Genomic DNA, 56,196 nt, shown 5'->3' on the forward strand with positions numbered 1-56,196 from the left:
CCGCCGCTCACCGGCGGCGTGATGGATGTGCTCGGCGCGGGTGGCCTGCCGGTCACGCTTGGTGCGATCTGCGCCATGCTCGCAGGCGCCACCGTCGTTCGAAGACGAGTTGTTTAGCCCTTGCCTGAACTATCGGGATGCTCCCGAGCTGCTCCGCCGCCTGAAAATAGCCCAAAGGTCACAATCGGCATGATGCTCTTCGGGGTACATCTCATGTAGCAAATTCCGAATGTTCACGGCTCGATCGAAGTCATCAATCAGTCCGACGCTGGATAGCTCTGCGTTTGCAAATACGTCGGCGAATCCGCCGCAATTGCTCAATGCGCTGGTGCCGACATCCTTGTCCAGCAAGTCATAGCCCATGAAGGCGAACTCATCCCAACCGAGTGAGCGCACGTCCACCGTGGGTCCGCGGATAACCCCAAGGATATTGAGGTTGCCGGTATCGGGCAGTTCCGAGAGGAGGAAATCCAGGTCGACGAAGAAATTGAGCATGTTGTCTTCGCAGACGATGTGAGCCCAGTGGTGATCCTTGATTTGTGGGAGTGCAAACGGGCAAAGTATCCCGTCGAGTGTGACCACCTCGGTTAACTGAGTGAGGCCCGACCACTCGATATACTCATTCCATCCGCTCCCGGATGGGCCAAACTTTTCCATCGCAATGTAAAGTTGTTGCATGGGTGTCCTCGCGGGCTGCGCGGCCGATCTATCGCGTCTACTAAGTCTGCTGGTTTTACGTGTTCCTGTTGAATGTCGGTAGCGTCGTGCCGATGTTTGTGGCACCGAGCTTGACGAATTTTTCGGAGACCACATGACCAATTCGATCGCACAAACGCAGCTACATTCAGTTGGCGAGATGCAGGACCCCTTCCTCTGGCTGGAGGACAGGACAAGCAAGGAATCGCTCGACTGGGTGCATCGCCAGAACGAGGTCACTGTGGCGGAATTGCAGGGCGATCCATCCTATGAGGCGTCATTCCAGACGGCTCTCGACCTGATGACGGCCGAGGACAATATCGCGGTTGGCGCGGCGATCGCCGGTCATGTCTACAATTTCTGGCAGGACAAGACCAATGCGCTCGGCCTGTGGCGCCGCACGACGGTCACCTCCTACAAGACCGACAAGCCCGACTGGGAGACAATCATCGACTTCGACCAGCTGGCTGCGAAGGAGGGGATAAAATGGGTGTTCGGCGGCGCCGTCAGGCTCTATCCCGATTTCAACCGCTGCCTGGTCTCGATGTCGCCCGATGGCGGTGATGCCAGCGCGATGCGCGAGTTCGACATCGCTGCCAAGTCCTTCGTGAAAGGCGGTTTTCAGGCGCCGGCCTCGAAATCGGGCTTCGGCTGGCTGGACGAGGATACGATCATCGTCTCGGCCGCTTTCGAAGAGGCCGACAAGACAGAGTCCGGATATGCGCGCGTGGTCAAGCTCTGGAAGCGCGGCACAAGGCTGGAAGAGGCGACCCCGATCTTCGAGGGAAAGACCGAGGATCTTGCAGTAGGCGCCGGTGTCGAGTTCGACGGCGAGAAGCGTCACCTGTTTCTGGCGCGGACACTCAACTTCTTCGCATCGCACAGTTTCCTGCGCCTGCCTTCGGGCGAGAACCGTCGCATCCCGCTGCCCGACGACGTCACCGACACCTCGCTCTTTCGGGATCAACTGGTGTTCGGGGTGCGCACGCCATGGACGGCGCCGGACGGCACCGCATGCCAGCCGGACGGGCTTTACTCCTTCGACTTCGCGCATTGGATCGAAACCGGCGGTTTTGGCGCCATCGAAACCTTGTTGGCGCCGGCGCATCGGGTTTCCATTGCCGGGCTGGCTAGAACACAGGACCGCCTGTTCATCAGCTTGATGGACAATGTGCGCGGCAAGGTTCTCGTCTGCGAGCGCGAGCGCGGCGCCTGGTCGCTGAAGTCAGTCGTGCTGCCTGAAAACGGCACTGTCGGCATCAGCCATGCCGAGCATTTCGGTTCCACCGTCTCCTTTTCCTTCACCGATTTCCTGACGCCAAGCTCGATCATCTGGTCCGATGACAATGGCGAGACGCTGGCGACCGTGAAATCGCAACCGGCCCGCTTCGATGCCTCGCCGCTGATCTCGGAGCAGTTCGAGGCGCGCTCGAAGGACGGCACGATGATCCCTTATTTCGTCGTCCGGCGGCGCGACCAGAACGGTCCGGTGCCGACGCTACTCTACGGCTATGGCGGTTTCGAGGTGCCGCTGTTGCCCGGCTATGCCGGCGTGCGCGGCAGGCTGTGGCTGGAGAAAGGCAATGCCTATGTGCAGGCCTGCATTCGCGGCGGCGGCGAGTTCGGACCGGCCTGGCACCAGGCGGCGCTGAAAGGCAAGCGCCAGAACGGCTTCGACGACTTTTCGGCGGTGGCCGAAGATGTCGTCAGGCGCGGTATCGCCACGGCTCAATCGCTCGGCATCCAGGGCGGCTCCAATGGCGGCCTGCTGACCGGCGCTTCGCTGACGCAGCATCCCGAGCTTTTCGGTGCCGTCATCATCGAGGTGCCGCTGCTCGACATGCTGCGCTACACCGAATTGCCGCCGGGCGCTTCGTGGATGGCCGAATATGGCGATCCGTCAAAGCCGGAAGACGCCAAGTGGCTTTCCGCCTATTCGCCCTATCAACATGTCAAGGCCGACGCCGCCTATCCGCCGGTGCTCTTGACAACCTCGACCGCCGATGACCGGGTCCACCCCGGCCATGCGCGCAAGATGGCGGCCCGCCTGCAGCAGGCAGGACACGGCAAGACGCTGTTCTTCGAGGAGACCGAAGGCGGACATGGCGGGCGCGGCGACCGCCGGCCGCAGGCGGCGCAGACGGCGATGAAATATGTCTTCCTGCAGCGGGCACTGAGCGGAAAAGCCTGACCTCATCCCCATGGCACCCCTGAGCAAAGGGTGGTTCACCTCGACCGGCCTTTGCTCTAAGGTACCTTCATGGTTCTCGCTAGACTATCAGCTCGCGCATTCCGGGTCGCGGTGACACCGTCGTCACGCACGCTGCGCGCCGAGCTTTTGCGGCTGTGTGCCCGCATCGGCTATTCGCCGCCTGCCGTCCTCTGAAGAATTCGCCCCGGCACCGCCGGAATGATTTCAGAGGAAAGACCAAATCAATGACTTACCAGAACTATTCGCTGAAGCAGCTTCAGCAGATCGACGCCGCGCATCACCTGCATCCCTTCACCGACCATAAGGAGCTGCGTGAGGCAGGCGCGCGCGTCATCACCCGCGCCAATGGCCCGTTCATCTACGATTCCGAAGGGACGGAACTGTTGGACGGCATGGCCGGCCTGTGGTGCGTCAATATCGGCTACGGCCGCGACGAGCTGGCCGAGGCCGCCTATGCACAGATGAAGGAACTGCCTTACTACAATTCCTTCTTCAAATGCTCGACGCCGACGCCGGTGCTGTTGTCGAAGAAGCTGGCCGAGATCGCACCACGCAACGTGAACCAGGTGTTTTATGGCTCCTCCGGTTCGGAGGCCAACGACACCGCCTTGCGCCTTGTGCGCCATTACTGGGTGCTTGAGGGCAAGCCGGAGAAGAACCGCGTCATCTCGCGCAAGATGGCCTATCACGGCTCGACCATTGCCGGCACTTCGCTCGGCGGCATGGATGCCATGCACAAGCAGCTCAACGGTGCGGTGCCCAACATCGTCCATGTGATGATGCCCTATGCCTATGAGCTGGCTCTGCCGGGCGAAAGCGACCACGATTTCGGCCTGCGCGCGGCAAAGTCCGTCGAGGATGCCATCCTCGAGGCCGGCGTCGACAAGGTCGCGGCCTTCATCGGCGAGCCGGTGATGGGCGCGGGCGGCGTCAAGATACCGCCGGCGAGCTACTGGCTCGAAGTGCAGCGCATCTGCCGCAAATACGATGTGCTTTTGATGCTGGACGAGGTCATCACCGGCTATGGCCGCACCGGTGAGTGGTTCGCGGCGCAGACCTTCGGCATCGAAGCGGACACCATCACCACGGCCAAGGCGCTGACCTCGGGCTATCAGCCTCTTTCGGCGCTGCTGGTTGGCGACCGCATTGCCTCGACGCTGGTGGAGAAGGGCGGCGAATTCAACCATGGCTACACCTATTCAGGGCACCCAGTGGCTTGCGCCGTGGCCTTGAAGAACCTGGAGATCATCGAGAGGGAAGGGCTGGTCGACCGTGTCAGGAACGACACCGGACCTTATTTCGCTAGCGCATTGCAGGAGCGTATAGCCGGGCATGATCTGGTGGGCGAGGTGCGCTCGATCGGCCTGATGGGCGCGATCGAGATCGTCAAGGACAAGACGACGAAGGAGCGCTTCCTGCCGTCGGGAAGTGCCGCGGTGACGGTGCGCGACCACGCGATCGCCAACGGCATGATGCTGCGCGCCACCGGCGATACGATGATCCTGTCGCCGCCGCTGATCTGGACCCGCGATACGATCGACATGGCTTGCGAGCGCATCGGCAAGGCGCTCGACCTGGCTCAGGCGGACCTGCGCAAGCGATAGGAGCAACCCTCGGTTGGGCGTTTCTGCGAAGAAACGCCCAATCCCCGGAAATAATGCTCTTTGAGCGGGAACGAATTTCGCCTTCGGCGCGTAGTGTAAGAGGCGGCCGATCCGGCCGCGACAGGGGATTGCCCACATGAGAAAGACCGGCAAAAGCCGACGCGTGCAAGAGGCGGCCAGCCTTGGCGCGGACCTGATGCTGGCGCCGCTGGTGGTGATGATGCGGCTGCCACTGATGGCCGTGGAGGCGCGAAGCGGCGAGCCCTGGAGCGCGGAGACGGCAATGGCGGTCAGCGAGAAGACCGTCGCCATGGCCGAGGGCGCGCTTGCGGCGCAAATGTCTTTCCTGCAATCGGCGTCACGTTTCTGGCCGGAGGTTCTCTCGGGTCGAACGCCGTCGCTCTTCAACGGCGTCGCGGCCGAACGGTCGATCAGCGCAGCGCTGAAGCCGGCCGGCCGCGCGGTGAGGGCAAATTTTCGCCGACTTTCCACAAAGGGTTGAAGCGGAAGCCCCGGAACTTTTTTGCGCATCGTCGAAGTCTTGCGCTAGAACCAATCGGCATACACGCCGATGGGGAACAACATGGCCGGACAACCGCTCAACCAACCGGCTGAAATTCCAGCCGAACTCGATCGCTGGAACTGGGGCGCCTTCTTCCTCAACTGGATTTGGGGTATCGGCAACAGCACCTTCATCGCGCTGCTGGCGCTGATCCCGGTCGTCAACTTCATCATGATCTTCGTGCTCGGCGCGCGCGGCAGCCGCTGGGCCTGGCAGAACCGGGCCTGGCGCGACGCCGAGCAGTTCCGCAAGACGCAGCGCAATTGGGCGATTGCCGGCCTTGCCGTATGGGTGGTCAGTATCGGCGGTTGTGCGACGATGGTCGGCAGCATCCCTTTCGTGCTCAAAGGCAGCGACGCCTACCGCATGACCATGGACGTCGTCCGCGCCGATGTTCGGGTCAAGGCCGCCATCGGCGACGATTTGGCCGACAATTTCTGGGTCGGCGGTCATCTCAACGTCAATGCGAATGGCGCGGGCGACGCCCAGTTCAGCATTCCCGTCCACGGCGCCAAGGGTAAGGGCACCGTTTATTCCCACCTGGTTCGCAATGCCGGCACATGGAGCACGCGCCTGCTCGTCGTCCGCGTGGACGGCGTCGATGCACCGATGGTGCTGACCAATGAAGACCATGTGCCGATCCCGGGTGCGGCGATCGGAATATAGACGGATCGTCGGTAATAAAGGGCTGGAAATGCAAAAACCGCGCCCCATCGGGAACGCGGCTTTGCCAGATACGCATGGCGTTTCGCTACCAAGACACTTGCGAAACTTACGGGCTCCGGTACGCGAGACCTGATCCGGAGCGCCGGGCGGATGCGATATGTCCGCCTCGCAATCCGTTTTATAGGAACATCGTTACCGCCGAGTTATCGAGAGCTTAAGCAAATCTAAATTTGCGGTCCTTAGTCCGGAAGAGCCTGAAAAAACTAACTGCTTACGCCGAGTTGCCGCGCAGAAAATTAATTATGCCGGAGAAATCGGCGCCGCCATGGCCCTGGGCGTTGAACAGGGTATAGAGCTGCGCCGCTTCGGCGCCAAGCGGCGTCACCGCGCCCGCGCCAAGCGCTGCTTCCTGGGACAATTTGAGGTCTTTCAGCATAAGAGCCGCCGCAAATCCCGGCTTGTAATCCCTGTTGGCGGGCGAAGTGGGAACCGGGCCCGGCACCGGGCAATAGGTGGTCAGCGACCAGCACTGGCCCGACGAGGTCGAGGCGACGTCGAACAGCGCCTGATGCGACAGGCCGAGTTTTTCCGCCAGCACGAACGCCTCGGCGACGCCGATCATCGAAATGCCGAGGATCATGTTGTTGCATATCTTCGCCGCCTGTCCGGCGCCGTCACCGCCGCAATGGACGATGCGACCGGCCATCGGCTTCAGGATCGGCTCGGCGGCCGAGAAGGCATCGTCGGCTCCCCCGGCCATGAAGGTCAATGTGCCAGCCGTGGCGCCGCCGGTGCCGCCCGAAACCGGCGCGTCGATCGACAGCAGGCCGTGCTTTGCCGCGATCGTATGCGCCTTGCGCGCCGATTCGACGTCGATCGTCGAGGAATCGATGAACAGCGCGCCGTTCCTGGCCTTGGGAGCGATGTCCCCATAGACCGACAAAACATGCTTGCCGGCTGGCAGCATGGTGATGACCACATCGGCGTCCTTCACGGCGGCGACGGCATTGGCCATGACGACGACGCCATGTTCGCGCGCGACCGCGAGGTTTTCCGGCATCAGGTCGAAACCGTGCACGGCATGCCCAGCCTTGACCAGGTTTGCGGCCATCGGATTGCCCATATTGCCGAGGCCGATAAAGGCGATCGTCGTCATAGTCTCTCTCCCGGAGTTGGTGGCGTCAGCGGCCGATCAGGGCGCGCGCGATGATGACGCGCATGATTTCGTTGGTGCCTTCGAGGATCTGGTGCACCCTGAGATCGCGCACCAGCTTCTCGATGCCGTAATCATGCAAATAGCCGTAGCCGCCGAGCAGTTGCAGCGCATCGTTGGCGACGTCGAAGCCGGTGTCGGTGACGAAGCGCTTGGCCATTGCCGACCATTTGCCGGCGTCCGGCGCCTTGCGGTCGAGCTTGGAGGCCGCCGCATAGAGGAAGATGCGCGCTGCTTGTAACTCCGTCTCCATGTCGGCCAGCCTGAACTGCAGCGCCTGGAACTGGTTGATCTTCGAGCCAAAGGCTTTGCGCTCTGCGGTATAAGAGAGCGCCTTGTCGAGCGCCGACTGGGCGCCGCCCAGCGAACAGGCGGCGATGTTCAGGCGGCCGCCGTCGAGCCCAGCCATGGCGATGCCGAAGCCGGCGCCTTCGCCCGACAAGAGGTTCTCCGCCGGCACCTTGCAATCCTCGAAGATGACCTGGCGGGTCGATTGCATGTGCCAGCCCATCTTGTGCTCATTGGCGCCGAAGGAGAGGCCGGGCGCATCCCTGGGCACGATAATGGTGGAGATGCCTTTCGGGCCGTCGGCGCCGGTGCGCACCATGACGGCGTAGACATCGCTGTCGCCGGCGCCGGAGATGAACTGCTTGGCGCCGTTGAGGATGTAATCGCCGCCGCTTTTCACCGCGCGCGTCTTCAGCGCCGCCGCATCCGAACCCGAGCCAGGCTCGGTCAGGCAATAGCTCGCCAGCCATTCCATGGAGGTGAGCTTCGGCAGGAAGCGCTGGCGCTGCTCATCATTGCCGAAGCGGTCGATCATCGAGGCCACCATATTGTGGATCGAGATGAAGGAGGAAAAGGCCGGGTCGGCGTGCGACAGCGCCTCGAAGATCAGTACGGCGTCGAGCCGGCCGAGCGCGGAACCGCCGACATCGTCCCTGACATAGATGCCGCCGAGGCCGAGCGGCCCGGTTTCACGGATCACATCGGCGGGGAAATGTCGCCTTCGGTCCCAGTCGAGCGCATTGGGCGCCACGCGATCGGCGGCGAAGGCCTGGGCCATCTCCTGGATGGCACGCTGTTCCTCGTTGAGTTCGAACTGGTTGGTGCTCGCATCGACCGCGGCGTCCATGGCGTGCTCCCTACAGGCTGGCCAGCTAGCCCGCTGGCCTGTCGTTTTTGGCTTTGCGCGCGCATCAATCTAGACCAATGATGCCGCCGCGCAACCCGACCTATCGCGGAGCGGCTGTGCATCGATGCATGCCCGGAGCAAGATGTGACGACCAAATTGGACGAACTGCTGGAAAAGTTCCACGCCTGTCTCGCTTCCGTCGATGACGTTCCGGTGCGCGAGGCGGTGGCGCGTATCGGCTGGGTTATGCCAGCCCGAAATTTGGAGCCGCACCGGCTTGGTTGCCTGCGCCATCTCGATCGCGCGGCCGAACTGGCGCCGCTGGATGCGAGGCCGCTGGTGCGATTGCTGGCCGAGCAGCGCAACGAACTGCATTGGGGGCAGACCTACACCGAGGCCGATTTTGGCAGGGCCTTCATCGACAATTACGGCTGGCTGGAAATGTTTGGCACGCGTGGGCACTTCGTCAACGAAGAGGTTGCCGCCGGGCTGCTGATTCTCGGACCCGGGATCGTCTACCCCGACCATCATCATGTCGCCGAGGAAATCTATATTCCGCTGACCGGCGGCACGGAGTGGCGCATGGGCGAGGGCGGTTTTCGCAGGCGGGAGGCCGGCGAGGTCGTCCACCATGCCTCCACCGTCAACCACGCCATGCGTACGGATAATGAGCCGCTGCTGGCGCTCTACATCTGGCGCGGCGGGCCGTTGGCGCAAAAATCCACGATCACCGGCACGGCGACGCAGGGCAGAGGCTGATGGCCAGGGCAATCATGCTGCAAGGCACAGGGTCGGACGTCGGCAAGACGGTGCTGGTCGCGGGCCTTTGTCGCGTCGCGAAAAAGCGCGGTCTGAAGGTGCGGCCGTTCAAGCCGCAGAACATGTCGAACAATGCCGCCGTCGCCGAAATTCCCGGCGACAACAACCATGGCGGCGGCGAGATCGGCCGCGCGCAATGGCTGCAGGCGATCGCCTGCGGCGTGCCGCCATCGGTGCATATGAACCCGGTGCTGCTCAAACCGCAGACAGATGTCGGCGCGCAGGTCATCGTCCAGGGCAAGGTGTTCGGCGAAGCACGGGCGCGCGACTACCAGGCGCTGAAGGGCCGGCTGATGGATGCGGTGCTGGAGTCCTGGGGCAAGGTCGGCGAGGGTGCCGATCTCGTCATCGTCGAGGGCGCCGGCTCGCCGGCCGAAATCAACCTTAGAAGCCGCGACATCGCCAATATGGGCTTTGCCACGCGCGCCGATGTGCCGGTGGTGCTGGTCGGCGACATCGATCGCGGCGGCGTCATCGCCTCGCTCGCCGGCACGCATCTGATCCTGCCGGAAGAAGACCGGCGCATGATCGTCGGCTATCTCATCAACAAGTTCCGGGGAGACGTCTCCCTGTTCGATGATGGCCTGAGGGCGATCGAGAAATTCACCGGATGGCGCTGTTTCGGCGTCGTGCCGTGGCTGAGGGCCGCGGCACGGCTGCCGTCGGAGGATTCCGTGGTGCTGGAGCGGCTGGCATCCGGCGAGGCGCGCGCGCTCAAAGTGGCGGTGCCGATGCTCGGCCGCATCGCGAATTTCGACGATCTCGACCCGCTCAAGGCCGAACCGCAGGTCGAGGTGGTGTTCGTGCCGCCGGGAAAGAAGCTGCCGGCCGATGCTGGGCTGGTGGTCATTCCCGGCTCCAAGTCGACAATCGGCGATCTCCTGAAGTTTCGCGAGAATGGCTGGGATCGGGATCTTGCGGCGCATCGCAAGCGCGGTGGCCATGTCGTCGGCATTTGCGGCGGGTTCCAGATGCTCGGCCGCATGGTGCGCGATCCCGACGGCATCGAAGGCTCCGTCATAGAAGCCGAGGGGCTCGGCCTGCTCGATGTCGAGACGGTGATGGAGCCGGAAAAGACGGTGCGAAATGTCAGCGCCCGGTCAGTGCCGTTCGGCCTGCCGCTCGAAGGCTACGAGATCCACCTCGGCCGCACGACGGGCCCCGACACCAGGCGCCCGTCGGCGATCATCAACGGCGCCGAGGATGGCGCGATCTCCGCCGACGGCAAGGTGATCGGCACCTACATGCACGGCCTGTTCGGCGCCGACGGCTTTCGCGGAAAATTCCTCGAAAGCCTCGGCATCAAGGGCGGTGGCCTCGACTATCGTTCCGAAGTCGAGCGGGCGCTGGACGAAGTCGCGGCCGAGCTGGAGACCCATCTCGACTGCGACGCGATTTTTTCGCTGGCGCGTTGAAGGTCAGACCTTCTCACTGGCCTTCGGCCAGTAGGTGCCGAACGACCAGACATTGCCTTCCGGGTCACGGCAGACGAACTCACGGCTGCCGTAGTCGCGGTCGGTCAATTCCTGGATGATGACGGCGCCGGCCTTCCTGGCTCTCTTATACGCGGCATCGGCATCGTCGACGGCGACATAGATCGACTTGCCGCCGCCTGAACCGGGTTCGCCTACCATCTTGCCGTAATCGTCGTCGCGGACCGAGCCCAGCATGATCATCGAAGAGCCGACGACCAGTTCGGCATGGTGCACGACATCGCCTTCGCCGTAGCGGGCGCGGACGCTGAAGCCGAAGGCTTCGCCCAGCCAGTCGATCATCTTCGCCGCGTTTCTGTAGCGCAGGGCAGGGTAGAGCCGTGGTGCTTCATTGGTTGTGGGCATGGCTGCCTCCTTCATCCGGATTGGTCGATAACCCACTCTGTTCGAAGGCCGTTCCGGCGTCTTGAAGAAATGTTACCTGCCGGCCAGTGCGCCGCGGCTTGTTCGGAACTACACCCCCAACGACAGTGTCGTCGGCGTTTCGCCGGCCAGGTCGCGGAACTCGCGGGCCAGATGCGCCTGGTCAGCATAGCCGCAATCGGCGGCGATGTCGGCCCACCCGCTCGCCTGTTGCCTGGACAGGCCGAGGGCTCGGTTGAAGCGCACGATGCGCGACAGGGTTTTCGGACCGATGCCGGTGGCGTCGGTGAATCTCTCGGCAAGATGCTTGCGGCTCCAGCCCAGCTTTTCCGCAAGAGAGGCGATGCGCGTGCGGCCGCCCGAAAAGATGATCCTGTCATAAGCCCAGGCGATCTCGGCCCGGGTCTCGTGGGCAGCGGCCAGCCGGCCGGCGACGAACATTTCCGCCAAGTCGAAACGCATGTTCCAATCCGGCGCGTTGCCAAGTTTTTCGCGCAGGGCGATGCCTTCGAGACCGAGCACGTCGTCGAGGGCTACCATGCGATCGGCCAGTTCACTCATCGGCCGGCCGAAAAACCGGCGTGCGCCCAGCGGGGTGAAGTTGACCTGGACGCAGCAGGCGCCACCGAAAGACTGGATCATCACCGGTCCGGCATAAAGGCCGGCGGCGAAGCTGGCGAAACGGTCGTTATCGCCGGGGGTTCGGCCAAGCCCGATAGCGAATGGTTCGGCAAAGCTGATCACCAGCGGCACGGTCAGCGAGGCATATTCGATGTTATGGAAATAGCCGGGCGCGGTTTCGCGATAACCGCAGATATCGGTGACAACGCCGTCAAGCGCGGCATTGGGAAGCCGTCGACGCATTTCGAAAAGCCCCGATATGGAGCGATCCTGTTCTTTGCGGCGCTGCATCTCGATTGGCATTGGCCGTCCTTCCGCCAAGCGAATCTAGCAGAGCCCGCATCATAATCAAAAACGCCCGGCTTTGGCCGGGCGCTCTCGGTCCCCGCTTGTCGACGGAAACTTGTCAGGCGCCGCGCATCAGGCAGCCGGCGGCGAGCACGATATAGGCGATAAGCACGATCCACACCGATGCGATCGGAATGAACGCAAGGACGCCAAGCGCGGCAAGAATGCCGATGATGGCGATGACAACGGAGATGATGAAAACAATCTGGGTAGGCGCGCTGAGATTCATGTCTGGCTCCTCCAACATGATTCGAACAGCGGCATTGTAACAGGCGCGTGATTACACACCAATCATGACGCGCAACGGGTTGGCCGGATCGGCCAGCAGCTTCACCGCCAGAGCCACGCAGACGATGACCAGCAGCGGCTTGATCAGCTTGGCGCCGATGCGCATGGCCAAGCTCGCGCCGACGCGGGCACCGAGGAACTGGGCGACGCCCATCACCAGGCCAATCTTCCACGAGATGACGCCGACGGCGGCGAAGATGATGAAGCCGCCGATGTTGGAGGCGAAATTGAGCAGTTTGGTGTGCGCCGTTGCCTTGAGCACGCCGTAGCCGGCGAGCGTCACGAAGGCCAGCATGTAGAAGGAACCGGCGCCCGGCCCGAATACGCCGTCATAGAAGCCGATAGCCGGCACCAGGGTCACGCCGAACAGGAAGGGCGACAGGCGCTCGGCCCGGTCGACATCGTTCATGTTGGGCTTGAGCGCGAAGTAGAGCGCAATGGCAATCAGTACCAGCGGCAGGGCCGCTCGCAACAGGTCGCCGGGCACGATCGTGGCCAGCAATGCGCCGATGGCGCCGCCGGCGAGGGCAAGCAGCGCCGATGGCAGCTGCCGGCGCAGGTCGACATGGCCTTTCGAGGCATAGTGGATCGTCGCCGACCCGGAGCCGAACATGCCTTGCAGCTTGTTGGTTCCAAGCGCCTCGACCGGCGAAAAACCGGCGAGCAGCAGCGCCGGAATGGTGATCAGCCCGCCGCCGCCGGCAATCGAATCGACAAACCCCCCGGCAAAGGCGGCGAAAGCGAGCATGGCGATTGTCTGGGCGGTGAGGTCGATCATCTGATATGTCAAGATGTCCGTCGGCTGTAGCGCGCGTTCGACCACGCCGACCCGGTTTGCGCAAGGCCGATTCCGCGCTAATTCTGTTGAAGAAGAATCGGAAAGGGCCCGTTCATGGCATTCGCATTGCTTGACCAGATACGCTCGATCTTCGACGGCGACCCGGGCGTGCGCAAGGTCGCGGACGATCCCGTCCTGTCGGCGGAACTGCTGATGCTGTTCCGGATGATCTTGGCCGATGGCACGGTGAGCGAGAGCGAGATGGTTGCCTTCCGGCGCATCTGCAAGGATGCTTTCGGCATTCCGGAGGCCAGCATCGACGCGGTTGTCGAATATCTCAACGAATACGGCTATGAGACCAACGGCTCGCAGGCGATCGCGCTGTTTCGTGACCTCGACGTCGGGCGGCGCAAGCAATTGGCGCAGCACATGGCGGAAATCGCCAAGGCGGATTCGCAACTGGCCGAGACCGAGGTGCGTCTGTTGCGCCGCACGCTCGATTTGCTCGACATCAGCCCGGTCGATGTGGTAAAGCCGGAAGAGTAGCGGGCGGATCGGCAGCTTACCCTTGTTCCTGCATCCGTTTCGCGATCGCCCGGCGAAGATCCGGCGCTGCGGCGACCAGCGCTTGCGCCGCCTCTGATTGCGGATGGTCGAGCACTTCGCTCGTCCTGCCGCGCTCGACGATCTTGCCGTCATGCATGACCAGCACGTCGTCGGTGATGGCGCGGGCGACGGTCAGGTCGTGGGTGATGAAGAGATAAGCGATGCCGAGTTTCTGGTTCAATCCGGCGAACAGGTCCAGGATCTGTGCACGGATCGAGACATCGAGTGCCGAGACTGGCTCGTCGGCGACGACAAGCTTGGGGCGCGTGATGATGGCGCGGGCGATCGACAGGCGTTGGCGCTGGCCGCCGGAAAATTCGTGCGGGTATTTGTCCATGTCGCGTTGGTCGAGGCCGACCTCGTGGAGCGCATGCGCCACCATCTCGCGGCGCTCGGCGCGCGTCGGTTTTTTCTCCAGGACATGCAGGGGTTCGGCGACCAGTTTTTCGACCTTCTGGCGCGGATCGAAGGAGCCGTAGGGATCCTGAAAGACAACCTGCATATCGCGTCTGGCCGGCTTCAGCTCGGCCTCGCTCCTGCCGGTGATGGGTTCGCCGCCAAACCGGATCGTTCCCGAACTCGGCCGGTCCAACGCCAGGATCATGCGGGCAAGGGTCGACTTGCCGCAGCCGGAGCGGCCGACCAGCGCCACCGACTGCCCCGGCGCCATCGACAGGGAGACATCGTCGACCGCACGTATGTCTGGCGCGCGCCGGAACAGCGAGATGCGGCGTCCGGGGTAGTCGCGGCTGACGCCCTCAACCTGCAGCAAGGGTTGGTCCATCCCGACATGATGAGGTTTGGAGCGCGCCGGAACATGCATCGAGGCCTGCGCCAACTGGCGCGTATAGGGATGGAACTGTTCGGAGAGCGTGCGCGCCGTGTCGCCGGCGTCCATCACTTCGCCATGGCGCAGGATGGTGATGCGGTCGGCCATCTCTGTCACGACAGCGAGATCATGCGAGATCAGCAGCAGGCCCATGCGGTTCTCCGCCACGAGATCGCGCAGGAGGTCGAGGATCTGTGCCTGCAGCACCACGTCGAGCGCCGTCGTCGGCTCGTCGGCGATCAGCAGCTTCGGCTTCAGCGCGCAGGCGATGGCGATGACGACGCGTTGGCGCTGGCCGCCCGACAATTCGTGCGGATAGCGCGACAGCGGGAATTTTGCTTCGGGCAGGCCGACGCGGTCGAGCATTTTTCGCGCCCGCTCCTCGGCGTCGGCACGGCTCGCCCCGGTGTGCCAGCGTATGCCTTCGGCGACTTGTTCGCCGATTGTCTTGACCGGGTTGAGCGCCGTCATCGGCTCCTGGAACACCATACCGATGTCGTCGCCGCGCAAGGCACACATCTGGTCCTCGGTCGCTCCCAGAATATCGATGCCGTCGAATGTGATGCGCCCGGTGGCGCGTGCGGCATGGGGCAGGAGCCGCATCACCGTCAGCGCGGTCATCGATTTGCCGGAGCCTGATTCGCCGACCAGCCCCATCACTTCGCCGGGCGCGACGGAGAGCTCCATATTTTTCAGGATCTGTGTGTCGCCGATGACCAGCGACAGATTATCGATTTCGAGCAGGCTCATCGCCGCCGCCGCGATTTCGGGTCGAGAATGTCGGCGATGCCGTCGCCCAGAAGATTCAGGCCGAGCACGGTGACGACGATCGCCATGCCGGGGAAGATCGCCATCCACGGCGCCACCACCATGCGCGTCTGGGCGTCGAACAGCATGCGGCCCCAACTCGGCATTGGCGGCTGAGCGCCGAGGCCGAGATAGGAAAGCCCGGCTTCGGCCAGGATGCCCAGCGCGAATTGGATTGTGCCCTGCACCATCAGCAGCGTGGCGATGTTGGGCAGCACGTGTTCGATCGATATCTGCGTGCTGCTCTTGCCGGCGGCGCGCGCTGCAAGGATGAATTCACGCGGCCAGATGGCCAGCGCGCCGGCGCGGGTGACGCGGGCGAACACCGGAATGTTGAAGATACCGATGGCGATGATCGCATTGACGGCGCCCGGCCCGAAAATGGCTGTTATCATGATGGCCGACAGCAGTGCGGGGAAGGCGAAGACGAGGTCGTTGATGCGCATCAACGCCTCGTCGACGAGGCCGCCGCGCGCGGCGGCGAAGGCGCCAAGCGGCACGCCGACACCCATGCCGATCCCGACGGCGACCAGCGCCACGGCGATCGAGTTGCGGGCGCCAACCATGATCATCGACAGGATATCGCGGCCGAAATGGTCGGTGCCGAACCAGTGCGCTAGCGAGGGACCTTGCGTCTTGTCCGCTATAACGAGCCTCGTTACATCAAAGGGCGTCCAGACATAGGACACGACGGCCATCGCCAGGATCAGCACGGTGATGACGAAACCGGTAACGAAAGCGGTATTCCCAAACGCCTTGGCCAGGATGCTGCGGAACGTCTCGTCGGGGATGTCGATGCGCAGCGTCATTGCCGGGTCCTCAGGCGGGGATCGACCACCGCATAGGAAAGGTCGACGACGAGGTTGACGGCGATGACGGCGGCGACCAGCAGCATGATGACGCTCTCGACGACGATCAGGTCGCGCTGGGTGATCGCCTGGAACACCAGCCGGCCGAGCCCGGGCAAATAGAAGACATTTTCGATGATGATGGTGCCGGCGAGCAGGAAGGCGAACTGCAGGCCAAGGATTGTCAGCACCGGGATCATGGCGTTGCGTAGCGCGTGCCGCCACAGCACGGCCCGATAGGGCAGGCCCTTGGCGCGGGCGGTGCGGATGTAATCCTCGTCGAGCACCTCGATCAGCGCCGAGCGGGTGACGCGTGCCAGGATTGCCGCTTGCGGCAAGGCAAGCGCCACCGCCGGCAACAGCAGCGATTTCAGTGCCGGCCAGGCGCCGGCGCCCCAACCGGGAAAACCACCGGCCGGGACCAGACGCAGCCAGACCGCGAAGATATAGATCAGCATCAGCGCGAACCAGAAATTGGGCACGGCAACGCCAAGCTGCGCGATGCCCATTGAAATCGTATCGCCGGCCCGTCCGCGCCGGCTGGCGGAAAACAGGCCGACCGGAATGGCGATCAAGGTGGAGAGCGCGAGCGCGATCAGCGCCAGCGGCAGCGAGACGGCCAGCCGTTCGCGCACGAGATCGATGACCGGGACCGAGTAGGTATAGGAGCGGCCGAAATCGAGGGTGAGCAAGCCCCCGGCCCAGTGCAGATAGCGCAGGACGATCGGCGCGTTGAGGCCCATCTGGTTGCGCAAGAGTTCCACTTGGTCGGCACTGGCGTTCATGCCCAGCATCAGCCGCGCCGGATCGCCGGGGAGGATCTCCAGCACGGCGAACACCACCATTGAGGCAAGTACCAGCGTTGCTAAAGCGACGGCGAGACGCTTGAGGAGGTAGGCGCTCATGGAAGGCAAGGGAGTGCCGCGCGCACCAAGAACCTCACTCGCTCCACTTCACCTTGGTCAGGTCGTTGGCCTGGATCGGCGCATTTTCCCACAGGCCCTGCAGCTTGGCGTCCCAGACACCGACCTTGGGCAATTCGTAGAGGAAGCCGACCACGGCGTCGTCGGCCAGGATCTTCTGCGCCTCGCCAAGCAGTTCCTTGCGCTTGGTCTCGTCGGAGGTGAGGTTGAGGTCGGCGATCACTTTGTCGAAGGTCGGATTGTCGTAGTTGAAGTAGTAGTCCCTGCGCGCATAGATATCGATGTCGTTGGGCTCGGTATGGGAGACGATGGTCAGGTCGTAATCCTTCTTGGTGAACACCTGGTCCAGCCACTGCGCCCATTCGACCGGGACGATCTCCAGGTTGATGCCGACATCGCGAAGTTGGGAGGCGATGATCTCGCCACCGAGCCGTGCATAGCTGGGCGGCGGCAGTTTCAGCGTTGCCTTGAAGCCGTTCTCCAGCCCGGCCTCCTTCAGCAGTTCCTTGGCCTTGTCGACATTGTGCGGATAGAGGCCGGTGAGGTCGACATAGTCCTTGTTCGCCGGCGACATATGCGAGCCGATCGGCAGGCCAAGGCCGGCCGAGGCGCCGTCGATGATCGCCTTGCGGTCGAGCGCATAGGAGATCGCCTGCCTGACCTGCAGCTTGTCGAAAGGTGGCTTCTTGTTGTTGATCGAGAGGATGGTTTCGCCTTCGGTCGAACCGATCACCACCTTGAAACGCGGATCGTCCTTGATCTGTGCGAGGCTGTCGGGATCGAAGAAGGGAAAGGCTTGGATGTCGCCGGACAAAAGGGCAGGCACATAGGCTGCGGCATCCGGCACGATGCGGAACTCGACCTTGTCGAGGAACACCGGAGAGCCCCAGTAATGGTCAGATTTGACCAGCGTGATCGATGATCCCTTGGCCCAGTTCTGGAACTTGAACGGGCCGGTGCCAACCGGGTTTTCCTTGTTGGTGTCGGCGGATTTCGGCGACACCATCACCGCGTCGCCCCAGCCCAAATTGTAAAGGAAGGATCCTTGCGGGTTTTTCAGCGTGATTTTCACCGTCGCCGGATCGATGACGTCGACCTTGTCGATGGCCGCGAACAGGCCCTTCTGCGCGTTGACCGAATTGTCGGCGCGGGCACGGTCGAGCGAGAATTTCACGTCATCGGCGCTGAAATCGGCGCCGTCGTGGAATTTGACGCCGGCGTGCAGCTTGAAGGTGTAGACCTTGCCGTCATCGGAAATGGTCCAGCTTTCCGCCAGATCCGGCAGCACCTCGCCATTGGGTCCGATCCGGGTCAGCCCCTCGAAGACATTGGCGTAGAGCACTTCCTTGATCGCCGCAGCGGCACCAGCGGTTGGGTCGAGGTGCGGCGGTTCGAGCGGAATGCCGATGACCAGGTCGGTTCGGGCCGCAAAGGCGGAGGTTCCAGCGGCCAATGCGAGAACCGCGGCGGCCAGAATGGTTTTCCACAATCTCATCGTGCAACTCCCCATGCGTTCAGGATACGTGCTCAAGCCGGGCGATAGAAGCGTGATTTCGCGTGGGAGTAAATTGCGTTTCGTGCTGCCAGGCAGGGTGGCCGGGAATGTTTTTTGCCGTGCCAGCCCTGTCGGCGGGCCGAAGCTTATCGCGATGCAGGATCATCCCGTGGCCGTGCCGCGCAGCAGCACGTTGAGCCCGATCGCCATCACCTTGGCCGATTCCACCATGTCCGATATGCCAACCCACTCGTCCGGCCGATGGGCGAGGTCGAGAATGCCCGGGCCATAGGCGATGCAGTCGTAGATATGCCCGATGCGGGCGATGTGCTTCTGGTCGTAGGTGCCGGGCGAAATGACGTAGTCGGGCTCGCGGTCGAAGATCGCATGAATGCCTTGCGCCACCGCCTTGACGACGGGGGCGTCGCGCTCGGTCATCAGGGGCAGTACTTCCATCAGATCGCGGATCTCGTAGTCGAATTTTTTGCGCTCGCGTTTCAGCCGGTCGAGAACGCCGGTCACTTCGGCTTTGACCGTGGCCAGATCCTCCTCGAGGAGGAAACGGCGGTCGATGGTCAGACGGCAGGAATCGGGCACGTTGGGCGAGGGCAGACCGGGGCGGAAATCCTCGGTCTGGCCGCCATGAATGGAATTGATGTTCATGGTCGAGCGCCTGGCGCCTTCCGGCACCACCGGCATGCGGGTGATCTTTCGGTCGAGTGCCGGGAACAGTTCGTCCTCGAATGCCTGCAGCACCGCGCCCATATGGCGCACCGCATTCTCGCCGAGAAACGGCATCGAGCCGTGCGCGATCTCACCCTTGGTCTCGATCTCCGCCCACCAGACACCGCGATGGCCGAGGCAGATGCGGTCCTTGTTGAGAGGCTCGGGAATGATGACGTGATCGACCCTGGGTTTCGAGAAATAGCCGAGGCCGGCCAGATGGGCGACGCCGCCGAAGCCGCCGGATTCCTCATCGACCGTTCCCGAGATCTCGATGGCGCCGGGAAAGTCGGGAAAGACTTCCACAAAGGCTTCGACAGCGATGATGGAGGCAGCGAGGCCGCCCTTCATGTCGCAGGCGCCGCGTCCATAGACCTTGCCGTCCCTGACGGTGCCAGCGAAGGGATCGACGGTCCAGCCGTCGCCGGCTTCGACAACGTCGATATGCGAATTGAAATGGACGCAGGCACCAGGTGACCGTCCATCAAGCCGCGCAACGACATTGATGCGCGGATAGCGATCGGTGTCGCCGGGCGTGCCTTCGGCGCGGATGAACTCGGTCTCGAAGCCGCTCTTCCTTAGCCGCTCACCGATATAGTCGGCGCATGGCCCGTAGGCTTCGCCGGGTGGATTTATGGTCGGAAAGCGGATCAGGTCGGCGGTCAGCGCCACCAATTCGTCGCGCCTGATGTCGATTGCCTTGAGGAGTCGCCCGTTCATGCCGCGAGTTGAGCAGCGATCGCAGTGGTTTTGCAAGCCCGTCGATCAAACCGTGCAACGTGTCGTTGTGGCAACTATCGCGGGAAATCGTTCAAATTCACTGCTTCGGATTGGCGAATTGGTCAAAGACTGTGTGCTATCTGTTCACTGCCATTAAAGAGGTGAAAAACAACGTGATGGCGAGCAGGCATGGGCAATCAGAGGGGTTTGATCGCATGAATACGTCATTTCTCAAGGCAGCAGTATTGGTCGTTGCGCTGTTGGGCGCATCGGCAGCAAGTCAGGCGGCCACATTGGTGGCGAACATCGACGTGTCGTCGCAGACGATGACCGTTCGTTATGGCGATTCTGTCTATCGGTGGGCCGTCTCCACCGCCCGTCCGGGCTATTTCACGCCGCGCGGGACCTACCGGCCGCAGCGCACGGCGCGGATGTGGTATTCGCGCAAGTACGAGATGTCGCCGATGCCGTACTCGGTGTTCTTCCGTGGCGGCTATGCCATCCATGGAACGGGCGCCGTCAGGCAACTCGGCCGTCCGGCCTCGCATGGCTGCGTAAGGCTGCACACCGCCAATGCCGCGGCCTTCTATTCGATGGTCCGCGAAGTGGGCTTCGGCAATACGCGCATTGTCGTCACCAATTAGGCAATTGGCGGTTTGTTGATATGGCTTTGTTTGCTGGCGGAGGAACGCACGTTCCCGCCAGCGGCTTGCTCAGCTGTTTGAGGCGGGAGCCGGCTTGGTGCGGTTTTTTCGCCGCCAGTTGCTGATCTCCCACCTTTTGTGGAACCACATCCATTGGCCTGGATCCTCTCGGACCCAGCGCTCGACAACGTCGTTCAGCATCTGGGTGGTGGCGTGGACATCGACGCTGCCGTCGGCGGTGCGCGGCAGGACCAACTTGTCCTCGATCTCGAGCCGGAAGCGGTTGCCCGGCAACCTGATACAACGCGCCGGATAGACGTCGCAGTCATAGTGGCGGGCAAGGGTGCCGAGCACGCGGTTGCTCTGGCAGGGGCGGCCGAAGAAGGTCGTGTCCAGGCCGTTGGAGAACTTCTGGTCGACGAGAACGCCGATATTGCCGCCATTGTCCAACACTCCCGCCAGCGCGAACGAGGCGCCGGCCATCGAAGGCAGCAAGCCTCCCATGGTCGATCGCCTTGTCGAAAGGATATAGTCGGCGAGGTAAGGGTTGTTGGGCGGCCGAAACAGCGCCGTGATGTTCATGCCGAAGGTCGCGGCCGCCACCGGCAGCAGCTCGAAATTGCCGAGATGGCCGGTGAAGACGATGTGCGGCTGCTTCTCGGCCGCGATCTCAACGAAATGCTCTGTTCCCTTGACCTCGATACGGCCGGGCTTGCCGGCGGCTGGGTCATAGTCGAAGAGGGCGTCGAGGAAGATGTATTCGGCGGCAAGGCGGGCCATGTTGCCCCACATGTCGGACGCGATGGATCGGATTTCGTCCTCGCTCTTTTCCGGATACGCCTTGCGCAAATTGTCGAGGGCGACCTGGTGGCGCCCGACCCTTGGACCGATGAGGCGTGCGGTGCGGTCGGCAAAATTCAGCGCGCTGTCGACCGGCAGCAGGCGCAGCAGCGACATGATGACCATCGCGAGACGCGCAACAAACCAGTAATTCACCTGGCGCAATTGTCTGCCATGGCGAAATTTCAGATCGCGGCGAAGCTTCTTGAGCACGGACATCGAGGCCCTAGAGCATGATGCCGAAAAGTGTGAAGCGGTTTTCGGATGACATCATGCTCTATTCCTTGATTTAGAGGCGGATTCAGATTTCAGGTCGATTCGACCTGAAATCATCCGACTCTAGGCGACGCGCAGGATGATCTTGCCGAAAACGTCGCGGCCTTCCATGCGCTTCAGCGCGGCATCGATATCGTCGAAGCCGACCTCGGTGTCGATTACCGGGGCGACCTGTCCCGCGGCCATCTTTTGCATGGCGTTGGCCATGTTCTCCATGCGGCAACCGAAGGATCCGAGCAGTTTCAACTGCTGCTGGAAGAGCTGCATCAGGTTGATCTGCGCCGACACGCCGGAGGTCGAACCACAGGTCACCAGGCGACCGCCGCGCTTCAGGCACAGCATCGAGCCGGCAAAGGTGTCGGTGCCGACATGCTCGAACACCACGTCGACGCCCTTCTTCTTCGTCAGCTTGCGCACGACGCCCTCGAAGCGATCGTCGCGGTAGTTGATAACATGGTCGGCGCCGAGAGCCTGGGCCTTGTCGATCTTGTCGTTCGAGCCGACCGTTGTGATGATCGTGCAGCCCATCCGCTTGGCCAACTGGATGGCCGCCGAGCCGATGCCGGACCCGCCGGCATGAACGAGGATCGTCTCACCGGGCTGCAGCCTGGCATTGTCGAACAGCATGTGCTCGACGGTGCCGAAGGTAACGGGCGCGACCGCGGCCCCGATATCGGTCACACCGGGCGGGGCGGGGACCAGCAGGCGCGCCGGCAGGTTGATCTTCTCCTGCGCGAAACCGTCGAGATGGAAGCCGTGAACGCCCGAAACATGCTCGCACAGGTTGTCGCGACCTTCGCGGCAGGCACGACAGAGGCCGCAGGTGCGCGCGCCGTAGATCGATACCAATTGTCCGGGCAGCAGGCTGGAAACGCCGGGACCGACCGCCTCTACCTCGCCGGAGGCCTCGGCGCCGACGACCAGCGGCAGCTTGCGCTTGGCGAAGGCCATGCCACGCCAGCCCCAGACGTCGATATGGTTCAGCGCCACCGCCTTGATGCGCAGCGTCACTTCGCCAAGCGCGGGAGGCGGCGGGGGTGGCAGGTCCACCGTTTCAAGGCGGCGGTCCTCGATAAGTTGCAGTGCGCGCATGGAGCCTGTCGGTTCTGTTAAGCGGAAAGGGCTCGCTTAGACCGGTTCCCGCGCCATGACAAGGCAAGTGTTCTGGCCGCCAAAGCCGAAGGAGTTCGACAGAACGGAGCGAACCTGCGCATCGCGCTTCTTGTTCGGCACGACGTCGAGCACGATCGCCGGGTCAGGATTGTCATAATTGATGGTCGGAGGAATGACGCTTTCGCGCATCGTCATCAGCGAAAACGCCGCTTCGACAGCGCCCGCCGCCGACAGCGTGTGGCCGATCATCGACTTGTTGGACGAGATCGGCATCGAGCCGATGCGCTCGCCAAATACCGTCGACAGCGACAGGTGTTCCATCTTGTCGTTTTCCGGCGTCGAGGTGCCGTGTGCGTTGACATAGTCGATCTCGTCTTCGCCGAGACCCGCATCGGCAAGTGCGGCCCGGACGGCGGCGATCGCCGGCGATCCATCCGGCTTGGAGCGCGTGCGATGGAAATCGTCGGCCTTTTCGCCACAGCCGCTGAGGATGCCGAGAACGGCGGCCCCACGGGCAAGCGCCGCCTCCAGCGATTCCAGCACCAGCGCGCCAGATCCCTCGGCCAACACGAAGCCGTCACGGTCCTTGGAAAACGGCTTGGAAGCCTTTTCCGGATTGTCGTTGTGGGTGGAGAGCGCCGACAGCAGCGAGAAGCGGATCAGCGCCTCGGCGGTCGCCGAGCCGTCGGCGCCGATCGACAGCGCCCGATCGCATTCGCCACGGCGGATCGCCTCGACGCCGAGCTGGATGGCGGTGGCGCCGGAGGCGCAAGCCGTCGAAAGCGTGATCGGCAGGCCACGTGTGCCGAACCGGTCGGCGAGCCGGTCGGCGATCGAGCCGAACTGGGTGGTTTCGAAGAGATCGAGTTCCTTCAGGCCGCGCGCCACGCGCAGCAACCTTTCGGCGCCGGAATCGTGCTTGTCTGAATTGTAGAGCGAAAAGCGGTCGTGCCAGTCGAGCTCGACCGGCGGCGAGGCGAGGAAGAGAGGGCCGCCGAAATCGCCGGAAGTCAGGCCGGCTTCGCCAACAGCCTCCTGCGCCGCGGTTTCCGCCAGTTCATAGGTGAGGAGGCTTGCTCCCTTTGAGCTCGACGGCAGGAAATCGACCATGCCGGAGATCCGTGTGTTGAGGTGATCGACCGGAAAGCGAGTGATCGGGTGGATGCCCGACTTGCCCGAGGTCAGGGCGGCCCAGTTGTCTGATTTGCCGACGCCGAGCGAGGTCACCACCCCGATACCGGTGACGGCAACCACGGGCCTGCCCATGTGATCTCTGAAATTGGCCATCCGGGAGCCCTCTTATCTCTGCAGTGCGTTCGCCAAACGCCGCCTCAAGCGGCGTTGACCAGCGCCATGCCCTCGAATTGGTGATAGCCGATCGCCGTTGCAAGGACGCTCACGGGAATGCCTTCAAATGGCTTTTCGGCCGTGGCGTCAAAGACAGGGTAGGCGGCCTTGCGGTCGACCGCGAGTGCCGCCAGCGCCACGGCGAAGGGAAACTGCGCTTCCTTCATGTGCCCGGTCAACGTTGCAAAACCGCGCGCCGATATCGCCGGATTGGCGTCGAGCGCCGCCTTTTCGGCCGATGTTGCCGCATGCGCGCCTGATGCTCCCGACATGGCGAGCATTTTGCCGTTCGGCAGCAGCGCCTGTTTGAGGAGGAGAGCGATCTCGGTGTCGAGTTCTCCGCGCGCGCGCCTGGCGCGGCCGGAGACGACGGGGCCGAGTTCAGCATAGATCTTGCGTCCGCGGCTTGCCGCGTGTTCGCGCTGCTCAAGCACCAGGAAGGCTCCGCCGGAACCAGAGACCACGCCGCCGCCCTCGGCGCCCTGCCTTTGCCAGACAGGCTTCCACGGGCCGCGATGCAGATAACCGGCCAGCTCGTAGCCGAGCAGCATGTCGGAATGTTCCGTCTGGAAGGCGCCGCCGACCAGGATGTGCGTCGACTGGCCGGAGCGGATGCGCGCGGCGGCCGTCTCGACGGCGGCGACGCCAGCGCCTTCCTCACCCATGAAGGTCCTGGACGAGCCGGTCACCTTGTGGACGATGGAGATGTTGCCGGCGAGCAGATTGGAAAGCTGCGCCAGGAAAAGCGTCGGCCGCAATTCGGTGGTCAGCTTCTCGTTGAGCAGCACGTCGCGGTCGTTGCGGTTTTCCGAAGCGGCTAGAATGTCGGCGTCGACCGCTTCGTCGCGCTCGCCGCCGCCAGCCGCCACAACCATGTCCATTGTGGTGCAGAGTTCGTCATTGCCCTTGATGCCGGCGTCGTCGAGCGCGAGGCCCGCCGCATAGGTGCCGAGCCTCTGCCATGTCTCCATCTGCCGCTGATCGCCGCGCTTGGCGATCTGCAGGTTCCAGTCGATCTCGGGCAGTGGATGAACCGTGTAGGGCGCGAAGCGCGCGGGCTCGAGCACCGGCTCCGGGCCGGGTTGCGCCAGCTTCTGCCAATGGGCTTCAGGACCTTCTCCCAGCGAGGAAACTAGGCCGATCCCTGTGATGACGACGTCGTGGGGGCTGCTCATGAGCGGCTTTGTGGGTCAGGTGACGGAGCGCGTCAAGTCACGCGCCCTGATGACCTCAGACGGTCTTGGCGGCAACCAGCGCGTCGATCTTGGCGCACAGGTTCTTCATGACGAAGTAATCATCGGTCGAAGCCTTGCCGTCATTGACTTCCTGGGTCCACTTTTCCAGCGGCACCTTGATGCCGAATTCCTTGTCGATGGCGAACACGATGTCCAGGAAGTCAAGGCTGTCGATACCGAGATCGTCAATGGTGTGGCTCTCGGGCGTGATGGTGTCGATATCGATCTCGCTGGTGTCGGCAATGATCTTGGCGACTTTGTCGAACGTGGTGGAGTTCGTGGTGGACAAGGGGCTTTTCCTTCTTTGCGGGCGGAATCTGTCCGCATTCGTTTGGGCGCTGTCTAATCGGTTTTTCCCGGCAGGAAAAGGCCTGTTAAGCCGGGGCAGATGGGTGGGATGCCCAGGAAACACAAGAAGGGCCGCCGGTCGACCTGGCGGCCCTTCCGTTGACGCAACGTAAGCTCAACCGTCGCGGAGCTTGACCAGGTCGTTCAGCAGCCCGCCCGTTCCGTTGTGGACGGTCAGCCGCTCGACCTTGCCGGCGATGGTTTCCAGAGCCTCGAGCTCCTTCAGCCGNCCCTTCCGTTGACGCAACGTAAGCTCAACCGTCGCGGAGCTTGACCAGGTCGTTCAGCAGCCCGCCCGTCCCGTTGTGGACGGTCAGCCGCTCGACCTTGCCGGCGATGGTTTCCAGAGCCTCGAGCTCCTTCAGCCGCAGCATCACCGGGTTCTCCGCCATCACCTTGGCCGTGTTGAGCAGGGAACGCGTGGCGTTCGTCTCTTCGCGGCGGCGGATGACGTTGGCCTCGGCCTGCTTTTCGGCCGAAACCACCTGGTTGAGGATCTCGCGCATCTCACCCGGCAGGATGACATCCTTGAGCGCGATGTCGCTGACCTCGACCCCGATCTCGGCCATGTCGGCACGGACCTTGGCCGCCGCTTCCTCGTCGACCGTCACCTTCTTTTCGAGGATCTGGTCGAGGGTGAGCGCGCCCAGCGTCTTGCGGAACGCGTACTGCAGGGCGCGGTAGAGGGCCTCGGAGAAGTCCTTCACCGCGCTCACCGCCTTGACCGGATCGACGACCCGGTATTCGGCCGCGATGTTGACGCGGATCGTGACGCGATCCCTGGTCAGCACTTCCTGCCCGGCGACATCGAGCGACTGACGCTTGAGGTCGACGACCTTGATCTGCACCATCCGTCCGACGTTCCAGAAGCCGTGCACGCCAGCGGCAAGCGTCCGCACAAGGACACCGTCGATGAACAGCAGCCCGGCTTGGCCGTCGACAACCGGGTGAACGGACATCAATTCCGTCTTCCGAGCCTGGCCGAGCCGGCGCATGACCGCTGGATCGATGGCAAGATCGGCCGAGGTGTCGACCACCGTCACCTTCCACGGTCCGGCGTCCGTCCACAGCACCAGCTTACGGTCGGCGGCCTGCACGGAATGCAGGTTGCCATCACGCTCGATGACCGCAACTTCCGTGCGCCCGGTGCGCACGACGGTGAAATGACGCGCGGCCACGTCCGGGAGCTTGTCGAACAACGCCTTCTCGTACGCCGAAACGAATTCCGGGCTCTTCAGATCGTGCCGGGACACCTCAAGGCTCTGGTTCCGGTTGGCGAGCCAGTGCTCACCCGGCAGCAGGACAGCCTTGATCTCTCCCTTGTAGAGAGTGAGGGCACGTTCGTTTTCCTTAACCAGGACGCGCTCGCGCCCAAGAACTGTATCGAGAATAGTCATTGTCTTACTCCTGTCGGGCATGGCCCATGCGGGCGTCACGTCATGCGTCGATCTTCCCTTCGTCTCTCGTTCACTTCCAATTCCGGACACGAATGGTCCGGGGACTGGCATCGATGCGCGGCGGGCCTGNTTAACCAGGACGCGCTCGCGCCCAAGAACTGTATCGAGAATAGTCATTGTCTTACTCCTGTCGGGCATGGCCTATGCGGGCGTCACGTCATGCGTCGATCTTCCCTTCGTTTCTCGTTCACTTCCAATTCCGGACACGAATGGTCCGGGGACTGGCATCGATGCGCGGCGGGCCTGTGGGAGCGGATCGCGGGGCAGCGAAGCGGGCGCCGGAGCGAGCCTCCCTTGCCGGCATCGATGCGCCTTGACCATTACCGCGAGCCTGGCCGCGAGCCGATGGCATCGGACCTTTCGATACGTCCTGGCCCGAAGGCTTCGGCCGTCCGTCACGTCTTCAGCATTGCAGTCCCCGGACCGGTTCAGATAACACCTGGCAGGGTGCTGGCTTTTCAGGCCAATGGAGAAGGATTCGAACCTTCGACAATCAGATTAACGATCTGATGCTCTACCCAACTGAGCTATCCGTGGTGTGGATGAAGGGACTCGAACCCCCGACCTCCGGACCCAAATCCGGCGCTCTCACCTCTGAGCTACATCCTCAATCCCAATCCCCGAAACGGCGCCGTATACAGGACTGCAAAGCAGCCTGCACGAGCGGAGACGAAAGCTCCAACCGTTGTGCTCGCTTCGGTTTTCGTGACCGGGAGCGCGCCTATAGCCCCTGCGACTGGTTGTCGCAAGCGACATTGTCGTTTCGAATTCGCCGCTTCTTTCGGGGTGGCATTTCGGCAACACTCATTTGCCGCGCCCGCGATCGGGAGCAGCGGCCTCAGAAGGTGACGCGGCCAAGTACGCGCAAGCCGTCGCCTTGTGGCTCGACCACCACGGCTTCGCCTTCGCGGGGCGACACGCCGGTCAGCGCCACGATGTTTTCGAGATGGGTGACCAGGACCAGGTTGTCCGAGCCGGAATAGGCGCGAATTTCCTTCATGATGGCGGCGATCTGCGCTGCTTTCCGCGCGTCGTCACCTTTCAAGAGATCGAGCGGCGCGAACAGCTCCGGCTCGGCCTCGAAGGCGGTGCGCGCGGTGTCGAGGCAGCGGCAATAGCGGCTGGACAGGATGCGCTCGATGGGAGCCGCGCGCGCGGCAAACAGGGCGCCGATCTTGCTTGCCTGCTGCTTGCCGCGCGCCGACAGATTGACCTGGGTGGCGCAATTGCCGATGTCGAAATTGGCCGGGTCGGTGGTGCCGGTGACCATGGCGTGGCGCAGCAGCACGACATGGCCGCCATCGCGCAGCAGCGCCCAGCCAGCGTCCGTCGCGTGCGCGGCAGCGGGGAAGACAAGCAGGAACAACGCCAAGGCTAACCGGATCATCGCCACCCTTCCGTGAGTCCGTATCGGGCTCCAACCATTCGCATATAGGGATTGGAAAGCGGGCACAAAGACAAGCCGGGCGTCAGCCGCGTCTCACGCCTCACATTTTGGCGAGCTGCTGCTTCACCAGATCGATCTTCTGATCGGTGAGCGGGATGGGGTCGTGTAGCTGGCTTCGGCAAAGCCCTGTTTGGCGTTCTCGAAGAATGCAATCGCCTTGAGATATTCGGGCTTGCCGCCGCCATGGCTGGCGCGGTTCCAGCTGACATCGCCAAGATTGTTCTGTTCGAAGGCCCACTGCAAGGGCTGGCTTTGCCTGGTGAACACTTTCAGCGTCGCCGTGAACGCCGCCTCGGCCTTATCGAGATATTTGCCGGTCCGTTCGATGTTGCCGAGGTAGAGCAGGCTCATGCCGATGCCGTTCTGGGCGTTGGCCCAGTCGACGGGGGCCGCCTCGAGGGTCAGCACTTCAAGTGCCGATCGCCGCGCGGCGATCGAATCCCGCAAGGTCCCGGCGTCGGCATTACTCATGCTCAACCAGTGCAGCGTCGAGCCGAGGCCGGCCTGGCTCAGCGCCCATTGCCGCGGGTTGGTGTCGCGTTTGTACTCGCGCAATGCGTCGCGGTAGGCGGCGATCGCCTCGCTGTAGTTCGGGTTTGTCCGTCACGCCGCCAAGAAGCTGCAGCGTGTTGCCGAGATTGTAGTAGCTCATCGCCCAGTCTAGCGGGAATTTTCGCCTGACATAGACCTGCCGGGCTGCCTGGAACGCCGCCGCCGACTGCTCCAGCCTGGCTGCATCGCGGGTGCGCTGGCCAAGTGTCTGGTAAATCGAGCCGAGATTGTTCTGCGCCGACGCCCAGTCCATCGGAAAGCGCTGCCTGGTGAACACCGTCAGCGCATCATCGTAGGCTGCCGCGGCCTCTTCGAGCGTGCCGGTGCCCATGTCGAAACGGGCGATACCACTCAGCGCATTGCCGAGGTTGAGCCGGCTGGTGGCCCACGAGACGGGGAATGTGTCGCGGGTTCGCACTTCGAGCGCGGCGCGGAAGGCGTCGGCGGCCTGGTTGATCCTGGCCTTGTCGTTGAGCTGGATGCCGAAGGTCACAAGCGTATTGCCGAGATTGTTCTCGACCATCGCCCATTCGACCGGCGTTTTCTGGCGCGTGTATTCCTCGAGCGCCAGCCGGTAGGCCGCTTCCGCCTGCGCCAGATGCTCGCCGCCGGGTTCACGTTCGGAGAGTGCGTAGAGCGCGAGGCCAAGATTGTTCTGCGAGGAAGCCCAGTCGAGGGGAACCTTGTGGCGCGGGCGCTTCTCCAGTGTGGCGCGCATCGCCGCCACCGCCTCGTTCAAGCGCTTCGGGTCGCTCTCGCGTTCGCCGATCTTCGACAGCACGTTGCCGAGATTGTTCTGCGCGGCGGCCCAGTTGAGATCGTCTTTCACACGTTCGGCGCGGCCTCTTCAAGATGCGCGGTTTCGGTCTCTCGCTCGCCGATGTTCTGCAGCACCACGGCCATGTTATCGCGGGTGATGGCCCAGTCGCGATTCTGTTCGCCATTGGGAATGAAGTTCAAGATGGCGCGATAAGCGATCGCGTGCTGAAGTGCATCCAGGTCGCCGGTGGCGTAGCCATAGGAATTAAGCGCCTCCGCCTCCTGATTCTTGTAGTTCCAGCGAAGCTTGTCATCCCATTTCTCGGCCAGCGAGAACGCCTTGGCGTAGTCGCTGGCGGCCGATCTGTAGTCGAAGACCAGCGCCGAGGCGTCGGCCCGTTTGGCGTAGATCGCGGCATCGGCGATGCGCTTCCGCTTGATCAATTCCTCAGCCTGATCGACCGTGTCGTTGGTCTCCTCGACCCGCCCCACGGCATCGTCGAGGAATTTTCGCGCCGTGGCCATCGCACCCTGGCCGATGGCCTTGTCGGCGGAGGCGACCAGACGTTTGATATCCGGGTCGTCGGTGCGCAACGCGGCGCGCTCGGACATCATCTTCTTCAGGCGCTCGGCCTGCGCATCGAGCACTTTCCGCAGGTCGGTCGGATCTTCGGGGATTTTCTCGGTGCCGAGCGCCTTCAGCACGCCGTAGAGCGCGTCGAGCGGGACGCCTTCCTGCAGCGATGCCAGCTCCACCTGTGCCCGCTTGGGGTCGGGCAGATCGGAAATGGTCAGCAGCAACTGCCGCCGCTCGCCGGTGATCAGCCCGTCATCGCCGGTCGGCTCCGGCGGCGCGACACCGAAATAGAGTAGGCGGCGCAGGCTTTCGTTGACCCAGGGGCGCTGCTTGGTCTTGGTGTCGAGATAGACCTCCTCCGTCACCATGCGCATCACCGAGCCGAACTCGGTGCCTTTCATCGCCGCGAGGTGGCGCAGCAAAGCCGCCGCGTAGGGGCTGTTTTCACCAGCGGCGCCATCGAGCGCCGGACGGCCGGGTTCCGCGGCGAAGCCGATCACCGTGCCGAGGCTCGCATTGGCCGCCGGCGCGTTGCCGAGGGCCTTGGCGCCGCGCACTGGTTCCAGCCCGCCAGCTCCGATGGGCTCGGCCGAGGCGGTTGGCGCGCGCCGCACCATGGCATCGGCTGGAAACGGATTGGTGCGGCAGGCATCGAGCAGCATGATCGTCACCGGCACGGTTTTCCTCAATTCGTCCACGACGTCGGAAATCGGCACCAGTGCCTGATTGGCATCCTTGAGCGACGCAACATCGGCATCGACCGGGACCAGATAATTCTCGCCGCCGGCTTCGATGCCATGACCCGAATAATAGACGAGGGCTACGTCGGCGCCCTCGGCATCCTCGACGAAGCGTTCGAGGTCGCGCTTCAGCTTACTCGCATCGCGGTCGGTGACATTGCGGGCGTCGAAGCCGAGATCCGTCAACATCTTGGCCATGTCGCGAGCATCATTGGCCGGGTTGGGCAGGGCGGCGAGGTGTTCGTATCTGGACTGGCCAACGATCAGCGCCACGCCCTTGAGGTCTTTTGCCTCGACAGGCCGAAGCATCGACGCGGCAACGCAGACAAGCATGGCGACTAACAACGCCAGCCACGCACGCCGGAAAAGACGCGGTTTCGAGGTTTCGACAAAGGTCATTTGTCGTTCTGCCCTGATGATCCAAGCCATCTATAACCCCGCCAGCCGACGATGATCAAATTCGGGCGCGATTGCGCCGCGACCGTGGCTCGCCTATCCCTGAAAAATGTCTCCGCTTACCGAAACCGTCCTGTTCGTCTTCAGTCTTGTCGCGCTCGGCTATCTCGCCGGGCTCACGGGCTATTTGAGACCGGCGAGCGGCGAGGGGATATCCGACTTCGCGGTTTCGGTGGCAATGCCGCTGCTCTTGTTCCAGACCATGGTCAATGCCGATTTTCATGGCGTGGCGCCATGGCCGCTATGGGGTGCCTATTTCACCGCCGTGGCGATCACCTGGGCTGCCGGCCATGTCGTCACCACGCGGGTCTTCGGTCGCGATGCGCGCGCCGGGGTTGTCGGCGGGGTGTCGTCTGCCTACTCCAACGTCGTGCTGCTCGGCGCTCCCTTCATCCTTGGCATATTCGGTCCGAGCGGCTTCGAAGTGCTGTCGCTGCTGGTCTCGGTGCATCTGCCGATCATGATGATGGCTTCGATCGTGCTGTTCGAGATGTTCGGGCGCGGCAGCGGCGAACACGTCCATCCCCTGCGCGTTATCAGAAGTTTCCTCAGGCGGCTGTTCATCAATCCGCTGATCATCGGCATTGTGCTGGGGCTGGCATGGCGGCTCAGCGGCGTGCCGCTGCCTGGTCTCGCCATGCGCCTGGTGGATGCATTGGCAGATACGGCCGGGCCGGTGGCGCTGTTTGCCATGGGGCTCAGCCTGCGCCGCTTCGGGATATCAGGCAATGTCCGGCCGGCGCTGGCGCTTTCGGCGCTCAAACTGTTCCTGATGCCGGCACTGGTTCTTGCCTTCGTCTGGCTGCTCGGCCTGCCGCCCCTGACCGCCAAGGTGGCGGTCGTGGTGGCGGCGCTGCCCTCCGGCATCAATTCCTATCTCATCGCGGTGCAGTTCAACACCGGCCAGGCGCTGGCATCGAACCAGATGACCATCGCCACGGCCTGCGCGGCGATCACAACCGCTTTCTGGCTGACGGTTGTCCTGCATGTTTTCGGATAAGGTTGGCGACGGCGTACGCAACGCGCTCTCGTCTTGTGCTGGTCCAACCCCTATATGCCATCTTGCGATTGCTTGCGGGGCTTTCCCTAGGTTAAGAGCAATGGCTCCAGCGCGCGGTCCTGCCTGCGCTTTACCGAAGACATCCAGATAGCGGCCCGTGAGCGCCGAACGGAGGCTAGACCATGCTTCAGAAAACCAGCCATTTCATGCGGCAGGCCAATCTCATCAACGGGGAATGGGTGCAGGCCGACAGCGGCCAGACGGTCGATGTGAACAACCCGGCTACAGGTCTCAAGATCGGCACCGTACCGAAGTCGGGCAAGGCAGAAACTCGCCGCGCCATCGAGGCCGCCGATGAAGCTTTCAAAACCTGGCGCAAGACGACCGCGCTCGAGCGCTCGAAGCTGCTGCGCAAGCTGCATGACGCGATGATGGACAATCAGGACGTGCTCGCCGAACTGCTCACCATCGAGCAGGGCAAGTNTGCGCAAGCTGCATGACGCGATGATGGACAATCAGGACGTGCTCGCCGAACTGCTCACCATCGAGCAGGGCAAGTCGCTGTTCGAGTCCAAGGGCGAGATCGGTTCGGCTGCCGCCTACATCCTGTGGTTCGCCGAAGAAGGCCGCCGCACTTATGGCGATGTCGTGCCCTCGCCGTGGGCGGACCGCCGCATCCTGGTGACGAAAGAACCTGTCGGTGTCATCGCCGCCATCACGCCATGGAATTTCCCGTCCTCGATGCTGGCCCGCAAGCTCGGTCCCGCACTTGCGGCGGGCTGCACCGCTGTCGTCAAGCCGGCCTCGCAGACGCCATATTCCGGCCTTGCCTGGGGGGCGCTTGCCGAGGAAGTCGGCTTTCCCAAGGGCGTCGTCAACATCCTGACCGGCGCCGCCGGTGAGATCGGCGACGAGATTTGCGCCAATCCGCTGGTCAAGAAGATCACCTTCACCGGCTCCACCGAGGTCGGCAAGATCCTGATCCAGAAATCGTCGGTGACCGTCAAGAAGGTATCGATGGAACTCGGCGGCAACGCGCCCTTCATCGTCTTCGACGACGCCGATATCGAGCGTGCCGTGGCCGGTGCGATCACCGCCAAATATCGCAACTCCGGCCAGACCTGCGTCTGCACCAACCGCTTCCTGGTCCAGGCCGGCGTCTATGACAAGTTCGTCGAGAAACTCGCCGCGGCCAGCAACGGGCTGAAGGTCGGTTCCGGCCTGGAAGAGGGCGTCCAGCAGGGGCCCCTGATCGACGAGAAGGCGGTCGAGAAGGTCGAGGAGCTGATCGCCGACGCCACGGCCAAGGGCGGCAAGGTCGTCGCCGGGGGCAAGCGCCACGCGCTCGGCGGTTCGTTCTTCCAGCCGACGGTCATCGCCAACGCGACGCCGAAAATGCGCTTCATGAAGGAAGAGATCTTCGGCCCGGTCGCACCTGTGTTCAAGTTCGAGACCGAGGAAGAGGCCGTGGCGCTCGCCAACGACACAGAGTTCGGCCTTGCCTGCTACTTCTACACCGGCGACCTCGGCCGCGCCTTCCGGGTCATGGAAGGCCTGAAATACGGCATGGTCGGCGTCAATGAAGGGCTGATCACGACACCTGAAGCACCGTTCGGCGGCGTCAAGGAATCCGGACTTGGCAAGGAGGGCGGACATCAGGGCATCGAGGATTACCTCGATACGAAATATGTGTGCATCGGCGGCCTCGGCCTCTGATAGGCTAGTCCTGAGGCAGGCTCGTAAACCTGCCTCAAGGCTGAAGAACCAGCCGAAGTCCTTTGGATCCACTGACGTTTTGCGGGCATGATGATGAAGGACGGCGAGGTTTTCGGCACGACGCAGGCAGGCGAACCGGTCCGCCGCTTCACGATCACGGGCGGTGGCCTCACCGCCAACATCATCGGGCTCGGCGCCATCGTCCAGGACCTGCGCCTGGCCGGGCATGATGCGCCGCTGGTTCTCGGCTACGGCACTCTGGAAGCGTATGAAACCGATACTGGCTTCTTCGGGGCGGTGGTTGGGCGCTACGCCAACCGCATCGGCGACGCTCGTTTTACAATTGGCGGCAACCGCTATCAGACTGAGCGCAACTTCCTGGACAAGCATACGCTGCATGGCGGCTCGCAAGGCTATTCCCACCGGCCATGGACGGTTTCGCTGCATGGCAGGGACTTCGTCACGCTGACGCTGCATGATCCCGATGGCGCTATGGGCTTTCCCGGCGCGCTCGACGTTACCTGCACCTACCGGCTGAAAATTCCCGGCACGCTCAGCGTCGAACTGACGGCGACCTGCGAGGAGCCGACGCCGTGCAATCTCACCCAGCATTCCTATTTCAACCTCGACGATGGCGGCACTGGCGACATTCTCGACCACAGGATAATGCTGAACGCCGGCGCCTATCTGCCTGTCGACGGCGACATGATCCCGACGGGCGTGGTCAAGCCGGTCGACGGCACGCCCTTCGATTTTCGCCAGGCGCGACCGCTGCGCATGGAGACCGAGGGCGAACAGTTGCCCTACGACCAGAATTTCTGCCTGGCCGCGGCGCGCGGTCCGCTCAAGCAGGCAGCCTGGGTGCAAGGGGCGAGTTCCGGCGTCGAGATGGAAGTCTGGACCACCGAGCCCGGTGTTCAGCTTTATACCGGGCAGTATGTGACGCCACGCAGCGGCCTGGACGGACGGGGTTACAAGGCCTTCAGCGGCTTCTGTCTGGAGCCGCAGATATGGCCCGATGCGCCGAACCGGCCCTATTTCCCGCAGGCGACGCTATGGCCTGGCGCGATCTACCACCACGTGACGGAATATCGCTTCCGGCAGGGCTAACTTTTTCAGGATTGCTCGAACGCCGCCCGTAGCGTCTCGAACGGCGCCAGCGCGCCCCGGACCTGTACGACGGCGGCGGCGACGCGGTGCGCACGCTGGACAGCGTCCGCCGGGTCAATCCCGCCAAGCCGTGCGGCGAGATAGCCGCCGTTGAAGGAATCGCCCGCACCTGTCGTGTCCACGGGCGCAGCCACGTGGATTGCGGCGATCTCCCGCGGCGCTCCACCCTTGCCAATCAACGCCGGTGCCTCGCCGTTCTTGACCACGACCTCCTTGACCAATTGCCCGAGGCGCTCGGCGGTCGCCTGCGGTGTATCATCGCCGAACAGCATCTGCTCGTCGGGGAACGTCGGCAGCGCGATGTCGGTAACCGCAAGCGCCTCGGCAACCGCTGTTTGCGCGTCCTCGCGGTTGCGCCAGAGCCGTGGCCGATAATTTGGATCGAAGGCAATCAGCGAGCCCGCCGCGCGCGCCTTTGCCACGGCGGCCAGCAGCGTCTTGCGCGCGGTCTCATCGAGAATTGCCAAAGTGATTCCGGAAAAGTACACAAGCGCCTGATTTTCCAAATTTTTCGCCAGTGCGGCCGGGTCCGACGCGAGCTGCCTGGCGGCGGCGTCACCGCGCCAGTAGGTGAAGGAGCGCTCGGCGCCGGTCAGCGTGATGGCATAGAGGCCAGGGCGCGCGCCCGGTATGACCGGACTGGAGCCGATGCCGATGCCGTTTTCGGCGAAGAAGTCGATCTGACCCTGCGAGAAAGGGTCGTCGCCGAAGGCCGAGACATAGGTTGCCGGCCGGCCAGCGCTTAGCGCATGCAAGGCCCACAGCGTGTTGAACGTGTCGCCGGCAAAGCCCATGCGCCAGTTCGGCCCGGTCTGGCCCGACAGTTCCAGCATGCATTCGCCGATCGAGGCGACGCCGTTTCCCACCATCTGCAATCCTCCAGTGCTTTCGGTGCTGTAGCTTTTTGCCGGACGCGGCGCCATGCTTGGCAAGCAGGCTTTTTTCCGCCACAGCGTTTTCCCACAGGCCGGCGGGATGCGATCCGCCCGGCAGGACGTTATCCGCGAAAGAGGAACCGGTTTGGCATCATTATGGCGTTATCTCCTGGCAGGTCTTGGTCTGGCTGCTTTGCTGGTCGGCGTTCTCGCCGCCGTCTATCTGACCGCGCCGCATTCGGCACAGCCCGTCGGCCCGGATGTCTCGCGGACGAAAAAAACCGACAACGGGCTGTACGTAGCGAGTTTCGTGCCGGAACGGGGCGTCGTGCGGCAGGGCGAACTGGAATCCTGGCTGCTGACGCTGAAGACGAAGACAGGGGCCTCGGTGGAACGAGCCGCGATTGCCATCTCCGGCGGCATGCCGCAACACAATCACGGTCTGCCGACCAGCCCGCAGGCGACCGACTATCTAGGCCAGGGACGCTACCGCATCGAAGGGGTGAAATTCACCATGAGCGGCTGGTGGCAACTGCGTTTCGCCATATCATCCGGCGCGGGCTCCGACACGGTGCTGTTCAACGTGGTGCTGTGAGCGGTCGATGAAGCGCTTTTTCTGCTTTTTGGCACTGACGGTGGCAGCCATCCTTGCCGGTTGCGGCAAGCCGGATTTTTCCGATGCCGAGAAGAAGACGATTGCATCGCTCGCGCTGAATACGCTGCCGGCGCTGAAGCCTGATACCACCAACCGCTTCGCCGATGAGCCGGCCGCGGCGGCGCTCGGCTCGACGCTGTTCTTCGACGTCGGGATGAGCCGCGACGGTACGGTGTCCTGCTCGACCTGCCACAAGATCGACCGGCAGTTCCAGGACGACCTGCCGCAGGCGGTCGCGGTCGGCCACACCAACCGGCGCACCATGCCGCTGGCCGGCGTGGCGCGCGACCCCTGGTTTTTCTGGGACGGACGGCGCGACAGCCTGTGGGCGCAGGCGCTGACACCGCTCGAAAACCCGTTGGAACAGGCGGGAAACCGTGCTGCCTACGCGCATTACATGAAGGCGCGTTTCGGCGAACGCTATGAGCGCATCTTCGGGCCATTGCCTGATTTATCCAGCATTCCGCCAAATGCCAGCCCGCTTGGAAGCGATGCCGAAAAAACCGCCTGGAACGCGATGAGCGACGCGCAGCGTGATGCAATCAACGGCGTCTATGCCAACATCGGCAAGGCGATCGCCGCTTTCGAACGCTCGATCGAGCCGGCACCGACACGCTTCGACCGCTTTGCGCTGGACCTTGCGACAGGTGCCGAGCCGAAAGGCGATGCCGTCTTTTCCACGGAGGAAATCCTTGGGTTGAAACTGTTCATCGGCAAGGCCAATTGCGTGACCTGCCACAACGGCCCGCGCTTCACCGACAACGGTTTTCACAACACGGGCGTGTCGCCTGTTGCGGATCTGCAGCAGGACCGCGGGCGCGTCGATGCGGTGGCTCAGGTCGAGGCCGACCCGTTCAACTGCTTCGGCGCCTATCGCGATGGCGAGGCCAGTGCCTGCGGCGAGCTGCGCTTCATGGTCAAGGATGCGCCGGAACTTGTGCGCGCCTACAAGACGCCGTCGCTGCGCGGTGCGGCGACGCGGCCGCCTTACATGCACGCCGGGCAATTTTCATCGCTCAACGAAGTCGTCGCTCACTATGCCAAGGCTGGGCCAAGCGTCGAGGGCACTTCTGAAATTCACCCGCTGGAGCTCTCGGACCGCGAGCGCGCCGCACTGGTGGCGTTCCTGAAGACGCTATCGGAATAGGTTACCTGTCCTTGACCGTCTCCATCGCCACGAAGGTGGAGGTCTGGGCGACGTGGGGCAGGGCGGAGATGCGCTCACCGAGCACGCGGCGATAGGCGGCGATGTCCTTCGTGCGGACCTTCAGGAGATAGTCGAAGCTCGACGCCATCATGTGGCACTGCTCGATCTCCGGCACGGCCTGGACAGACCGGTTGAAAGCGTCGAGCGCGGCGGATCGGGTGTCCGATAATTTCACCTGAACGAAAGCGACATGGCCTTCGCCCATGCGCTCGCGGTCGATGATCGCCTGGTACCCCCTGATATAGCCGTCCTTCTCCAGCCGCTTTACCCGCGCCTGCACCGGTGTCTTCGACAGGCCGACCTTGGCCGCCAGTTCCGACATCGAAAGCCGCCCGTTGCCGGCCAGTGCCGACAGGATATTCCTGTCGATGCGGTCCAATTGATCTTCTGTCATCAAAACTGCAGCCTGAATGAGCAATTTTTGGCAACAGCATAGGTCAATTGAGCTGCCCTGTCGATTTTTTCAGACCGCCTGAAATCTGGTACTTGTGCTAGCTTGCGCCATTCGGTCCGGTGACCGCCGGCCCGTTCCCTTGTGCTTGCTCATAGGACCGCCATGCCGCTCGACGCCATCCGCCAGCAGATCCGCGCCAATTATTTGCCCGACGAAGAGGCAGCGGTTAAGCGATTGGCCGAGGCGGCCGGGCTTTCGGCCGGAGACCGTAAGGCGATCTCGGCGCGGGCGGCCGACCTGGTGCGAGCGGTGCGCGGTTCGTCCGATCCCCGGCTGATGGAAGTCTTCCTCTCGGCCTACGGCCTCTCCACCAAGGAAGGCGTGGCGCTGATGTGCCTGGCCGAGGCGCTGCTGCGCGTACCCGACACAGAGACGATGGACGATCTCATCGCCGACAAGATCGCGCCGCACGACTGGTCGGCGCATTCGGGCGGTTCGAGTTCGATCTTCGTCAACGCCTCGACCTGGGCGCTGATGCTGACCGGCCGCGTGCTCGAGGAAGGTGAGGGCGGTATCGAAGGCACGCTGCGCTCGATGGTGCGCCGGCTGGGCGAACCGGTCATCCGCAAGGCCGTGGCCGCGGCCATGCGCGAGATGGGCGAGCAGTTCGTGCTTGGCCGCACGATCGCGGAAGCCGTCAAGCGCGGCCGGCCAATGACGCAGAAGGGTTATCTCTACTCCTTCGACATGCTGGGGGAGGCGGCCCGCACCGAGGCGGACGCGCTGCGCTATCACAAGGCCTATGCCGACGCCATTTCCTCGCTCGATGCCGGCTCGAACGGGCCAGATATCCGCCAGAACCATGGCATCTCCGTCAAGCTTTCGGCGCTGCATCCACGCTACGAAGAAGCGCAAAAGGAAGAGATGCTGCCTGTGATGGCCGAGCGGCTGTTGTCGCTGGCCCTGGCCGCACGGCATTCGCGGATGGGCCTCAACATCGACGCCGAGGAGGCGGATCGTCTCGACCTGTCGCTCGACGTGATCGAGCGGGTGCTGGCCGAGCCGGAACTTGCCGGCTGGAACGGCTTTGGCGTCGTCGTGCAGGCCTATGGTCCGCGCGCGGCTTTCACCATCGATTGGCTGTATGCCCTGGCCAAGAAGCATAATCGCAACATCATGGTCCGGCTGGTCAAGGGTGCCTATTGGGACACGGAGATCAAGCGGGCGCAGACACTCGGGCTTGCCGGCTATCCCGTGTTCACGCGCAAGGCCAACACCGACGTCTCCTACATGGCTTGCGCGAAAAAGCTGCTTGGCATGACCGACCGCATCTATCCGCAGTTCGCCACTCATAACGCGCACACCGTCGCTGCCATCCTGTCGATGGCTGACAATCGTGACACCTTCGAATTCCAGCGCCTGCATGGCATGGGCGAGGCCTTGCACGAAACGGTGCGCAAGGCCGAAGGCACGCGTTGCCGTATCTATGCGCCGGTCGGCGCGCATTCGGACCTGCTGGCCTACCTGGTCCGCCGGCTCCTGGAAAACGGCGCCAACTCCTCCTTCGTGCACCAATTGACCGACGAGGAGGTCGAGCCGGAGGATATCGCGCGCGATCCGCTGGAAACGATCGAAAGCCAGGGGTCCGCCATCAATCCGGCGATTGCCCGGCCTTCGCGGATATTTGGGATCGGGCGCCGCAACTCGAAGGGGTTCGACATCACCGACACGGTGACGCTGGCGGCGATCGAGCAGGCCAGAGCGGCATTCGCGGGTCCCGATCGCTGGCACGCCAAGCCGATCACGCGCGCCGCCGGCTACGGCAAGCAGCGCCCGATCCTCAATCCGGCAAAGCCTTCCGAGGTGGTCGGCACGGTTCACGAGGCGGCCGCCAAGCAAGTCGCGATCGCCGTGCGCATCGCTCTCGAGGCGCAGCCGGCGTGGGCAAAACGCCCCGTCGCCGAGCGTGCCGCTATCCTCAACCGCGCCGCCGATCTTTACGAGGCCAATGCCGTCGAGTTCTTCGCGCTCGCCACGCGCGAGGCCGGCAAATCGCTGGCCGACGGCGTCGCTGAAGTGCGCGAGGCGGTCGACTTCCTGCGTTATTACGCCACCGAGGCGGCGAACGCTGAAACGGGCACTCAAGCGCGCGGCGCCATCGTCTGCATCTCGCCGTGGAATTTCCCACTCGCCATCTTCACCGGCCAGATCGCGGCAGCACTCGTCACCGGCAATTCAGCGATCGCCAAGCCAGCGGAGCAGACCCCGCTGATCGCCTTCCGCGCCGTCGAGATGCTTCGCGAGGCCGGCGTGCCGGAAGACGTTATCCAACTCCTGCCGGGGGACGGCCCGACGGTCGGTGGCCCGCTGACAGCGGACCCGCGTATTGCCGGCGTCTGCTTCACCGGCTCGACCGAGGTCGCCAAGCTGATCGAAAAGCAATTGGCCGAGACCGCGGCGCCGGACGCCATGCTGATCGCCGAGACCGGCGGCCTCAACGCCATGATCGTCGATTCCACGGCACTTCCCGAGCAGGCGGTGCGTGACATCCTCGCGTCGGCTTTCCAGAGTGCCGGCCAGCGCTGCTCGGCGTTGCGCGTGCTCTATGTCCAGAAAGACGTCGAGAAGAAGATGTTGGAGATGCTGAAAGGCGCCATGGAGGCGCTCAACGTCGGCGATCCCTGGCGGATTTCGACCGATGTCGGTCCGGTGATCGACGATGAAGCGCAAAGTTCGATCCGCGATTATTGCACGACGATGGGCCTGCAGGGCCGGCTGATCGCTAAACTTGAGGCGCCCAAGGATGGCCGCTTCGTCGCGCCGCATGTCTTCCGGGTCAAGGGCATCGAGGAGATGGAGCGCGAAGTGTTCGGGCCGGTGCTGCACGTCGCGACCTTCGACGCCGACCAGATCGACAGCGTCATCGCCGCCATCAACCGCAAGGGCTACGGCCTGACCTTCGGCCTGCACACCCGTATCGAGGGCCGGGTGCAGCATTTCGTCGACGGCATTCATGCCGGCAACATCTATGTCAACCGTAACCAGATCGGCGCTGTCGTCGGTTCGCAGCCATTTGGCGGCGAGGGCCTGTCCGGCACCGGGCCGAAGGCCGGCGGGCCGCACTATCTCAGGCGTTTCCGCAAGGGGCCCGAAGCGGGCACGGAAGTCGGCGAAGGCCATAAGGTGACGGCGACCGAACTGGCCGACAATCTGCCCGATCCCGCTCTAGGCGGCTGGTCGACGCGGCCGGACCGGGTCGCCATCCTGAGGAAGCATCTGCGCGGCAAGGGCGCGGCCGCGATCGGTGCCGCCGCCGGCATTGATTTCGGCCAGGTCGATCTGCCCGGGCCGACCGGCGAGGCCAACACGCTGTCGCTGTCGCCGCGCGGCCGGGTGCTGTGCCTGGGGCCGGACGGCGACACGCTGCTGGCGCAGACCATCCAGGCGCTCGCCGCCGGCAATGCGGTGCTGGCCGTTGCGCCTGGTGCACCGGCGGTGCTCTCGGCATTGACCGGCAAAGGCCTGCCGCTGGCGGCCATCGACGGCCGCCCCGATCCTGTCGAGGCGCGCTCGCTGCGCGTCGATGTGGTTGCTTTTTCAGGCACGCCCGAGGCGGCGCGCATCGTGCGCAAGGTCATCGCCGAGCGCGGCGGGCCGATCGTCCCGCTGGTCAGCGAGGTGCTTTATCCCGCGGCCTATGCGCATGAGCGAGCGGTCTGCGTCGACACGACCGCCGCGGGCGGCAATGCCAGCTTGTTGGCCGCCGCATAGGTCGATATCTACGCGCCCTCGACGACGGAAAAACCCTCGAATTGCGGGTGGCCGAGAGAGTGGACTTTCGTCATGCCGACATTCCGGTGGGCGGCGCGGAAATTCTCCGACTTGGTCCAGGCGACGAAATCATCGTGAGTTGCCCACACCGTGTGCGACGCAAACAGCGTGTAGCCCTCGGTCTCGTTGACCGGACCGCGCAGCAGGTGGAACTCGCGAAAACCCTTCATGTCGGCCAGGCTGGAGTCGCGGTTCTTCCACACGGCTTCGAAGGCGCGCTCCGAGCCGGTCTGGACCTTGAAGCGGTTCATGGCGATGTACATGGGGTCTCTTTCATGCGGATGTTGATGGTTGCGCCGCAACGTCTGTTCCGGGCCTGGTCAAAACGGGCCGATCCCGACCTCGAACTCCAAGCTCGGGTTCGATTCCTGTGACGGAATTGGAGGGAAGGGAGCGGCCTTGCGCACGATGCCAAGCGCGGCCTCGTCGAAAGTCGGCGATCCCGAGCTTTCCAGAATGCGCAACTGGTCTATGTTGCCCTTCCTGCCTATGGCGAATGCCACAACCGCATTGTTACGGGCGGCCAGTTGCAGCGAAGGCGGGAGAGTACGATTGACGCTGCCGAGCTTTCGAAAGACGTTGCCGCGGTAACTGTCTTCCGCGGCGCCGCCCGGGTCTTTTTGCCTTTTGCCCTTGCTGGCCGCTTCCGCCAGCCGGTCCTGGCCATCGGCCGTGCCGCTCCGTTCCTCCGCTCGAGCAGTCGCAGGGGCAGCCGTTGGAGTTGGCCTTGCAACGGGGATCGGCGGTTGGTCCGGAACGGTGACAGGCATTTCGCTGGTTTCGGCCTGGGCGTTCGGCTGTGCCGGCGTTTCTGTCCTGGCAGCCACGCTCTGGTCATCCGGGCGCGGGGTTGCCGCCACCAGTATGTCCGGCGTGGCCACGGGCTGTTTGACCGGTTCCGCCGAGGGCTCCGAAGTCTGCTTCGCGGCGTCCCGGGCAGGCTCGGGAGCGTGTGTCATCGGTTCCTCCGCGGGCTGAGAAGGTTGGGTCGGCGCCGGCCCGGCCGCCTTTGCCGGATGAGGCTTGGCCGTCGGCAGGGGCGGCACCAGCGTGACATTCATTGCCGCCGGGTCCTTGTCCAATGCACTGCCTGCGACCTTGTCACCTTTGTGATCGCCGCCTTCCGACTGCTCTGCCTCCCTGGAATCGAACCTGCCGGCGGACGAGATCAGAAAAACCGCCGCCACGCCGGCATGGAGCAGGCAGGAGATGGCGATCGCAGCCTGCCACTTGCCGTTGCTGGCTTGCGCTCGCGCCTGGGCAAGTCGCTCTGCCGGCGCTATTGCCAGCTCGTTGCCAGCGTCGGGGGAAGGACTGATTTCCTGCATGTCGCGGGCGCGAAATTGCAGCGATGCGCCTAGACTTGTCAAATCAAGATCGGTTGCCTCAACCGGTAACCAATCGAAGCCGGCCAGCGGCCCTGCCACGGTTTTTCCTGGGAATGCGGGATGCGGTCCCGCCTCAGGCGCCGAAAGCGATGGGGGTCTTGGTGTCCGTCCTCAGCTTGCGCGCGCAGGCAGTTGGTTCGACGCCCGTGCCAGCGCAATCCGTCGCGCTGTTGATCAGTACGCGGCCCACCCTGGTGCAGTCGGTGCCGGCCAGGTCTAAGCGCGTCACCTTGGTCTTGCCGTGCGGCAGGTCCTTGAAGTCGAGCACGGTCAGCCGGTCGACGACGCCGGCCTCGTTGAACAGGGCGATCTCGAACGCCGCCTTGGTCAGGTCGGCGCCGAGATTTTTGCTGACCAGGAAGGTCAGCCGGCAGCCCTTGTCGGAAGGCTGCGCGGCATTAAAGTTCGAGGGTCAGGACCGGCGCGGACTGCTCAGCCCACGCCGGAACTGTCGTCAGCGACATCGCCAGCGTCGAGGTCAGCGGACGAAGGGATGTCGTCAAGCGCGTCATGGTCAGCCTCCAAAGCGCATGGTTGCCGCCAGCTTCAGCGTGATACCGGGTTCGTAGACCGCAATTGTGGTGCTGCCGTTCAGCGGATTGGCGTATTTGACGTCGAACAGATTGTCGGCGCGGAAATCGACTTTCAGATCGTCGGTCGCCTGATAGCTGGCGAAAGCATTGACCAGTGTGTAGTCCGCCGCGACGGCATTGCCCTTCGGCTTGCCGTTATACTGCACCTCACCGCCGACGGTCAGCTTGTCCTCGAGGAAACGCAGGCCTAGCTGAGCGGTGACCTGAGAGGAGGGAATAGTGGCGAGGTCGGCTTCCACACCCTTGTAGGAAACGGTGTGGCCATCCGTGATGGAGGCCGAGAGGCCGGCATAGCCCCATGCCGCGTCATAGACGCCTTCCAGCTCGAAACCGTTGATCTTGGCCTTGGCGAAATTTTGATACTGGAAGCAGATCGGGATGCCGGGGCCGAAGGGGCAGCCACTGCCTGGAGCGAACGGCGACAGCGTTACGCCGTCGATATAGTCGTCGACATCGTTGTTGAAATAGGCTGCTTTCAGGCGCAAGGCGTCGCCCGGCTCGAAGATATCGTTCTGCTTGTAGTTGACGCCGAGCTCGGTCGTCTTGCCGGTTTCAGGCCGCAGATTTGGATTGGGCAGGAACGGGAAGCTGACGCCGGCCGGATGATTGCCGCTGATCAGCGTTTCCGTGATCGAGGGAGAGCGGTAGCCTTCCGCATAAGTGCCGTAGAATTGCAGGCCGGCAAGCCCGCCGCTGTTGAATGGCGAGACACCGACGGTGACGCGCGGGGATAGCCTGTCGCCGGAAATATCATGCGTGTCATCCTTCAGGCTGTAGCTGTCGTAGCGCAGGCCGGCGATGACTTCGAGCCAGTCCCAGGTGAGCTTGTCCTGGACATAGGCGCCGGACACGTTGCGCTTGCCCGACGGCGTGTAGAAACTGTCGCCCCCGGCCGCGCCACCCGTCTTGACGCTGTCGCCGACCCAATCGCCGCCATAGGTCAGTTCATGCGCGATGCCGCTCGTTTCGAACCGCGACGTGTTCCAGATATCGATGCCGGTCGTGCCGACATCGAATGTCGACAGTGATCCTGCCGGCAGCACCACGGGAAGACCGGTCACCGGATCGAACCGGTTCTGCGGCGCGAGACTGGTCAGGTCGAGATTGGTCTTGTTGTAGGACGTGTTGATGTGGAGATCGAGCCAGCTCTTGTCTTCGTCCGTGATGTTGTAGCGGGCCGTGAAGGTGTTCGACTTCAGGTCGACATCGTTGACCGGCACGCCGCCGCTGGTCTCGTCCCAGTCGTCGCTCGAACCGACCCAGCCGAGCTTGAGCTCACTGTTCTCGGTGGGCCGGACGGTCGTCTTGAGCAGGCCGCTCAGCACGTCGAAGCCGGTGCCGTTGACGGTGTCGCCGTCGCCGTCCTTGTAGTTGTCGTAGGCGCGGTAAACGATGTTGCCCAACACGTCCCAGTTCTCATTGATGCGATAGGCACCGGTGGCGCTGGTGGTCCAGCCCTTGCCGTTGCTCTCGTATCGTCCGGTGACGGAACCGGCCCAGGTCTCGTCGGGCTTGAGGAAATCGACCGCATCCTTGGTGTCGAAGAAGACGACGCCGCCAATGGCGCCGGAGCCATAGGTGTTGGCGACAGGACCACGGATCACGTCGACGGATTTGACGAGCTCGGGATCGATGTAGAAGGTCGACTGGGTGCCGTGGTCGGAACGCTGGAAATCCTGGCGCGCGCCATCGACGATCACCGCGACGCGGCCGAAATCCTGCAGGCCGCGGATGTTGATGCTGGTGCTGACGCGCCTGGCGTCGGCCTGTGCAGCGACACCAGGCACACCGAAAAGCATCTCGTTCGGCGTCGTCGCCATTCGGCGATCGAGCTGTTCCTGGTCGACATGGCTGGCCGAGGCCAGCGACTGAATCGCCGTTTCGCCTGTGCGGCTGAGCACCAGGATCTTGTCGAGAAGCGTAGCGCCCGCTGGGGCTGCCCTTTGCTGTTCAGCCTCTTTCGCTTGATCAGTCGGCTGCGTCGCCTGTTGCGCGTGCGCCGATGGCGCGGATAGAGCGATCGCTGCCACGCTTGCGAGCAAAGCCGCCGCACCGTTCGCCGCCGACCGGCCGCGCCATTCCCTAACTATCAACCCCATGCCCCCAACTCCAAATCCCAGGTTCCATGCTGGCTGGCCCGGGGCTTGCTGGCATTTTTGATCGTATCCGGCATCTTAAATGTTGACTCATTTAGTCCGGTATTGCACTGACTAGTAAACATGATTATTCGAGTCAAGAAATTAATCGGCAGTTCGCAACGCCTAGCCAGATGCCCGGCACAGGAAAGGGATCGACCCAGATGAACACGCACAATCCCAACGAGTTTCGCTATCGTGTCCGCCGTTCCGACGACACCTCCACCCGTTTCGATCGGGTCTCGCTGGCGGTGCGGACACTGTCCAGCAACACGCTGTTCCAGGGCGAGCACGAAATCGGCATCGAGCATCATGGCGCGCTCTACCGGCTGAAGATCACCCGCCAGGGCAAGCTCATTCTCAACAAGTAACGCAAGGCATCAGGGGTAAAGACATGGATCAGCGCCTAAAACCCGCTCCGCATGAAATCCGGCGGGCCCGGACCGAGAATCCGAAAGCGCGCGAGCGTGACCTTGCCGCGCAGCTCGGCATTTCGGAGGCCGAGCTGGTGGCGGCGCATTGCGGCGACGGCGTCGTGCGCGTCGAACCCCGCGTCAACGACCTTCTGACCGGTATCGAGGCTGTTGGTGAGGTGATGGCGCTGACCCGCAACGAAAGCGCCGTACACGAGAAGATCGGCGTCTATGACAAGGTTGTCACCGGCAACAATAATGCCATGGTGCTCGGCGAGAACATCGACCTGCGCATCTTTCCGAAAGTCTGGGCGCATGGCTTTGCCGTGGAGAAGCGCGACGGCGACGACATCCGCCGCAGCCTGCAGTTCTTCGATGCGGCCGGCGACGCCGTGCACAAGGTGCATCTGCGCCCGGCCTCCAGCCTTTATGCCTACCAGAAACTGGTCGCCTCGCTGGAATCGCCGAACCAGGAGCCGACGATAGACATTTCAGGGCCGGTTCTCGATGAGGAAAGCGGGGCCGAAGCATCGACGGCGAGCCTGCGTGACCGCTGGAGCCGGCTGACGGACGTGCACCAGTTCTTCGGCATGCTGAAGACGCTGAAGCTCAGCCGCCGACAGGCGGTGCGCATGGTTGGCCAGGACTACGCCTGGCTGCTCGACAATGACGCGGTGCGAGCCATGTTCCATCACGTCGCCGAAAGCGAGATGCCGATCATGTGCTTCGTGGGCAACCGCGGCTGCATCCAGATCCACTCCGGTCCGATCAAATCGATCAAGTCCATGGGCCCGTGGATCAACGTGCTCGACGAGACCTTCCACCTGCACCTGCGCACCGACCACATCCATGAAGTCTGGGCAGTGCGCAAGCCGACCAAGGACAGCCATGTCACATCGCTCGAGGTCTATGCCGCCAATGGCGATATGATCATCCAGTTCTTCGGCAAGCGCCATGAAGGCGAAAGCGAGCGCGACGACTGGCGTTTTCTGGCCGAGCACCTGCCGCGCATTCCGAACCCGACGGCAGCCTGAGGAAAGTGTGATGCGTTTTGTTTCGAGACCGTCCGCCCTGCGCGGATCGATGATCGGTTGTGCAATCGGCCTTTCCATGGCTTTCGCCGCGTTGCAACCAGCTGGCGCAAGCGAAGGCGTTTCGGTGTTTCCCGATCCTTCGAAGATCGTCGCCATTGGCGGGTCCATCACCGAGATCGTCTATGCGCTTGGCGAGGAGAGACATTTGGTGGCGCGTGATTCCACCAGCCTCTATCCAGAGGCCGCGCTCGACCTGCCTGATGTCGGTTACATGCGCCAGCTGTCGCCGGAAGGCGTCTTGTCGGTCAATCCGACAGGCATAGTGGCATTGCACGGCAGCGGCCCCAGGGAAGCCGTCGACGTGCTGAAGAAGACGAGCATTCCTTTCATCGAAGTGCCCGAGCAGTACAACCGCGAAGGCATCCTCCAGAAGGTTCGCATTGTCGGCAAGGCGATCGGGGTCGAGGCCAAGGCCGAGGTGCTGGCCAAGGCGCTCGATGCGAAACTCACAGCCGCCGAAAAGCAGACAGCCTCCATCAGGGAGCGCAAGCGCGTGTTGTTTATTCTCTCGACGCAGGGTGGCAAGATCCTGGCGGCCGGTAGCGAAACCGCTGCCGACGGCATGGTCAAGCTGGCGGGCGGGGTCAATGCGGTGGAAGGCTTTTCCGGCTACAAGCAAATGTCGGACGAAGCGATCATCACCGCCAGGCCGGACGTGATCCTGATGATGAGCAATGCCGGGCCGCCGGTCTCGGACGACGGAGTGTTCGGCAATCCATCCATCGCCTCAACGCCGGCCGGAACGGCGCGCAAGCTGATCCGAATCGATGGCGCCTATCTACTCGGCTTCGGGCCGCGCACGGCCGACGCGATCCACGATCTCGCCGTTTCTCTCTATGGCGCACAGGTCACGGACCGAGCATCATGGCCGACCAGTCGATCGCCGGTCCGGTGAAGGCGACGAGGGCATCCGAAGGGGATCGTTCCGGCCGCGCCCGTGCCGTCATCCTTCTGCTGTGCGTGTGCTTGGCGATCGCCGTCTTGCTGTCGCTCACATCCGGGGCGTCGGATGCATCCGCCGTGACCGTCTTCAGGGATTGGCTCTTTGGCTCCGCCCCCGGCGATGCGGTGCCCAACGCCCGCGACAGCTTGATCGTCTATTACATCCGCATGCCACGCATCATCCTCGGCATGTTGGTGGGTGCGGCGCTCGCGGTTTGTGGCGCCGTCATGCAAGGGCTGTTCCGCAATCCGCTTGCCGACCCCGGACTGATCGGCGTATCCGCAGGGTCCAGCCTTGGCGCGGTGGTGATCATCGTGCTTGGCGGGACCGCGCTGGCCCCAATGACCGCCTTGCTCGGGACGCTTGCACTGCCACTTGCGGCGTTCGTCGGCGGTCTCGTCACCACATTGGCGCTTTATCAGGTCGCCACGCGACGGGGCCAAACCTCGGTCGCCACCATGCTGCTCGCCGGCATAGCCCTGGCGGCACTTGCCATGGCGCTGACCGGAACACTGATATTCATGGCCGACGATCGCCAGCTGCGCGACCTGACCTTCTGGTCACTGGGATCGCTCGGCGGTGCGACATGGGCCAAGATTGCTTCCGTCGGACCCATAATCGTCCTGGCACTGGCGGCGATGCCATTCCTGGCCCGCGGCCTTAACGCGCTGGCGCTGGGCGAAGCGACCGCGGGCCATCTCGGCATTCCGGTGCAGCGGCTGAAATACACCGCCATCATCGGCGTTTCGGCGGCGGTCGGCGCCTCCGTCGCCGTCAGCGGCGGCATCGGCTTCGTCGGCATCGTCGTGCCGCATCTGCTGCGCCTGCTGATCGGGCCCGACAATCGCTACCTGCTGCCGGCATCGGCGCTGCTCGGCGCCTCGTTGTTGCTGCTCGCCGATGCGGTCGCCCGCACCATCGTGGCGCCGGCCGAGCTGCCGATCGGCATCGTTACCGCGATATCAGGTGCGCCGTTCTTCCTGTGGATATTGCTGCGCAAGCGCGGCGTGATCGATTTGTGAGGCTGGAATGATCGAGGCGAGGGATGTTTCGATTGACATCGCCGGCAAGAGAATCGTTGCCGGTGTCGATTTCGATGCGCGGCCGGGCGAGGTGGCGGCAATCGTCGGCCCTAATGGTTCGGGCAAGACGACCTTCCTGAAGGCGTTGTCAGGGGACCTCGCCTATATCGGAAGCATCGTTCTCAACGGCCGCGACCTCGCGGCAATGAAGCCGGTGGAGGTCGCCGTCCAGCGGGCCGTGCTGCCGCAAGCGACGACTCTGTCGTTTCCTTTCACTGTGCGGGAGGTCGTCACGCTTGGCCTGGTCGGTGGCCGTTCGGGCGTGCTGCCGGGCGAGGACGGACGCCTACCGGAACGGGCGGTGGCTCGGGTCGATCTCGACGGTTTTGCCGGCCGCTTCTACCAGGAGCTTTCCGGTGGCGAGCAGCAGCGTGTCCAGCTTGCGCGCGTGCTGTGCCAGGTCTGGGCACCGGTGCTCGACGGCAAGCCGCGCTATCTGTTCCTGGACGAGCCGGTGTCCAGCCTCGACATCAAGCACCAGCTGATCATCATGAACATCGCCCGCGACTTCGCCAGAAGGGGCGGGGGCGTGGTTGCGATCCTGCACGACCTCAATCTGACGGCCGTGTACGCCGACCGCATCTTCGTGATGCATCGCGGCCAGTTGGCCGCGAGCGGCTCGCCCCACGACGTGCTGAGTGATGAGCTGATCGAGAAGGTGTTCGATTGCCGGCTCAAGGTCGGCGTGCTGCCGCCCGGCAACATGCCGTTCGTGCTCCCGCAATCGTCCGTCAGCTGATATTCAGCCGATCCTCGCGCGACGCGGCAGTGATCAAGCCGCCGGGGCGCGGCGCTCCGTCAGCATGTCGATGCCGAGAAGGGCGCGCACATTCGGCCGTGCCGCCACAAGGTCGGCGATCGTGTAGCGGGCAAGCACAGCGAAGAAGGCGTTGAGCGCTTCGCGCAATGCGGAGTTCAGCGCGCAGCTGTCGATCAGGGGGCATTCGGCGGCATCGTTCTCGAAGCACTCCGCCATGGCAAAGCTTTCCTCGGTCACGCGCACGACGTCGAACAGGCTTATCGATTCGGCGGCACGACCGAGCCGTACCCCTCCGTTCCGCCCGCGCACGGTCTCGACCATGCCGTTCTCGACCAGAGGCTGAAGGATTTTGAACAGGAACAGTTCCGACACCGAATAGGCGGCCGCGATCTCCGGGATGCGGCTCAACCGGTCATTGTTGGCGGCGCAATACATCAGAATGCGCATGGCATAGTTGGTTTGGCGCGTAAGCCGCATCTTGTCCTCACTCGGCGCTGATCTGATGCAACCACGCCAGATTCTAAACTTTGCTGGCGCGGCCCTCGTCCGGAATCCGGATCGCTGCACTGGTTTCGGCGGAATATGGCCTATACCTTGGAATAATTCCAGACTAGCCGGGCATCATAGATGAATAGGCTCGTCAACTTTACGTGCGTCACCGGGCAAAAGCCGGGACAGACAAACCGGCTGCCACGGGCATTCCGGCCGCGGCACTAGATAGGCCTGAAATAGACGAGGAGCGGCCCATCCATGGCTCAGTCCGACCAACCCCTGGCGCCAGTGCGGTTCGATGCCGACGCTGGCGACAAGCTTTCCGCGCTACGGCGGACAAAGTTCGTCGCCACGGCGGCATTGGCACTCTGCGTGGTGGTCTTTGCCTTGGCCAAGTCTTTCCAGAGCAGCTATCCATGGCTCGGCTTCGTGGCCGCCTTTGCCGAGGCGGCAACGATCGGTGGCCTCGCCGACTGGTATGCGGTGGTGGCGCTGTTCAAACGGCCGCTCGGGCTGCCGATCCCGCACACGGCCATCATCCCGGAAAACCAGGACCGCATCGCCGACAATCTCGGCCGTTTCATCGAGGTCAATTTCCTGGCGCCGGAACCGGTACGTGAAAAACTCGCCGAAGTTGATTTTTCGGCGCTCGTGGCCGATTGGCTGGCCGATACTGAACGTGCCGCCGGCCTGTCGCGTTTCGTCGTGCGGCTGGTTCCGCGGACGCTTGCCGCCGTCGAACAATCCGGTCTGCGCGGCTTCGTCACCAGCCGCATGCTCGAACAGATCGAAAAGGTGCCGCTGGCACCGCTTGCGGCCGAACTTCTGTCGGCGCTCACCGACGACCGCCGCCACCAGAAGCTGTTTGACGAGTTCATCAAGGTCATCGGCCGGTTTCTCAACGACGAACAGGCGCTGGCGACGATGCGCGACAAGATCCGCGAGGAACTGCCGTCGCTGTTCAACCTGTTCCGGGCCGACGCCTATCTCCTGAAGAAGATCGTCGCTTCGGCCGGCTCCTTGCTGGACGAGGTGCGTGCCGATCCCGACCACTCGATGCGTGCCGAGTTCGACCGTTTCGCGCAAGGTTTCGTCGAGCAGCTGCGCACGTCCAAGCAATATGCCAGGCGAGCGGAGAAAATGAAGCGCGACTTCCTCGCCAGACCCGAAATCAGGGCGCTGGCCAGCGACTTGTGGGAGAGCCTCAGCCTGTTCATCGAGCAGGACGCCAGGGCGCCGAATTCGTTGATCAGGGAGCATCTAGCCAACATGTTCGTCGAAGTCGGCCGCCATCTTGCCGGAGACGCGCAGATCCGGGCCGACATGAACCAAGGATTCGTGGTGGCGCTCGCCTCTTTTGTCGAGAGCCAGAAGAGCGGTGTGTCGAAATTCATCGCTGACCAGGTCAAGCGCTGGGACCTCGCCCAACTGACACGCCTGATCGAGATGAACATCGGCAGGGACCTGCAATATATCCGGTTCAACGGCATGATCATCGGCGGGCTGGCGGGCATCGTACTTTACACGATCGAGTTGCTGCTCCCAGTCAATTGATCCCTATCGATCGCCTAGGCCCGTGTTCGAAATGGACACGAGGCGTTCGAGTGCTATTCTCCTCGATGAGGGCGACCGCGACCGCGGCAAAGGGGAGATGAGAATCATGGCCAGACAATCGGAATCCGATTCCTTCATGGAAATGTTCGGCAGGTTCGGCCGTGACCTGAAGGTGCCGAATGTGGATGTCGAAGCGATTCTTGCGCATCACCGCAAGAATCTCGAAGCTTTGGAGAAATCCGCGCGTGCCGGGGCGGCTGGGACGTCCTCGCTGTTGTCTAGGCAACGCGAAATGCTGCAGGACACGCTGCGTGAAATCGCCGACATGGCGCAGAGCTACCGCGCATCGGGCAATCCGCAGGAGTTGATGGCCAGGCAGACGGAGTTTGCCAGAAAATCCTTCGAGGCTGCGCTCAAGAACGCCGGGGAAGTGGCTGAGCTGGCCAGGAAATCAGGCGCAGAATCGATCGACATCCTGCGCGCGCGCATCAAGGAGGCGATGGAGGAGGTCCGCGCCGGTTACGGGGAGAAGTAGGTTCTCATGGGCTGTCGTTCCGCTCTCGGCCGGGCACACCCCGTTCCCGATACCGCAACCTTTCGCACAGTTGCATTAGCGCCACGCCATAAGCTCCCGCCAGTCCGAAAAGGTCGGAAAAGACCCAATTCGCCTGCCATCGCCTGGCAAGACATGCCACGAGTGAGCGCGAATCCGCCGGAACGGATTTTGCGCGGGACGAATTGACAGAGGCCGCCGGTTCGTGGTCCGGAAGCTTTGGAAGCGATCGGGAAAGCAGGAATGACGGAAGTACGGCCTAAAACGCCGCCAACCTACGAGCAGCTGAGAACGATGTCCGGACAGGAGCTCGGCGTCTCGGAATGGACCACGGTCGACCAGAACCGTATCAACCAGTTCGCCGAATGCACCGGCGACCATCAATGGATCCACGTCGATCCTGAACGGGCGCGGCGGCAAAGCCCGTTCCGCACCACGATCGCGCATGGATATCTGACGCTGTCGATCATCGGCGCGCTGGCCCTCGAAATGGGGATCGTGCCCGAGAATACGCAGGCAGCCTTCAACTATGGTTTCGACAAGGTGCGTTTTCTGGCGCCGGTCAAGGTCGGTGCACGCATTCGCCTGCGCACGACACTGCTTTCCATGGAAGACAAAGGCCCGGGCCAGTATCTGATGAAGGCAGACAACACGGTCGAGATCGAAGGCGAGGAAAAGCCGGCGCTGATAGCTGAAACACTCGTCATGCTCTACGAGCGCCGCAAGCGGGCAGGGGCCTGAACGGCGACCCGCCAGGCCATACCGCCGTCCCGAAAAATGATTGCGCCGACATTCCCTCGAATGTGCGAGCAGTCGACTAGCAGCCTGAAGTTTTCCAGGCAACGGGAGGCGCGTGCGATGTCAGCGAGCCATCACCGTTTCGAGCACCTTGAAAATCCGCTCGTCCGCGCACTGGGCGATGTTGAAGCGCAGGAAGCGGCTGGCGGACCGCGACAGGCTGAACGCATTGCCGGGCGCCAGCACGATGTTGTCAGCGAGCGCACGGCGGGCGGTTTCGGCCGCATCCACGCCTTCCGGCAGGGTGCACCACAGGAACAGTCCGGCCGGCTGCTCGATCCAGGGTGTGATGCCGATCGCTTTCAGCCGGGCGCTGGTCTCGCCCATGGCCCGCGAAAGGCGGGCGCGCAGCAAGTCCATGTGCTTACGGTAGCTGCCGTCCTTCAGCAGCATCAGCACAAGTTCGGCCGCCAGCCGTCCGCCGCCGAAAGTCGTGGCGATCTTAAGATCGGTCAGGCCCTCGATCCAGTCACGGGGCGCGGCGATGAAACCGCAGCGAACCGACGCCGACAGTGTCTTGGAGAAACTGCCGATCTGGACGACGCGACTAAGGCCATCGAACGCCGCCAGCCTTGGGGCAGGAATGTGCTCGAAGTCGGCGAAGATATCATCCTCGACGATGGTCAGATCCGACTGGTCGGCCAGTTTGAGCAAACGATGGGCCGTCACCGGAGACAGGATCGCGCCGGTCGGGTTATGGATGCCCGAGTTGGTGATGTAGAGGCGCGGCCGGTGTTCGGCGAGCGCCTGGGCGAACAGCTCGATGTCCGGCCCCGACGGCGTGTAGGGCACGCTGACGACCTTGGCGCGGTGGGCGCGTAGCAGAGCGTGGAAATTGAAGTAGCAGGGATCGTCGACCAGCACGGTGTCGCCGGGCTCGATCAGGAACCGGCACAAGAGGTCGATGGCCTGGGTGCCCGATTCCGTCAGCATGATCTGGTCGGGGGTGGCTTCTATGCCGTGCCCGGCCATGCGCCGCGCCAGCAATTGCCGCAGCGGCGGCAGCCCGAGCGGCGTGCCGTAATCGGCAAGCGCGACATCTTCGGCACGCGCGACCGTGCGCAATGCCCGGCGCAGCCCGGCCTGCGGCATCCATGAAGCCGGCAACCAGCCGCAGCCGGGTTTCAGGACCTCGTCGCCAGCCTCCAGGGATTGGCGCGAGACCCAGAGCGGATCGACGGCACGGTCGAGCCGGGGACCGATCTCAGCGAGCGACAGCGGTGCCAGCGCCCCGGCGGCATAGAAACCGGAACCGGGCCGCGAACGGATCGCGCCTTCGGCGGCAAGCCGTTCGTAGGCCTCGACCACCGTGGATTTCGACACCTGCATGGATTTGGCGAAAGCGCGGATCGAGGGCAGCCTTGCTCCAGGCGTCAGGCTGCGCGCGGCAATGCGCTGCCGGATGGCGGCCATGACCCCTTCGACGAGAGTTCCGCCGCTGTCGAGCCTGACTGCTTCATCCATCTGTACCTTCCAGAAACCATGACAGTTTTGTCGAATTGTACTGCATTGTCTCTGGTGGCGCCATAGCTGCAGGCCCAATAGAGGGCGAGACAAACGGAGCCTGCGATGGACAAGACGGCGAGCGGCTGGGTGAGCGGATTTATCGGCGTGCTGATTTTCAGCGGTTCGTTGCCCGCGACGCGCGTGGCGGTGATGGATCTCGATCCGATATTCCTGACATCGGCCCGCGCGGTCATTGCCGGCCTGCTCGGTCTCGCGCTGCTGCTTGTGTTTCGTGAGAAGCGCCCCGGGCGTCAAGACTTGCTGTCGCTCATCATCGTTGCGCTTGGCGTGGTCGTCGGCTTTCCCTTGCTGACGGCATTGGCGCTGAAGCATGTCACCTCGGCCCACTCGATCATCTTCGTCGGCCTGCTGCCGCTGGCGACCGCGATCTTCGGCGTGCTGCGCGGCGGTGAACGGCCCCGGCCGGCCTTCTGGCTGTTCTCATGCCTGGGCAGTGCCCTGGTGGCGGGCTTTGCGCTTGCGCAAGGCGTGACGGC

At 63.3% G+C, this 56,196-nt stretch carries 52 protein-coding genes, 2 tRNA genes and 2 pseudogenes (2 of these 56 running past the window's edge); 24 read left to right on the plus strand and 32 right to left on the minus strand.

Annotation, left to right across the window (positions count from 1 at the left end; all coding sequences use genetic code 11):
* Positions 1-117, plus strand: partial view of an MFS transporter gene (locus tag X742_RS167440; protein WP_245275477.1) — the 3' portion only. Its footprint begins 1,011 nt before the window's first position; only the last 117 of its 1,128 coding nucleotides appear in the window; the start codon falls outside the window, past its left edge; its stop codon occupies positions 115-117.
* Positions 118-129: 12 nt separating this feature from the next.
* On the opposite strand, the gene X742_RS167435 is transcribed toward X742_RS167440, so the two are convergent.
* Complete coding sequence (locus X742_RS167435) at positions 130-678, minus strand: hypothetical protein (RefSeq protein ID WP_023769877.1); 549 nt, start codon at positions 676-678, stop codon at positions 130-132.
* Positions 679-811: 133 nt separating this feature from the next.
* Between X742_RS167435 and X742_RS167430 the strand changes: the two genes are divergently transcribed.
* The 4 genes from X742_RS167430 (at position 812) to X742_RS167415 (ending at position 5,740) form a co-directional block, all read left to right on the plus strand.
* The gene (locus X742_RS167430; RefSeq protein WP_023769878.1) at positions 812-2,887 is read left to right on the plus strand and encodes a prolyl oligopeptidase family protein; all 2,076 of its coding nucleotides are present in this window, start codon (positions 812-814) and stop codon (positions 2,885-2,887) included.
* Between the two features lie 245 nt (positions 2,888-3,132).
* Positions 3,133-4,512 carry an aspartate aminotransferase family protein gene (locus X742_RS167425; protein ID WP_023769879.1) on the plus strand — a complete coding sequence of 460 codons (1,380 nt, stop codon included), beginning with the start codon at positions 3,133-3,135 and terminating at the stop codon, positions 4,510-4,512.
* A gap of 136 nt (positions 4,513-4,648) precedes the next feature.
* Positions 4,649-5,014 (plus strand): hypothetical protein, encoded by a 366-nt coding sequence (locus X742_RS167420; protein ID WP_023769880.1) that lies wholly within the window; start codon positions 4,649-4,651, stop codon positions 5,012-5,014.
* A gap of 81 nt (positions 5,015-5,095) precedes the next feature.
* Positions 5,096-5,740 (plus strand): cytochrome c oxidase assembly factor Coa1 family protein, encoded by a 645-nt coding sequence (locus X742_RS167415; protein ID WP_023769881.1) that lies wholly within the window; start codon positions 5,096-5,098, stop codon positions 5,738-5,740.
* 271 nt (positions 5,741-6,011) lie between these two features.
* Here X742_RS167415 and mmsB read toward each other — a convergent pair whose 3' ends face one another.
* Positions 6,012-6,896, minus strand: a complete 885-nt coding sequence (mmsB, locus tag X742_RS167410) for a 3-hydroxyisobutyrate dehydrogenase (RefSeq protein WP_023769882.1) — start codon at positions 6,894-6,896, stop codon at positions 6,012-6,014.
* A gap of 25 nt (positions 6,897-6,921) precedes the next feature.
* Positions 6,922-8,088, minus strand: a complete 1,167-nt coding sequence (locus X742_RS167405; protein ID WP_023769883.1) for an isobutyryl-CoA dehydrogenase — start codon at positions 8,086-8,088, stop codon at positions 6,922-6,924.
* Positions 8,089-8,232: 144 nt separating this feature from the next.
* Here X742_RS167405 and X742_RS167400 point away from each other — a divergent pair, with 144 nt between their 5' ends.
* On the plus strand, positions 8,233-8,847 hold the full coding sequence (locus tag X742_RS167400; protein ID WP_023769884.1) for a dimethylsulfonioproprionate lyase family protein: 615 nt from the start codon (positions 8,233-8,235) through the stop codon (positions 8,845-8,847).
* Positions 8,847-10,322, plus strand: a complete 1,476-nt coding sequence (locus tag X742_RS167395; RefSeq protein ID WP_023769885.1) for a cobyric acid synthase — start codon at positions 8,847-8,849, stop codon at positions 10,320-10,322. The genes X742_RS167400 and X742_RS167395 overlap by 1 nt, the downstream gene beginning before the upstream one ends.
* A 3-nt stretch (positions 10,323-10,325) precedes the next feature.
* On the opposite strand, the gene X742_RS167390 is transcribed toward X742_RS167395, so the two are convergent.
* The 4 genes from X742_RS167390 to X742_RS167380 form a co-directional block, all read right to left on the minus strand.
* On the minus strand, positions 10,326-10,745 hold the full coding sequence (locus X742_RS167390; RefSeq protein WP_023769886.1) for a VOC family protein: 420 nt from the start codon (positions 10,743-10,745) through the stop codon (positions 10,326-10,328).
* A 108-nt stretch (positions 10,746-10,853) separates the two neighbouring features.
* Positions 10,854-11,687 (minus strand): AraC family transcriptional regulator, encoded by an 834-nt coding sequence (locus tag X742_RS167385; protein WP_023769887.1) that lies wholly within the window; start codon positions 11,685-11,687, stop codon positions 10,854-10,856.
* Positions 11,688-11,790: 103 nt separating this feature from the next.
* Complete coding sequence (locus tag X742_RS1000000171935) at positions 11,791-11,961, minus strand: hypothetical protein (RefSeq protein ID WP_023769888.1); 171 nt, start codon at positions 11,959-11,961, stop codon at positions 11,791-11,793.
* Positions 11,962-12,012: 51 nt separating this feature from the next.
* Entirely contained in the window at positions 12,013-12,798 is a 786-nt protein-coding gene (locus tag X742_RS167380) for a TSUP family transporter (RefSeq protein ID WP_023769889.1), read from the minus strand.
* A 114-nt stretch (positions 12,799-12,912) separates the two neighbouring features.
* Here X742_RS167380 and X742_RS167375 point away from each other — a divergent pair, with 114 nt between their 5' ends.
* A complete protein-coding gene (locus X742_RS167375; RefSeq protein ID WP_023769890.1) occupies positions 12,913-13,344 on the plus strand; it encodes a TerB family tellurite resistance protein in 432 nt (143 codons plus the stop codon).
* 16 nt (positions 13,345-13,360) lie between these two features.
* Here X742_RS167375 and X742_RS167370 read toward each other — a convergent pair whose 3' ends face one another.
* The 5 genes from X742_RS167370 to X742_RS167350 all read right to left on the minus strand — a co-directional run bounded on the left by X742_RS167370 (position 13,361) and on the right by X742_RS167350 (position 19,749).
* Positions 13,361-14,983, minus strand: a complete 1,623-nt coding sequence (locus X742_RS167370; RefSeq protein WP_023769891.1) for a dipeptide ABC transporter ATP-binding protein — start codon at positions 14,981-14,983, stop codon at positions 13,361-13,363.
* Complete coding sequence (locus X742_RS167365; protein ID WP_023769892.1) at positions 14,980-15,849, minus strand: ABC transporter permease; 870 nt, start codon at positions 15,847-15,849, stop codon at positions 14,980-14,982. Before X742_RS167365 ends, X742_RS167370 begins: the two co-directional genes overlap by 4 nt.
* Positions 15,846-16,793 carry an ABC transporter permease gene (locus X742_RS167360; RefSeq protein ID WP_023769893.1) on the minus strand — a complete coding sequence of 316 codons (948 nt, stop codon included), beginning with the start codon at positions 16,791-16,793 and terminating at the stop codon, positions 15,846-15,848. Before X742_RS167360 ends, X742_RS167365 begins: the two co-directional genes overlap by 4 nt.
* Positions 16,794-16,827: 34 nt before the next feature.
* A complete protein-coding gene (locus X742_RS167355) occupies positions 16,828-18,306 on the minus strand; it encodes an ABC transporter substrate-binding protein (protein ID WP_023769894.1) in 1,479 nt (492 codons plus the stop codon).
* Between the two features lie 162 nt (positions 18,307-18,468).
* Complete coding sequence (locus X742_RS167350) at positions 18,469-19,749, minus strand: acetylornithine deacetylase/succinyl-diaminopimelate desuccinylase family protein (RefSeq protein ID WP_023769895.1); 1,281 nt, start codon at positions 19,747-19,749, stop codon at positions 18,469-18,471.
* 215 nt (positions 19,750-19,964) lie between these two features.
* Between X742_RS167350 and X742_RS167345 the strand changes: the two genes are divergently transcribed.
* The gene (locus tag X742_RS167345) at positions 19,965-20,393 is read left to right on the plus strand and encodes a L,D-transpeptidase (protein WP_023769896.1); all 429 of its coding nucleotides are present in this window, start codon (positions 19,965-19,967) and stop codon (positions 20,391-20,393) included.
* Between the two features lie 69 nt (positions 20,394-20,462).
* On the opposite strand, the gene X742_RS167340 is transcribed toward X742_RS167345, so the two are convergent.
* The 12 genes from X742_RS167340 to X742_RS1000000175410 form a co-directional block, all read right to left on the minus strand.
* Positions 20,463-21,452 (minus strand): lipid A biosynthesis lauroyl acyltransferase, encoded by a 990-nt coding sequence (locus X742_RS167340; RefSeq protein ID WP_031240918.1) that lies wholly within the window; start codon positions 21,450-21,452, stop codon positions 20,463-20,465.
* A gap of 120 nt (positions 21,453-21,572) precedes the next feature.
* Positions 21,573-22,601 (minus strand): zinc-binding dehydrogenase, encoded by a 1,029-nt coding sequence (locus tag X742_RS167335; RefSeq protein ID WP_023769898.1) that lies wholly within the window; start codon positions 22,599-22,601, stop codon positions 21,573-21,575.
* A gap of 36 nt (positions 22,602-22,637) precedes the next feature.
* On the minus strand, positions 22,638-23,909 hold the full coding sequence (locus X742_RS167330; protein WP_023769899.1) for a beta-ketoacyl-ACP synthase: 1,272 nt from the start codon (positions 23,907-23,909) through the stop codon (positions 22,638-22,640).
* Positions 23,910-23,953: 44 nt separating this feature from the next.
* The gene (locus X742_RS167325; RefSeq protein ID WP_023769900.1) at positions 23,954-25,144 is read right to left on the minus strand and encodes a beta-ketoacyl-ACP synthase; all 1,191 of its coding nucleotides are present in this window, start codon (positions 25,142-25,144) and stop codon (positions 23,954-23,956) included.
* Positions 25,145-25,199: 55 nt separating this feature from the next.
* The gene (locus X742_RS167320; protein ID WP_023769901.1) at positions 25,200-25,493 is read right to left on the minus strand and encodes an acyl carrier protein; all 294 of its coding nucleotides are present in this window, start codon (positions 25,491-25,493) and stop codon (positions 25,200-25,202) included.
* A gap of 313 nt (positions 25,494-25,806) precedes the next feature.
* Positions 25,807-26,949 carry a slipin family protein gene (locus X742_RS167315; RefSeq protein WP_023769903.1) on the minus strand — a complete coding sequence of 381 codons (1,143 nt, stop codon included), beginning with the start codon at positions 26,947-26,949 and terminating at the stop codon, positions 25,807-25,809.
* A 523-nt stretch (positions 26,950-27,472) separates the two neighbouring features.
* Positions 27,473-27,541 (minus strand) — tRNA-Asn (locus X742_RS167310).
* Positions 27,542-27,543: 2 nt separating this feature from the next.
* Positions 27,544-27,618 (minus strand) — tRNA-OTHER (locus X742_RS167305).
* A gap of 229 nt (positions 27,619-27,847) precedes the next feature.
* Positions 27,848-28,396: a histidine phosphatase family protein gene (locus X742_RS167300; protein WP_023769904.1), complete on the minus strand. Its 549-nt coding sequence runs from the start codon at positions 28,394-28,396 to the stop codon at positions 27,848-27,850.
* Positions 28,397-28,519: 123 nt separating this feature from the next.
* A complete protein-coding gene (locus tag X742_RS1000000175400) occupies positions 28,520-28,927 on the minus strand; it encodes a hypothetical protein (RefSeq protein ID WP_245275470.1) in 408 nt (135 codons plus the stop codon).
* Positions 28,920-29,837: a tetratricopeptide repeat protein gene (locus X742_RS1000000175405; RefSeq protein ID WP_245275471.1), complete on the minus strand. Its 918-nt coding sequence runs from the start codon at positions 29,835-29,837 to the stop codon at positions 28,920-28,922. The genes X742_RS1000000175400 and X742_RS1000000175405 overlap by 8 nt, the downstream gene beginning before the upstream one ends.
* Positions 29,834-31,483, minus strand: coding sequence for a caspase domain-containing protein (locus X742_RS1000000175410; RefSeq protein ID WP_245275472.1), 1,650 nt, complete (start codon positions 31,481-31,483; stop codon positions 29,834-29,836). The genes X742_RS1000000175405 and X742_RS1000000175410 overlap by 4 nt, the downstream gene beginning before the upstream one ends.
* A gap of 106 nt (positions 31,484-31,589) precedes the next feature.
* On the opposite strand from X742_RS1000000175410, the gene X742_RS167295 reads away from it, so the two are divergent.
* From X742_RS167295 to X742_RS167290, 3 genes and pseudogenes are all read left to right on the plus strand, one after another.
* Complete coding sequence (locus X742_RS167295; RefSeq protein WP_023769905.1) at positions 31,590-32,540, plus strand: AEC family transporter; 951 nt, start codon at positions 31,590-31,592, stop codon at positions 32,538-32,540.
* Positions 32,541-32,722: 182 nt separating this feature from the next.
* Positions 32,723-34,256, plus strand: a pseudogene (locus X742_RS01000000169495) (NAD-dependent succinate-semialdehyde dehydrogenase).
* An 87-nt stretch (positions 34,257-34,343) separates the two neighbouring features.
* Positions 34,344-35,366 (plus strand): aldose epimerase family protein, encoded by a 1,023-nt coding sequence (locus tag X742_RS167290; RefSeq protein ID WP_023769906.1) that lies wholly within the window; start codon positions 34,344-34,346, stop codon positions 35,364-35,366.
* Between the two features lie 5 nt (positions 35,367-35,371).
* Here X742_RS167290 and X742_RS167285 read toward each other — a convergent pair whose 3' ends face one another.
* The gene (locus X742_RS167285; RefSeq protein ID WP_023769907.1) at positions 35,372-36,295 is read right to left on the minus strand and encodes a sugar kinase; all 924 of its coding nucleotides are present in this window, start codon (positions 36,293-36,295) and stop codon (positions 35,372-35,374) included.
* 151 nt (positions 36,296-36,446) lie between these two features.
* On the opposite strand from X742_RS167285, the gene X742_RS167280 reads away from it, so the two are divergent.
* Together X742_RS167280 and X742_RS167275 are read left to right on the plus strand one after the other, a co-directional pair.
* Complete coding sequence (locus tag X742_RS167280; protein WP_023769908.1) at positions 36,447-36,896, plus strand: FixH family protein; 450 nt, start codon at positions 36,447-36,449, stop codon at positions 36,894-36,896.
* Positions 36,897-36,903: 7 nt separating this feature from the next.
* Complete coding sequence (locus X742_RS167275) at positions 36,904-38,103, plus strand: cytochrome c peroxidase (RefSeq protein ID WP_023769909.1); 1,200 nt, start codon at positions 36,904-36,906, stop codon at positions 38,101-38,103.
* Position 38,104: 1 nt separating this feature from the next.
* Here the strand turns inward: X742_RS167275 and X742_RS167270 are convergent, their stop codons facing one another.
* Positions 38,105-38,557 carry an Lrp/AsnC ligand binding domain-containing protein gene (locus tag X742_RS167270; RefSeq protein ID WP_023769910.1) on the minus strand — a complete coding sequence of 151 codons (453 nt, stop codon included), beginning with the start codon at positions 38,555-38,557 and terminating at the stop codon, positions 38,105-38,107.
* A gap of 162 nt (positions 38,558-38,719) precedes the next feature.
* Here X742_RS167270 and putA point away from each other — a divergent pair, with 162 nt between their 5' ends.
* A complete protein-coding gene (gene putA, locus X742_RS167265; protein WP_023769911.1) occupies positions 38,720-42,328 on the plus strand; it encodes a bifunctional proline dehydrogenase/L-glutamate gamma-semialdehyde dehydrogenase PutA in 3,609 nt (1,202 codons plus the stop codon).
* An 8-nt stretch (positions 42,329-42,336) separates the two neighbouring features.
* Here the strand turns inward: putA and X742_RS167260 are convergent, their stop codons facing one another.
* The 4 genes and pseudogenes from X742_RS167260 to X742_RS167250 form a co-directional block, all read right to left on the minus strand.
* The gene (locus tag X742_RS167260; RefSeq protein WP_023769912.1) at positions 42,337-42,651 is read right to left on the minus strand and encodes an antibiotic biosynthesis monooxygenase; all 315 of its coding nucleotides are present in this window, start codon (positions 42,649-42,651) and stop codon (positions 42,337-42,339) included.
* A 57-nt stretch (positions 42,652-42,708) separates the two neighbouring features.
* Positions 42,709-43,815, minus strand: a complete 1,107-nt coding sequence (locus X742_RS167255; protein WP_348524163.1) for a TonB family protein — start codon at positions 43,813-43,815, stop codon at positions 42,709-42,711.
* A gap of 34 nt (positions 43,816-43,849) precedes the next feature.
* Positions 43,850-44,288 (minus strand): annotated as a pseudogene (locus tag X742_RS01000000169500) (hypothetical protein).
* A 2-nt stretch (positions 44,289-44,290) separates the two neighbouring features.
* On the minus strand, positions 44,291-46,468 hold the full coding sequence (locus X742_RS167250; protein WP_023769914.1) for a TonB-dependent hemoglobin/transferrin/lactoferrin family receptor: 2,178 nt from the start codon (positions 46,466-46,468) through the stop codon (positions 44,291-44,293).
* A 200-nt stretch (positions 46,469-46,668) separates the two neighbouring features.
* Here X742_RS167250 and hemP point away from each other — a divergent pair, with 200 nt between their 5' ends.
* The 5 genes from hemP to X742_RS167225 are packed head-to-tail and all read left to right on the plus strand — an operon-like array spanning position 46,669 to position 50,775.
* Positions 46,669-46,875, plus strand: coding sequence for a hemin uptake protein HemP (gene hemP, locus X742_RS167245; RefSeq protein WP_015317483.1), 207 nt, complete (start codon positions 46,669-46,671; stop codon positions 46,873-46,875).
* Positions 46,876-46,898: 23 nt separating this feature from the next.
* Positions 46,899-47,951 carry a hemin-degrading factor gene (locus X742_RS167240; protein WP_023769915.1) on the plus strand — a complete coding sequence of 351 codons (1,053 nt, stop codon included), beginning with the start codon at positions 46,899-46,901 and terminating at the stop codon, positions 47,949-47,951.
* A 10-nt stretch (positions 47,952-47,961) separates the two neighbouring features.
* Positions 47,962-48,906, plus strand: coding sequence for a hemin ABC transporter substrate-binding protein (locus X742_RS167235; RefSeq protein WP_023769916.1), 945 nt, complete (start codon positions 47,962-47,964; stop codon positions 48,904-48,906).
* Positions 48,876-49,976: an iron ABC transporter permease gene (locus tag X742_RS167230; RefSeq protein ID WP_023769917.1), complete on the plus strand. Its 1,101-nt coding sequence runs from the start codon at positions 48,876-48,878 to the stop codon at positions 49,974-49,976. The genes X742_RS167235 and X742_RS167230 overlap by 31 nt, the downstream gene beginning before the upstream one ends.
* Positions 49,977-49,983: 7 nt before the next feature.
* Positions 49,984-50,775, plus strand: coding sequence for a heme ABC transporter ATP-binding protein (locus X742_RS167225; RefSeq protein WP_023769918.1), 792 nt, complete (start codon positions 49,984-49,986; stop codon positions 50,773-50,775).
* A gap of 33 nt (positions 50,776-50,808) precedes the next feature.
* Here X742_RS167225 and rirA read toward each other — a convergent pair whose 3' ends face one another.
* Entirely contained in the window at positions 50,809-51,273 is a 465-nt protein-coding gene (gene rirA, locus X742_RS167220; protein ID WP_023769919.1) for an iron-responsive transcriptional regulator RirA, read from the minus strand.
* Between the two features lie 273 nt (positions 51,274-51,546).
* On the opposite strand from rirA, the gene X742_RS167215 reads away from it, so the two are divergent.
* The 3 genes from X742_RS167215 (at position 51,547) to X742_RS167205 (ending at position 54,136) form a co-directional block, all read left to right on the plus strand.
* On the plus strand, positions 51,547-52,842 hold the full coding sequence (locus X742_RS167215) for a DUF445 domain-containing protein (RefSeq protein WP_023769920.1): 1,296 nt from the start codon (positions 51,547-51,549) through the stop codon (positions 52,840-52,842).
* Between the two features lie 106 nt (positions 52,843-52,948).
* A complete protein-coding gene (locus X742_RS167210; RefSeq protein WP_023769921.1) occupies positions 52,949-53,377 on the plus strand; it encodes a phasin family protein in 429 nt (142 codons plus the stop codon).
* A gap of 261 nt (positions 53,378-53,638) precedes the next feature.
* On the plus strand, positions 53,639-54,136 hold the full coding sequence (locus X742_RS167205; protein ID WP_023769922.1) for a MaoC family dehydratase: 498 nt from the start codon (positions 53,639-53,641) through the stop codon (positions 54,134-54,136).
* 120 nt (positions 54,137-54,256) lie between these two features.
* Here X742_RS167205 and X742_RS167200 read toward each other — a convergent pair whose 3' ends face one another.
* Positions 54,257-55,657, minus strand: coding sequence for a PLP-dependent aminotransferase family protein (locus X742_RS167200; protein ID WP_023769923.1), 1,401 nt, complete (start codon positions 55,655-55,657; stop codon positions 54,257-54,259).
* Between the two features lie 105 nt (positions 55,658-55,762).
* Between X742_RS167200 and X742_RS167195 the strand changes: the two genes are divergently transcribed.
* Positions 55,763-56,196, plus strand: partial view of a DMT family transporter gene (locus X742_RS167195; protein ID WP_023769924.1) — the 5' portion only. The gene runs 457 nt beyond the window's last position; only the first 434 of its 891 coding nucleotides appear in the window; it begins with the start codon at positions 55,763-55,765; its stop codon lies off the right edge, out of view.

Origin of the sequence: Mesorhizobium sp. LNHC229A00 (genome assembly GCF_000502415.1) — a bacterium.
GTDB lineage: Bacteria > Pseudomonadota > Alphaproteobacteria > Rhizobiales > Rhizobiaceae > Mesorhizobium.

Bases quoted from the DNA above. Each gene is read 5' to 3' on its own strand.
- X742_RS167380 (WP_023769889.1), bottom strand. From the start codon at position 12,798: ATGATCGACCTCACCGCCCAGACAATCGCCATGCTCGCTTTCGCCGCC.
- X742_RS167330 (WP_023769899.1), bottom strand. From the start codon at position 23,909: ATGGCCAATTTCAGAGATCACATGGGCAGGCCCGTGGTTGCCGTCACC.
- X742_RS167225 (WP_023769918.1), top strand. From the start codon at position 49,984: ATGATCGAGGCGAGGGATGTTTCGATTGACATCGCCGGCAAGAGAATC.
- X742_RS167260 (WP_023769912.1), bottom strand. From the start codon at position 42,651: ATGTACATCGCCATGAACCGCTTCAAGGTCCAGACCGGCTCGGAGCGC.
- X742_RS167390 (WP_023769886.1), bottom strand. From the start codon at position 10,745: ATGCCCACAACCAATGAAGCACCACGGCTCTACCCTGCCCTGCGCTAC.
- X742_RS167275 (WP_023769909.1), top strand. From the start codon at position 36,904: ATGAAGCGCTTTTTCTGCTTTTTGGCACTGACGGTGGCAGCCATCCTT.
- X742_RS167375 (WP_023769890.1), top strand. From the start codon at position 12,913: ATGGCATTCGCATTGCTTGACCAGATACGCTCGATCTTCGACGGCGAC.
- X742_RS167325 (WP_023769900.1), bottom strand. From the start codon at position 25,144: ATGAGCAGCCCCCACGACGTCGTCATCACAGGGATCGGCCTAGTTTCC.
- X742_RS167285 (WP_023769907.1), bottom strand. From the start codon at position 36,295: ATGGTGGGAAACGGCGTCGCCTCGATCGGCGAATGCATGCTGGAACTG.
- putA (WP_023769911.1), top strand. From the start codon at position 38,720: ATGCCGCTCGACGCCATCCGCCAGCAGATCCGCGCCAATTATTTGCCC.
- X742_RS167350 (WP_023769895.1), bottom strand. From the start codon at position 19,749: ATGAACGGGCGACTCCTCAAGGCAATCGACATCAGGCGCGACGAATTG.
- X742_RS167430 (WP_023769878.1), top strand. From the start codon at position 812: ATGACCAATTCGATCGCACAAACGCAGCTACATTCAGTTGGCGAGATG.
- X742_RS167240 (WP_023769915.1), top strand. From the start codon at position 46,899: ATGGATCAGCGCCTAAAACCCGCTCCGCATGAAATCCGGCGGGCCCGG.
- X742_RS167215 (WP_023769920.1), top strand. From the start codon at position 51,547: ATGGCTCAGTCCGACCAACCCCTGGCGCCAGTGCGGTTCGATGCCGAC.
- X742_RS167405 (WP_023769883.1), bottom strand. From the start codon at position 8,088: ATGGACGCCGCGGTCGATGCGAGCACCAACCAGTTCGAACTCAACGAG.
- X742_RS167395 (WP_023769885.1), top strand. From the start codon at position 8,847: ATGGCCAGGGCAATCATGCTGCAAGGCACAGGGTCGGACGTCGGCAAG.
- X742_RS167435 (WP_023769877.1), bottom strand. From the start codon at position 678: ATGCAACAACTTTACATTGCGATGGAAAAGTTTGGCCCATCCGGGAGC.
- X742_RS167270 (WP_023769910.1), bottom strand. From the start codon at position 38,557: ATGACAGAAGATCAATTGGACCGCATCGACAGGAATATCCTGTCGGCA.
- X742_RS167250 (WP_023769914.1), bottom strand. From the start codon at position 46,468: ATGGGGTTGATAGTTAGGGAATGGCGCGGCCGGTCGGCGGCGAACGGT.
- X742_RS167340 (WP_031240918.1), bottom strand. From the start codon at position 21,452: ATGTCCGTGCTCAAGAAGCTTCGCCGCGATCTGAAATTTCGCCATGGC.
- X742_RS167230 (WP_023769917.1), top strand. From the start codon at position 48,876: ATGGCCGACCAGTCGATCGCCGGTCCGGTGAAGGCGACGAGGGCATCC.
- X742_RS167360 (WP_023769893.1), bottom strand. From the start codon at position 16,793: ATGAGCGCCTACCTCCTCAAGCGTCTCGCCGTCGCTTTAGCAACGCTG.
- X742_RS167335 (WP_023769898.1), bottom strand. From the start codon at position 22,601: ATGCGCGCACTGCAACTTATCGAGGACCGCCGCCTTGAAACGGTGGAC.
- X742_RS167355 (WP_023769894.1), bottom strand. From the start codon at position 18,306: ATGAGATTGTGGAAAACCATTCTGGCCGCCGCGGTTCTCGCATTGGCC.
- X742_RS167345 (WP_023769896.1), top strand. From the start codon at position 19,965: ATGAATACGTCATTTCTCAAGGCAGCAGTATTGGTCGTTGCGCTGTTG.
- X742_RS167385 (WP_023769887.1), bottom strand. From the start codon at position 11,687: ATGCCAATCGAGATGCAGCGCCGCAAAGAACAGGATCGCTCCATATCG.
- X742_RS167370 (WP_023769891.1), bottom strand. From the start codon at position 14,983: ATGAGCCTGCTCGAAATCGATAATCTGTCGCTGGTCATCGGCGACACA.
- X742_RS1000000175400 (WP_245275470.1), bottom strand. From the start codon at position 28,927: ATGAGTAATGCCGACGCCGGGACCTTGCGGGATTCGATCGCCGCGCGG.
- X742_RS167295 (WP_023769905.1), top strand. From the start codon at position 31,590: ATGTCTCCGCTTACCGAAACCGTCCTGTTCGTCTTCAGTCTTGTCGCG.
- X742_RS167200 (WP_023769923.1), bottom strand. From the start codon at position 55,657: ATGGATGAAGCAGTCAGGCTCGACAGCGGCGGAACTCTCGTCGAAGGG.
- X742_RS167315 (WP_023769903.1), bottom strand. From the start codon at position 26,949: ATGACTATTCTCGATACAGTTCTTGGGCGCGAGCGCGTCCTGGTTAAG.
- X742_RS167300 (WP_023769904.1), bottom strand. From the start codon at position 28,396: ATGATCCGGTTAGCCTTGGCGTTGTTCCTGCTTGTCTTCCCCGCTGCC.
- X742_RS167205 (WP_023769922.1), top strand. From the start codon at position 53,639: ATGACGGAAGTACGGCCTAAAACGCCGCCAACCTACGAGCAGCTGAGA.
- X742_RS167290 (WP_023769906.1), top strand. From the start codon at position 34,344: ATGATGATGAAGGACGGCGAGGTTTTCGGCACGACGCAGGCAGGCGAA.
- rirA (WP_023769919.1), bottom strand. From the start codon at position 51,273: ATGCGGCTTACGCGCCAAACCAACTATGCCATGCGCATTCTGATGTAT.
- hemP (WP_015317483.1), top strand. From the start codon at position 46,669: ATGAACACGCACAATCCCAACGAGTTTCGCTATCGTGTCCGCCGTTCC.
- X742_RS1000000175410 (WP_245275472.1), bottom strand. From the start codon at position 31,483: ATGACCTTTGTCGAAACCTCGAAACCGCGTCTTTTCCGGCGTGCGTGG.
- X742_RS167420 (WP_023769880.1), top strand. From the start codon at position 4,649: ATGAGAAAGACCGGCAAAAGCCGACGCGTGCAAGAGGCGGCCAGCCTT.
- X742_RS167365 (WP_023769892.1), bottom strand. From the start codon at position 15,849: ATGACGCTGCGCATCGACATCCCCGACGAGACGTTCCGCAGCATCCTG.
- X742_RS167415 (WP_023769881.1), top strand. From the start codon at position 5,096: ATGGCCGGACAACCGCTCAACCAACCGGCTGAAATTCCAGCCGAACTC.
- X742_RS167235 (WP_023769916.1), top strand. From the start codon at position 47,962: ATGCGTTTTGTTTCGAGACCGTCCGCCCTGCGCGGATCGATGATCGGT.
- mmsB (WP_023769882.1), bottom strand. From the start codon at position 6,896: ATGACGACGATCGCCTTTATCGGCCTCGGCAATATGGGCAATCCGATG.
- X742_RS167425 (WP_023769879.1), top strand. From the start codon at position 3,133: ATGACTTACCAGAACTATTCGCTGAAGCAGCTTCAGCAGATCGACGCC.
- X742_RS167210 (WP_023769921.1), top strand. From the start codon at position 52,949: ATGGCCAGACAATCGGAATCCGATTCCTTCATGGAAATGTTCGGCAGG.
- X742_RS1000000171935 (WP_023769888.1), bottom strand. From the start codon at position 11,961: ATGAATCTCAGCGCGCCTACCCAGATTGTTTTCATCATCTCCGTTGTC.